The sequence below is a fragment of the Olivibacter sp. 47 genome (assembly GCF_030372825.1).
In the GTDB taxonomy this organism is placed as follows: domain Bacteria; phylum Bacteroidota; class Bacteroidia; order Sphingobacteriales; family Sphingobacteriaceae; genus Olivibacter; species Olivibacter oleidegradans.
Map to the genome: position 1 here is coordinate 3693200 of NZ_JAUCNR010000001.1, position 57671 is coordinate 3750870.

At 44.4% G+C, this 57671-nt stretch carries 52 protein-coding genes and 6 pseudogenes (1 of these 58 cut by a window edge); 27 read left to right on the plus strand and 31 right to left on the minus strand.

Annotated elements, in window-relative coordinates:
* Both QT327_RS16160 and QT327_RS16165 read left to right on the plus strand, forming a co-directional pair.
* A pseudogene (locus tag QT327_RS16160) lies at positions 1–751 on the plus strand (hypothetical protein); the annotation flags it as partial.
* Complete coding sequence (locus QT327_RS16165) at positions 666–1274, plus strand: hypothetical protein (protein ID WP_289554439.1); 609 nt, start codon at positions 666–668, stop codon at positions 1272–1274. The pseudogene QT327_RS16160 and the gene QT327_RS16165, both read left to right, overlap by 86 nt.
* Here QT327_RS16165 and QT327_RS16170 read toward each other — a convergent pair.
* Both QT327_RS16170 and QT327_RS16175 read right to left on the minus strand, forming a co-directional pair.
* A pseudogene (locus QT327_RS16170) lies at positions 1236–1475 on the minus strand (endonuclease/exonuclease/phosphatase family protein); the annotation flags it as partial. The gene QT327_RS16165 and the pseudogene QT327_RS16170 sit on opposite strands and share 39 nt — an antisense overlap.
* Positions 1476–1507: 32 nt before the next feature.
* Entirely contained in the window at positions 1508–1684 is a 177-nt protein-coding gene (locus QT327_RS16175; protein ID WP_289553357.1) for a DUF3606 domain-containing protein, read from the minus strand.
* 97 nt (positions 1685–1781) lie between these two features.
* Here QT327_RS16175 and ligD point away from each other — a divergent pair, with 97 nt between their 5' ends.
* Positions 1782–3803, plus strand: coding sequence for a DNA ligase D (ligD, locus tag QT327_RS16180; RefSeq protein WP_289553358.1), 2022 nt, complete (start codon positions 1782–1784; stop codon positions 3801–3803).
* Positions 3804–3842: 39 nt separating this feature from the next.
* On the opposite strand, the gene QT327_RS16185 is transcribed toward ligD, so the two are convergent.
* Together QT327_RS16185 and QT327_RS16190 are read right to left on the minus strand one after the other, a co-directional pair.
* Positions 3843–4097 (minus strand): hypothetical protein, encoded by a 255-nt coding sequence (locus QT327_RS16185; protein WP_289553359.1) that lies wholly within the window; start codon positions 4095–4097, stop codon positions 3843–3845.
* Between the two features lie 26 nt (positions 4098–4123).
* Complete coding sequence (locus QT327_RS16190) at positions 4124–4921, minus strand: XRE family transcriptional regulator (RefSeq protein WP_289553361.1); 798 nt, start codon at positions 4919–4921, stop codon at positions 4124–4126.
* A 70-nt stretch (positions 4922–4991) separates the two neighbouring features.
* Here QT327_RS16190 and QT327_RS16195 point away from each other — a divergent pair, with 70 nt between their 5' ends.
* The 5 genes and pseudogenes from QT327_RS16195 to QT327_RS16215 all read left to right on the plus strand — a co-directional run bounded on the left by QT327_RS16195 (position 4992) and on the right by QT327_RS16215 (position 9654).
* Entirely contained in the window at positions 4992–5732 is a 741-nt protein-coding gene (locus tag QT327_RS16195) for an ImuA family protein (protein WP_289553362.1), read from the plus strand.
* Entirely contained in the window at positions 5732–7057 is a 1326-nt protein-coding gene (locus tag QT327_RS16200) for a Y-family DNA polymerase (RefSeq protein ID WP_289553363.1), read from the plus strand. Before QT327_RS16195 ends, QT327_RS16200 begins: the two co-directional genes overlap by 1 nt.
* On the plus strand, positions 7054–7230 hold the full coding sequence (locus tag QT327_RS16205) for a hypothetical protein (protein WP_289553364.1): 177 nt from the start codon (positions 7054–7056) through the stop codon (positions 7228–7230). The genes QT327_RS16200 and QT327_RS16205 overlap by 4 nt, the downstream gene beginning before the upstream one ends.
* A 6-nt stretch (positions 7231–7236) precedes the next feature.
* Positions 7237–8223 carry a PHP domain-containing protein gene (locus QT327_RS16210; protein WP_289553365.1) on the plus strand — a complete coding sequence of 329 codons (987 nt, stop codon included), beginning with the start codon at positions 7237–7239 and terminating at the stop codon, positions 8221–8223.
* 34 nt (positions 8224–8257) lie between these two features.
* Positions 8258–9654, plus strand: a pseudogene (locus QT327_RS16215) (bifunctional 2-methylcitrate dehydratase/aconitate hydratase).
* 76 nt (positions 9655–9730) lie between these two features.
* On the opposite strand, the gene QT327_RS16220 reads toward QT327_RS16215, so the two are convergent.
* Complete coding sequence (locus tag QT327_RS16220) at positions 9731–10708, minus strand: hypothetical protein (RefSeq protein WP_130855542.1); 978 nt, start codon at positions 10706–10708, stop codon at positions 9731–9733.
* Positions 10709–10802: 94 nt separating this feature from the next.
* Between QT327_RS16220 and QT327_RS16225 the strand changes: the two genes are divergently transcribed.
* The 3 genes from QT327_RS16225 to QT327_RS16235 all read left to right on the plus strand — a co-directional run bounded on the left by QT327_RS16225 (position 10803) and on the right by QT327_RS16235 (position 12453).
* Positions 10803–11513 carry a porin family protein gene (locus QT327_RS16225; protein WP_165446942.1) on the plus strand — a complete coding sequence of 237 codons (711 nt, stop codon included), beginning with the start codon at positions 10803–10805 and terminating at the stop codon, positions 11511–11513.
* A gap of 128 nt (positions 11514–11641) precedes the next feature.
* Positions 11642–11812: a hypothetical protein gene (locus QT327_RS16230; protein ID WP_013667395.1), complete on the plus strand. Its 171-nt coding sequence runs from the start codon at positions 11642–11644 to the stop codon at positions 11810–11812.
* A 194-nt stretch (positions 11813–12006) separates the two neighbouring features.
* Positions 12007–12453, plus strand: coding sequence for a hypothetical protein (locus QT327_RS16235; RefSeq protein ID WP_041387638.1), 447 nt, complete (start codon positions 12007–12009; stop codon positions 12451–12453).
* Positions 12454–12577: 124 nt separating this feature from the next.
* Here QT327_RS16235 and QT327_RS16240 read toward each other — a convergent pair whose 3' ends face one another.
* From QT327_RS16240 to QT327_RS16275, 6 genes and pseudogenes are all read right to left on the minus strand, one after another.
* Complete coding sequence (locus tag QT327_RS16240) at positions 12578–13984, minus strand: c-type cytochrome domain-containing protein (protein WP_149105737.1); 1407 nt, start codon at positions 13982–13984, stop codon at positions 12578–12580.
* A gap of 3 nt (positions 13985–13987) precedes the next feature.
* A complete protein-coding gene (locus tag QT327_RS16245; protein ID WP_289553368.1) occupies positions 13988–14908 on the minus strand; it encodes a sugar phosphate isomerase/epimerase family protein in 921 nt (306 codons plus the stop codon).
* 20 nt (positions 14909–14928) lie between these two features.
* Positions 14929–16436, minus strand: a pseudogene (locus QT327_RS16255) (DUF1501 domain-containing protein).
* A gap of 6 nt (positions 16437–16442) precedes the next feature.
* Positions 16443–19178 carry a DUF1553 domain-containing protein gene (locus tag QT327_RS16260; RefSeq protein WP_289553372.1) on the minus strand — a complete coding sequence of 912 codons (2736 nt, stop codon included), beginning with the start codon at positions 19176–19178 and terminating at the stop codon, positions 16443–16445.
* Positions 19179–19357: 179 nt separating this feature from the next.
* Positions 19358–20703 (minus strand): annotated as a pseudogene (locus QT327_RS16265) (sugar porter family MFS transporter).
* Positions 20704–20741: 38 nt separating this feature from the next.
* Complete coding sequence (locus tag QT327_RS16275; RefSeq protein ID WP_289553376.1) at positions 20742–24092, minus strand: DUF5107 domain-containing protein; 3351 nt, start codon at positions 24090–24092, stop codon at positions 20742–20744.
* Positions 24093–24204: 112 nt separating this feature from the next.
* Between QT327_RS16275 and QT327_RS16280 the strand changes: the two genes are divergently transcribed.
* Entirely contained in the window at positions 24205–25095 is an 891-nt protein-coding gene (locus tag QT327_RS16280) for an AraC family transcriptional regulator (RefSeq protein WP_130855534.1), read from the plus strand.
* Positions 25096–25203: 108 nt separating this feature from the next.
* On the opposite strand, the gene QT327_RS16285 is transcribed toward QT327_RS16280, so the two are convergent.
* Positions 25204–26214 (minus strand): zinc-binding alcohol dehydrogenase family protein, encoded by a 1011-nt coding sequence (locus tag QT327_RS16285; RefSeq protein ID WP_289553378.1) that lies wholly within the window; start codon positions 26212–26214, stop codon positions 25204–25206.
* A 92-nt stretch (positions 26215–26306) separates the two neighbouring features.
* On the opposite strand from QT327_RS16285, the gene QT327_RS16290 reads away from it, so the two are divergent.
* Together QT327_RS16290 and QT327_RS16295 are read left to right on the plus strand one after the other, a co-directional pair.
* The gene (locus QT327_RS16290) at positions 26307–27173 is read left to right on the plus strand and encodes a helix-turn-helix domain-containing protein (RefSeq protein WP_289553379.1); all 867 of its coding nucleotides are present in this window, start codon (positions 26307–26309) and stop codon (positions 27171–27173) included.
* Positions 27174–27299: 126 nt separating this feature from the next.
* Positions 27300–29705: a glycoside hydrolase family 95 protein gene (locus QT327_RS16295; protein WP_130855531.1), complete on the plus strand. Its 2406-nt coding sequence runs from the start codon at positions 27300–27302 to the stop codon at positions 29703–29705.
* Positions 29706–29749: 44 nt separating this feature from the next.
* On the opposite strand, the gene QT327_RS16300 is transcribed toward QT327_RS16295, so the two are convergent.
* The 3 genes from QT327_RS16300 to QT327_RS16310 form a co-directional block, all read right to left on the minus strand.
* On the minus strand, positions 29750–30220 hold the full coding sequence (locus QT327_RS16300) for a hypothetical protein (RefSeq protein WP_149105745.1): 471 nt from the start codon (positions 30218–30220) through the stop codon (positions 29750–29752).
* Between the two features lie 479 nt (positions 30221–30699).
* On the minus strand, positions 30700–31599 hold the full coding sequence (locus tag QT327_RS16305; RefSeq protein ID WP_246860298.1) for a sugar phosphate isomerase/epimerase family protein: 900 nt from the start codon (positions 31597–31599) through the stop codon (positions 30700–30702).
* A 59-nt stretch (positions 31600–31658) separates the two neighbouring features.
* Complete coding sequence (locus QT327_RS16310; RefSeq protein WP_289553380.1) at positions 31659–33056, minus strand: glycoside hydrolase family 43 protein; 1398 nt, start codon at positions 33054–33056, stop codon at positions 31659–31661.
* Between the two features lie 168 nt (positions 33057–33224).
* On the opposite strand from QT327_RS16310, the gene QT327_RS16315 reads away from it, so the two are divergent.
* Positions 33225–33353, plus strand: a complete 129-nt coding sequence (locus QT327_RS16315; protein ID WP_289553381.1) for a hypothetical protein — start codon at positions 33225–33227, stop codon at positions 33351–33353.
* A gap of 120 nt (positions 33354–33473) precedes the next feature.
* Here QT327_RS16315 and QT327_RS16320 read toward each other — a convergent pair whose 3' ends face one another.
* The 3 genes from QT327_RS16320 to QT327_RS16330 form a co-directional block, all read right to left on the minus strand.
* On the minus strand, positions 33474–34607 hold the full coding sequence (locus tag QT327_RS16320; protein ID WP_289553382.1) for an NAD(P)H-dependent flavin oxidoreductase: 1134 nt from the start codon (positions 34605–34607) through the stop codon (positions 33474–33476).
* A 95-nt stretch (positions 34608–34702) separates the two neighbouring features.
* Positions 34703–35275, minus strand: a complete 573-nt coding sequence (locus QT327_RS16325; protein ID WP_289553383.1) for a Crp/Fnr family transcriptional regulator — start codon at positions 35273–35275, stop codon at positions 34703–34705.
* A gap of 123 nt (positions 35276–35398) precedes the next feature.
* A complete protein-coding gene (locus tag QT327_RS16330; RefSeq protein WP_289553385.1) occupies positions 35399–35764 on the minus strand; it encodes a winged helix-turn-helix transcriptional regulator in 366 nt (121 codons plus the stop codon).
* Positions 35765–35887: 123 nt separating this feature from the next.
* On the opposite strand from QT327_RS16330, the gene QT327_RS16335 reads away from it, so the two are divergent.
* The 3 genes from QT327_RS16335 (at position 35888) to QT327_RS16345 (ending at position 37429) form a co-directional block, all read left to right on the plus strand.
* Positions 35888–36487 (plus strand): FMN-dependent NADH-azoreductase, encoded by a 600-nt coding sequence (locus tag QT327_RS16335; RefSeq protein WP_149105768.1) that lies wholly within the window; start codon positions 35888–35890, stop codon positions 36485–36487.
* 65 nt (positions 36488–36552) lie between these two features.
* Entirely contained in the window at positions 36553–37236 is a 684-nt protein-coding gene (locus QT327_RS16340; RefSeq protein ID WP_289553387.1) for an NmrA family NAD(P)-binding protein, read from the plus strand.
* A 10-nt stretch (positions 37237–37246) separates the two neighbouring features.
* The gene (locus QT327_RS16345) at positions 37247–37429 is read left to right on the plus strand and encodes a hypothetical protein (protein WP_289553388.1); all 183 of its coding nucleotides are present in this window, start codon (positions 37247–37249) and stop codon (positions 37427–37429) included.
* A 101-nt stretch (positions 37430–37530) separates the two neighbouring features.
* On the opposite strand, the gene QT327_RS16350 is transcribed toward QT327_RS16345, so the two are convergent.
* Both QT327_RS16350 and QT327_RS16355 read right to left on the minus strand, forming a co-directional pair.
* Complete coding sequence (locus QT327_RS16350; protein ID WP_130855507.1) at positions 37531–37746, minus strand: hypothetical protein; 216 nt, start codon at positions 37744–37746, stop codon at positions 37531–37533.
* Between the two features lie 590 nt (positions 37747–38336).
* Positions 38337–38801 carry a DUF1579 family protein gene (locus tag QT327_RS16355; protein ID WP_149105770.1) on the minus strand — a complete coding sequence of 155 codons (465 nt, stop codon included), beginning with the start codon at positions 38799–38801 and terminating at the stop codon, positions 38337–38339.
* An 842-nt stretch (positions 38802–39643) separates the two neighbouring features.
* On the opposite strand from QT327_RS16355, the gene QT327_RS16360 reads away from it, so the two are divergent.
* Together QT327_RS16360 and QT327_RS16365 are read left to right on the plus strand one after the other, a co-directional pair.
* The gene (locus QT327_RS16360) at positions 39644–40108 is read left to right on the plus strand and encodes a (2Fe-2S)-binding protein (RefSeq protein WP_149105771.1); all 465 of its coding nucleotides are present in this window, start codon (positions 39644–39646) and stop codon (positions 40106–40108) included.
* Between the two features lie 3 nt (positions 40109–40111).
* On the plus strand, positions 40112–42352 hold the full coding sequence (locus QT327_RS16365) for a xanthine dehydrogenase family protein molybdopterin-binding subunit (RefSeq protein WP_210421315.1): 2241 nt from the start codon (positions 40112–40114) through the stop codon (positions 42350–42352).
* A 333-nt stretch (positions 42353–42685) separates the two neighbouring features.
* Here the strand turns inward: QT327_RS16365 and QT327_RS28280 are convergent, their stop codons facing one another.
* On the minus strand, positions 42686–42940 hold the full coding sequence (locus tag QT327_RS28280; RefSeq protein WP_354004779.1) for a hypothetical protein: 255 nt from the start codon (positions 42938–42940) through the stop codon (positions 42686–42688).
* Between the two features lie 32 nt (positions 42941–42972).
* On the opposite strand from QT327_RS28280, the gene QT327_RS28535 reads away from it, so the two are divergent.
* From QT327_RS28535 to QT327_RS16390, 4 genes and pseudogenes are all read left to right on the plus strand, one after another.
* Positions 42973–43467 (plus strand): sensor histidine kinase, encoded by a 495-nt coding sequence (locus QT327_RS28535; protein ID WP_502910538.1) that lies wholly within the window; start codon positions 42973–42975, stop codon positions 43465–43467.
* Between the two features lie 2 nt (positions 43468–43469).
* Positions 43470–44222: a LytR/AlgR family response regulator transcription factor gene (locus QT327_RS16380; protein ID WP_149105773.1), complete on the plus strand. Its 753-nt coding sequence runs from the start codon at positions 43470–43472 to the stop codon at positions 44220–44222.
* A gap of 49 nt (positions 44223–44271) precedes the next feature.
* Positions 44272–44841, plus strand: a pseudogene (locus QT327_RS16385) (aldo/keto reductase); the annotation flags it as partial.
* Positions 44842–45082: 241 nt separating this feature from the next.
* A complete protein-coding gene (locus QT327_RS16390) occupies positions 45083–45307 on the plus strand; it encodes a nuclear transport factor 2 family protein (RefSeq protein WP_149105775.1) in 225 nt (74 codons plus the stop codon).
* 253 nt (positions 45308–45560) lie between these two features.
* On the opposite strand, the gene QT327_RS16395 is transcribed toward QT327_RS16390, so the two are convergent.
* Entirely contained in the window at positions 45561–46133 is a 573-nt protein-coding gene (locus QT327_RS16395; RefSeq protein ID WP_289553393.1) for an exodeoxyribonuclease III, read from the minus strand.
* A gap of 131 nt (positions 46134–46264) precedes the next feature.
* On the opposite strand from QT327_RS16395, the gene QT327_RS16400 reads away from it, so the two are divergent.
* Together QT327_RS16400 and QT327_RS16405 are read left to right on the plus strand one after the other, a co-directional pair.
* Complete coding sequence (locus tag QT327_RS16400; protein WP_130855688.1) at positions 46265–46846, plus strand: MiaE family protein; 582 nt, start codon at positions 46265–46267, stop codon at positions 46844–46846.
* A 147-nt stretch (positions 46847–46993) separates the two neighbouring features.
* Entirely contained in the window at positions 46994–47371 is a 378-nt protein-coding gene (locus QT327_RS16405; RefSeq protein ID WP_013667380.1) for a hypothetical protein, read from the plus strand.
* A gap of 1013 nt (positions 47372–48384) precedes the next feature.
* Here QT327_RS16405 and QT327_RS16410 read toward each other — a convergent pair.
* The 4 genes from QT327_RS16410 to QT327_RS16425 all read right to left on the minus strand — a co-directional run bounded on the left by QT327_RS16410 (position 48385) and on the right by QT327_RS16425 (position 52209).
* A complete protein-coding gene (locus QT327_RS16410; RefSeq protein ID WP_289553395.1) occupies positions 48385–49785 on the minus strand; it encodes an argonaute/piwi family protein in 1401 nt (466 codons plus the stop codon).
* Positions 49786–49790: 5 nt separating this feature from the next.
* The gene (locus tag QT327_RS16415) at positions 49791–51524 is read right to left on the minus strand and encodes an SIR2 family protein (protein ID WP_289553396.1); all 1734 of its coding nucleotides are present in this window, start codon (positions 51522–51524) and stop codon (positions 49791–49793) included.
* A gap of 112 nt (positions 51525–51636) precedes the next feature.
* Positions 51637–51792: a hypothetical protein gene (locus QT327_RS16420; RefSeq protein ID WP_289553398.1), complete on the minus strand. Its 156-nt coding sequence runs from the start codon at positions 51790–51792 to the stop codon at positions 51637–51639.
* 30 nt (positions 51793–51822) lie between these two features.
* Positions 51823–52209 (minus strand): hypothetical protein, encoded by a 387-nt coding sequence (locus tag QT327_RS16425; RefSeq protein WP_289553399.1) that lies wholly within the window; start codon positions 52207–52209, stop codon positions 51823–51825.
* Between the two features lie 70 nt (positions 52210–52279).
* Between QT327_RS16425 and QT327_RS16430 the strand changes: the two genes are divergently transcribed.
* Positions 52280–52528 carry a hypothetical protein gene (locus QT327_RS16430; protein WP_289553401.1) on the plus strand — a complete coding sequence of 83 codons (249 nt, stop codon included), beginning with the start codon at positions 52280–52282 and terminating at the stop codon, positions 52526–52528.
* Between the two features lie 344 nt (positions 52529–52872).
* Here QT327_RS16430 and QT327_RS16435 read toward each other — a convergent pair whose 3' ends face one another.
* The 5 genes from QT327_RS16435 to QT327_RS16455 all read right to left on the minus strand — a co-directional run.
* Positions 52873–53508, minus strand: coding sequence for a class I SAM-dependent methyltransferase (locus QT327_RS16435; RefSeq protein ID WP_130857289.1), 636 nt, complete (start codon positions 53506–53508; stop codon positions 52873–52875).
* Between the two features lie 268 nt (positions 53509–53776).
* Positions 53777–55225: a serine hydrolase domain-containing protein gene (locus tag QT327_RS16440; RefSeq protein ID WP_289553403.1), complete on the minus strand. Its 1449-nt coding sequence runs from the start codon at positions 55223–55225 to the stop codon at positions 53777–53779.
* A gap of 49 nt (positions 55226–55274) precedes the next feature.
* Complete coding sequence (locus tag QT327_RS16445; protein WP_289553405.1) at positions 55275–55727, minus strand: helix-turn-helix domain-containing protein; 453 nt, start codon at positions 55725–55727, stop codon at positions 55275–55277.
* 110 nt (positions 55728–55837) lie between these two features.
* Complete coding sequence (locus tag QT327_RS16450; RefSeq protein WP_289553406.1) at positions 55838–56395, minus strand: hypothetical protein; 558 nt, start codon at positions 56393–56395, stop codon at positions 55838–55840.
* Between the two features lie 723 nt (positions 56396–57118).
* Positions 57119–57671 carry the 3' end of a TonB-dependent receptor plug domain-containing protein gene (locus tag QT327_RS16455; protein ID WP_289553408.1) on the minus strand. Its footprint extends 1451 nt past the window's final position, so 553 of the gene's 2004 nt are visible here — the last part of the coding sequence; its start codon lies off the right edge, out of view; the stop codon is at positions 57119–57121.

Here is a 57671-nt window from a genome sequence, read left to right on the forward strand (position 1 = left end):
ATATGACATTGTACGGGAGGCCCGCTCGCGCGGTATCCTCTGCCAGGGCCGCGGCTCGGCCGCCAACTCCACCATCTGTTTCTGCCTGGGCATCACGGCGGTGAACCCGACGAAGTTTGACCTGCTCTTCGAGCGCTTTATCTCTTCGGCCCGGAACGAGCCGCCCGACATTGACGTGGATTTTGAGCACGAACGCCGCGAAGAGATCATCCAGTATATCTATGAAAAATACGGACGCGACCGCGCGGGCATTGTGGCCACGGTGACGCAGCTCCGCCAGAAGGGTGCGGTACGGGATGTGGCGAAGGCGATGGGCATGTCGGTGGATGCCGTCAACCGCCTGTCGAGCTCCATCTGGGAGTTTACCGACGAATGGTTTGAGGGCGATCGCATTTCGGAGCACGGCTTCAACCCGAAGGATCCTCACCTGGTAAAGGTGCTGGAACTGACACGGCAGTTTATGGGTTTTCCGCGACAGCTGGGCCAGCATACGGGGGGTTTCGTGATCACGGACGGTAAACTGACCGACCTGTGTCCGGTGATCAACGCACGGATGGAGGACCGCACCAATATCGAATGGAACAAGGACGATATTGATGCGCTGGGTTTCCTCAAGATCGATGTGCTGGCAGTACGACATTGTACGGGAGGCCCGCTCGCGCGGCATCCTCTGCCAGGGCCGCGGCTCGGCCGCCAACTCCACCATCTGTTTCTGCCTGGGCATTACGGCGGTGAACCCGACGAAGTTTGACCTGCTCTTCGAACGCTTTATCTCTTCGGCCCGGAACGAGCCGCCCGACATCGATGTGGATTTTGAGCATGAGCGGCGCGAGGAGATCATCCAGTATATCTATGAAAAATACGGACGCGACCGCGCAGGCATTGTGGCCACGGTGACGCAGCTCCGCCAGAAGGGTGCGGTACGGGATGTGGCGAAGGCGATGGGCATGTCGGTGGATGCCATCAACCGCCTGTCGAGCTCCATCTGGGAGTTTACCGACGAATGGTTCGAAGGCGATCGCATTTCGGAGCACGGCTTCAACCCGAAGGACCCTCACCTGGTAAAGGTGCTGGAACTGACACGGCAGTTTATGGGTTTTCCGCGCCAGCTGGGCCAGCATACGGGGGGCTTCGTGATCACGGACGGAAAGCTGACCGACCTGTGTCCGGTGATCAACGCACGGATGGAGGACCGTACCAACATCGAATGGAACAAGGACGATATTGACGCGCTGGGCTTCCTCAAGATCGACGTGCTGGCGCGATTTCGATAAAATTGCCACCCCGTTCCAGCTTTTCTGTCCGTGCCAGATAGCTTGGTAACCTGCCTCGTGGATGGCTTTTAAGGGAAAGCGGTTTTGGGGAGCTTTGAGTTCCTGCAAACACACCACATCAGGTTCTTTTTCTCGTAGCCAGCGGAGCAGAACGGGTAAACGGCCATTGATGCCGTTGATATTGAACGTCGCAATTTTCATGAAATAAGGGGATACACCTTATCTGAAACCGGCTATTTTTTCAGGTGCTTTATGATTTTCTCCCGATCGTTCCCCACAGCTTTTATCGCATCTTCTACATCGGCACGGCTCACGCCCAGTTCTTTTACAAGGTAATCGATTTCGTAGCGTTCATCGCCCGCTACCCTGCTACGGTCCCTGCCGTCCCTTTTGCTTTTATCATCTGCCATAATATTCGTTTTTCCTTTTCTAACAAGTGCAAAGCAAAAGTGTTTAACTGAGCCGCTGAAATTAAACAAAAACCCTATCCGTATTGTTCCGGAGTATATGGCAGATCAACGATCGAAACGAAAAATGCCCCAACGCATCAGGCCTATGCTCTGTACTTTGGTAAAGGAGCCGGTAGACAGCGATGCCTATCTATATGAAATCAAATGGGACGGCTATCGCATCATCTCCTTTGTGGAAGATGGAACGGTGCGGATGGATTCGAGAGGTGGTCTCAACTATACTTCCAGGTATCCGCTGATTGAAAAAGAGCTCCGTAAGCTGAAGCACAACGTCATCATCGATGGCGAGGTGGTGGTCTTCAATGACGACGGGAAACCTGACTTTGATGCCATACAGCTCTATAATGGAAAAAGTACGCCCATCAGCTATTGCGTGTTTGATCTGCTTTGGCTCGACGGAGAGGATCTGCGGCAGTATCCGCTGATCGAACGGAAGGAACTGCTGAAAAAGCTGATCAGCGGACACGAAGTGTTACGCTTCAGCGAAAGTTTTGAGGACGGCCGGGCTTTATACCGAGAGGTGCTGAATATGAATCTGGAGGGGATAGTGGCCAAACGAAAGGACAGCGAATACCTGGAAGGCGACCGTAGTTATAACTGGCTGAAGATCCCGACACGGAAACGGCAGGAATTCGTTATAGGAGGTTGGGCGGAGTCCGACAAATCGCGCTCTTTCAAACACCTGCTCTTCGGTGCCTATGAAAAGGGTAAGTTCCGCTGGATCGGCCGCAGCGGCGGAGGTTATAAGCAGAAGGATATGCCCGGCATTCTGAAGAAACTGAAGGAACTGGAAATCGATGAATCGCCGTTCACCAATCAGGTACTGGATACCAAGGGGGCTAAAACCCATTGGGTAAAACCGCAATTGGTGGCCAACTTTGAATTCGCTACCTGGACGAAATCGGGTCGCATTCGTAAACCTGCCACCTTCCTGGGCTTCCGTTATGATAAAAGGCCCGATCAGGTGGTACGGGAGGTGCCGGAACCTGCCGAATCGGTAGAGGTGATTGCCGAAAAAGTGGAAACGCTCCCTGCCGATGGCAAGGGTTCCCCACCGGATGGAAAAAAGGTTTATCTCAATGAAAGCAGCAACTGGCAACGGGTGGACGAATCGATGGAAGGCAGGGAAGTTTCGGACTTCCCGATGAAACATTGCACGGTGAAGCTGCACGATATCGGTCGGGAGCTCTGGAAAGGCGTGGCCAAGGGAGACCTGGTTTTATATTACAACAGGATTGCACCCTACATCTTACCTTACCTGAAAGACAGGCCACAGTCGCTCAATCTGAAGCTGACGCATGCCGGAGGCCCGACCACTTTTATCAAGGACATGGAAAACCGACAGCCTGATTGCGCAGCTATCTTTACCGATGAACGACGGGTGAAAAAGAAAGGAAAGCGCGACCGGATCGATTACCTGGTATGCAACAACCTGGAAACCCTGCTCTATATGGTGGATTGGGGATGCGTGGACATCAATCCATGGGCTTCGCGTGTGCAAAAGCCCGATGAGCCGGATTATATCTGGCTCGACCTGGACCCGACGGTTTCGGGCAGGAAGACGGAAGATAAGGGTTTTGAAATGGCGGTTGAAGTGACGCTTGCGGTAAAGGAGGTATTGGATTCGCATGGCCTGAAAGGCTACGTGAAGACCTCGGGTAAAACCGGTATACATATATATATTCCCTGCAAAGGGTTCAATTTTACGCAGAGCCGTGCCATAGCCAATGCCCTGGCGGATGAGGTGCATGCGTTGGTTCCGGACAGCAGCACGCGCAGCGAAACGATCGATCACCGTAAAGGCAAAGTGTATATTGATGCCAACCAGAATGATTATGCCGATACGCTGGCGGCACCTTATTCGGTACGCCCTTATCACCTGCCGGTTGTCAGTACGCCGCTCGATTGGAAAGAAGTGAAACGGGGCCTCGACCGCTATGCCTTTACCATGGAGACAATCCCGAAACGGCTGAAAAAGAAAGGTGATCTGTTCAGAGACCTGACAGATGTAAAAATCATAAACGGTAACCGGATAAAATTAAAATCCCTATTGTCCTGATAAGCAATAAGGTCTCGGGCACAGGCACCGGACCGGTGGTCATTTAGATTTGACCTGCTCTTCCAGATAGCCTGCGATTGCCTGCAAAAGCCCCGGTGTCAGCTCTTTTGACGTGTCGGCTGTCGGATCTACCAATATGGCCCGGTAATTCCGTTCTTCATCGGGCTCGAAATGTACCATCGTGCCGTATACGTCCACCTCGATCTTATGGGTATAGCCCATCCAGCGGATACGGCTTTCGAAACTATGTTCGGTATTCCGGTAATTTATGGTTATGAAAAAGGATTCGTCCATCTGTTCTGTTTAAATAATTCCAAGCCTTATATTTTTTCGACCCGCTTTTTTACATCAAGAAGGAGCTGCCTGATTTCCTGCAGGTCGGTTTCGGCTTCGGGCAGCTTATCGGTCTGGTGCTTTACATATTGCCAGATTTCCAGTACTTCCTCGACCCCTACTGTATAGGGCGCGTAATTTTTATTGAGCGAGCGGAGCAGCACGGTACCGTCCCCCTGCAGGGTAACCTGCTTGAACACGAAATCCCGTTCACCTTTGAGGATAACGATGCACAGGCTGTCGGGCTTCAGGGTTTTCCAGTCCTGCACATAACGGGCCACCACATCGCTCCCCTCGGGAACGGGCAGCATCGAATCGCCCGTAGTGGGAAACATCCGGTAGGTGCCCCCGGCCGGAAGGTTCGGCAGCGAAAATTTGGGCAACGCCGCCAGAAACTCGGGATCGGCATGGCCCGCGGCATAGCCTGCCTTGGCCTTTACGGGTACATACTCCATGTTTTCCTTATTATCGGGCGTAACGGTAATGGAGAGTACGCGCAGGTTCTTCCCGTTGATATATTCCTTTGCCCCCGTTTCCAGCTTGCGCAGCTCGTACTCGCCCCAGCGGCCCAGATCCTGTTTGAGCAGGTAATCAAGCGGTATCCTGAAAAAGTCGGATATGCGGATCAGATCCGCCAGTGGCGGATTCTCCGTCTGCCCGTTCTCCAGCGCGGTATATTTACTGCGTGTCAGGCCCAGCAACTGCGCCAGGTGTTCCTGACTGTATTTTTTGCGGTTGCGGAGAAACCGGAGATTGCTTCTGAAAAAAACTTTTGCAGCTTCCATTTTGTATTGTTATTATTGATGACATTCATTTTGTCACCAATGATGACAAAGTTAAAAATAAAATCGGGATATGGAAACCTCGTTGAAGAAAAAGTCAGTGGTGGAGGAGCTGCGGAAAATGATTCTGGCAGCGGAGGGTTTTTCCGCTCCGAACGGAAGCGATGAACTGCCCGGGGATATGGGGCCGATGGAAAAGGCCTTTCCGATGGGTACCTTTCCGCTCGGGGCCATCCATGAATTTATCAGTAACAGTGCGGAGGAAGCGGCGGCATCCACCGGCTTCATCGCCTGCCTGATCGGCCGCCTGATGCAGCGGAAGGGTCCCTGCCTCTGGGTGAGCATCGGCAAGCGTTTGTTTCCGCCCTCTCTGCTGGGTTTCGGCATTGAGCCCCACCGGGTGATCTTCATCAACCTGCATGGGGAAAAGGATGCCCTCTGGGTGCTGGAGGAGGCGCTTAAGTGCCCTTCGCTCGCCGCTGTGGTGGGTGAAATCCGCGAGCTGGACCTGACGGCCTCGCGCCGCCTGCAGCTGGCCGTGGAGCAGAGCCGTGTTACGGGCTTTCTGCACCGCTACCGCCCGCGGCGCCTGAACAACCCGGCCTGCGTCTCGCGCTGGAACATACGCCCCCTGGGCAGTCTGCAGGACGGACGCCTGCCGGGCATCGGCCACCCGCTGTGGGAAGTGCAGCTCGGGAAGATACGCAACGGAAAGCCCGGCACCTGGCACCTGTGCTGGAAGGCCGGTAACTTCCGGCACATTGCGCCCGATGCCCCTGTTAAAAAGAAAGTTTATACACATACCGGTACCTGATGAAAAGATATGTTGCGATCGCATTCCGTCATCTGCTCACGGATGACCTGGCCATCCACCGGCCAGAACTGTGTGGAAAAGCTTTTGTACTGGCCGCGCCCGAGCGGGGGCGCATGGTGATCCGCGCCCTGAGCCCCGGGGCAGCGGCGGAAGGTGTTACCGTAAATATGGTACTGGCCGATGCGCGTGCCCTTTATCCTGATCTGGAAGTGTTCGATTATGAGCCCCACCGGGCGGAAAAATTACTGAAGCGTCTGGCCGAACAGTGCCTTCGCTATACGCCGATGGCGGGCGTCGATCTGCCGGACGGGCTGATACTGGATGCGAGCGGCTGCACCCACCTATGGAAAGGGGAAAGGCGCTATATGGAAGAGATTGCCGGGAAACTGAAAGGCGCGGGCTATGATGTGCGGATGGCCATGGCCGATACCATCGGAACGGCATGGGCCGTGGCCCGTTATGGAACGGATGGCGCCGTGGTTGCTCCCGGCGGACAGCCGGCGGCCCTGATGCCCCTCCCCCCCGCCGCGCTGCGTTTGGACCGGGCCATAACGGAACGCATGCAGAAGCTGGGCCTTACCCACATCGGTGATTTTATCGGCATGCCCCGTACGGTACTGCGCCGCCGTTTCGGTGAGCAGTTGCTCAACCGTATCGGTCAGGCGCTGGGCACCTCTCCCGAACCGCTGGAACCGGTGCGGCCGCCGGCACCTTATGCGGAACGCCTGCCCTGTCTGGAGCCGGTACGGACGCGAAAGGCCATTGAAATGGCGCTGGAGACGTTGTTGGAAATGCTTACACGGAATCTGCTGAAGGATGGGATGGGGCTGCGGAAGGCGGTTTTCCGGTCTTTCCGTATAGATGGTAAGGTACAGCAGATCGGGATCGGCACCGGCCGCCCTTCGCGTGACCGGCATCATCTCTTCCGCCTGTTCGGCGAAAAGATCGGCACCATTGCCCCCGGTCTGGGCATCGAGCTTTTTATACTGGAAGCGCCCGTTGTGGAGGATCTCGATGCCCGACAGGAGAAGTTGTGGAACGATGGCGGTGCCTATGAAAGTACGGAGATCGGCAATCTGCTCGACCGGATCGCCACCCGTGCCGGCCACGATGCCATCCGCCGCTATCTGCCGGATGAGCACCACTGGCCGGAGCGCTCCATCAGGCCCGCCACCTCTTATGACGAACGGCCCGCCATCCCCTGGCCCATCGGTGAGCCGCGCCCGATTTACCTGCTGCCCGAGCCGGAGCCTATCCGGGTATCGGCTCCCGTGCCGGATTACCCGCCCATGGTTTTGTATACAAAGGGAAGAGGCATAAGGTGAAAAAGGCGGACGGGCCCGAGCGCATCGAAAGGGAATGGTGGATCGAGACGGGTCCGCAGCGCGATTACTACCGCGTGGAGGATGAAGAGGGCGCGCGCTACTGGCTCTTCCGATCGGGGCATTATGATGGCGAGGGCGAGCCGGAATGGTTCATCCATGGTTTTTTTGCTTAACGGTTTATGGATTATACGGAATTACAGGTCACTTCGAATTTCAGTTTCCTCCGCGGTGCCTCGCACCCGGAGGAACTGGTGGAACAGGCCGCGGCGCTCGGTTATGGGAGCATGGCCATAACCGACCACAACACCCTGGCGGGTATTGTGCGGGCACACAGCGCTGCGAAAAAGCACGGTCTGCGTATCATCCCCGCCGCACGCCTCAATCTTGTGGACGGCCCTCCCCTGCTGGCCTACCCAACGGACAGGGATGCTTACGCCCGTCTCTCGGCGCTGCTGACCGAAGGCAACCGGCGGACGGAAAAGGGGAAATGCGAGCTCTATAAGGCCGATGTATATCGCTATGCAGAGGGCATGATCTTTATTTCCCTGCCTCCCCTTGATCTTGATGATGAATTTGATTTCGGAGAGGATTTCAGAAGGGAGCTGCTGGAATATAAAAAGGCCTTCGGCCGGCAACTCTATGTGGCGGCCTCCTGGCTGTACAGGGGCAGCGACGCCAAAAGGCTCTACCGCATAGGGGAACTGGAAGCGGATTTCGGCATACCGATGGTGGCCACCAACGATGTGCATTTCCACAGCCCCGAGCGGCGGCAGCTGCAGGACATCGTGACCTGTGTACGCGAAAAGAAAACGATCTACAATGCGGGTTACCTGCTTTACGGGAATGCGGAACGCTACCTGAAGCCCGCCGGGGAGATGGAACGCCTTTTTAGAAAATATCCGCAGGCCATCGAAAACACCCGGCGGATCGCGGAGGCCTGCCGCTTCAACCTCGACAGCCTGAAGTATGTGTACCCGAGGGAGATCATGCCGGACGGGCGCACGCCGCTGGAGGAACTGACCCGGCTGGCGTGGCAGGGAGCTTACGACTTTTTCGGTGATCCGCTGCCGGAAAAGGTTTCATCGGCCATTGAACACGAACTGAAATTCATTGCGGAGATGGATTATGCGCCCTACTTCCTGACGGTAAAAAATGCACCATTCTAACATACGTCCACCTGTAGATCAAGTCATTACTGACATGGTTAACTATGTCTTTGATTATAAAATCACGAGTGATCTTGCTGTTCAAACAGCCTATCATTGTTTTCTAGACACGCTGGGATGTGGCTTTGAAGCCCTCACTTATCCGGCCTGTACTAAACTTTTGGGCCCTATTGTAAAAGGCACCATGTTCCGAATGGGGCAAAGGTACCTGGTACTCCTTATCAACTAGATCCCGTGCAAGCAGCTTTTAATATCGGAACGATTATTAGGTGGCTCGATTTCAACGATACTTGGCTGGCAGCTGAATGGGGCCATCCCTCTGACAACCTGGGTGCTATCTTAGCGGTCGCCGACTGGTTAAGCCGGGAGTCCATTGCGACGGGCAAATCGCCTTTTACCATCAAAGATGTATTGCATGCCATGATTAAGGCCCATGAAATACAGGGCATTATCGCCTTGGAGAACTCCTTTAACAAAGTAGGACTAGATCACGTGGTCTTAGTAAAATTGGCGTCTACTGCTGTTGTCGGCCATCTATTAGGTTTAAGTCGTGAAGAACTTACAAACGCCATTTCACTGGTTTTTGTAGACGGCCAATCCTTGCGTACCTATCGCCATGCACCTAACACCGGGAGTCGAAAATCATGGGCAGCCGGTGATGCTACCTCACGCGCAGTCCGTTTGGCATTGATCGCCCGCACGGGCGAGATGGGCTATCCCTCGGCGTTGACTGCCAAAACCTGGGGTTTCTACGATGTTTTGTTTAAGGGACAAGCCTTTAAGTTTCAGCGAGCATATGGAAGTTATGTAATGGAAAATGTCTTATTTAAGATTTCTTACCCGGCAGAATTTCACGCACAGACGGCAGTGGAAGCAGCCATGACACTTTTTCGGAAGCTACAAGCGGCCGGAAAAACAGCTGACGATATTGAAAAGGTCCAAATCCGCACGCATGAAGCGGCGATTCGTATTATCGATAAATCGGGCCCTTTACACAATCCGGCCGACCGTGATCATTGCTTACAATATATGATTGCCATTCCGCTTTTATTTGGAAGATTGACGGCAGCAGACTATGAAGATGACATCGCATTCGATCCAAGGATAGACGCGCTCCGTGAGAAAATGAGCACACTAGAGGATCCTCAATTTACAAAAGACTACCACGACCCGAATAAACGTTCGATCGCCAATGCCTTGACAATTACCTGTAAAGACGGCATGGTATTTGGCGAGGAAGTTGTTGAATATCCAATTGGACATAAACGGCGACGAGAAGAGGGAATCCCCCTGTTAATTGCAAAGTATAAAACAAACTTAGCGCGAATCTTTGCGAAGAAGCAGCAAGATAAAATTCTTGAAGAATCACTCAATCTGGAAAAATTAGTTGATATACCTGTCTCCGGTTTTGTGGATTTAATTACGTTTTAATTCGTCGCCTTAATTTAAAATAGGATTTTGCCTCCGGTTCATGTTGATTTTATCCGTGAACCGGATTTTTATTCCATTATTCTATCCCCCTCACCCTTAGCATAATTAAGCTGGTATGCGGTATCCCCAAGGTCGTGCCCGGTTTAATTGTTAATAGGTTTTTCAAATAGACGTTGATAATTCCTTCCAAAACTTTTTTCCTGGATTCCACAAACTCATCACTGGTCACAAACTTTCCAAGATGGACATCCCCTCTCCCATCTACGAGTACCGAGAACGGATAGTAAAAATCCTTATATGCCTTATTGATTACAATATCATATTCAGGATACAAATATGCATAGGCAGCACTCTGGTTTAACCGTTCTGTTTCACTGAATATACGCCTTTTAACAGTTATATTCGGATTCTTCGGTATCAGTTGCACCGGATTACGTGCAGCAAAAGCGCTATCAATGACCGTGGGGTTTGCATTTGCAATATTGGACCGCCATTGAATAAAAGCCGTATCATTCGGTCGTGGCTTTCTTAATTCTTCTACTGTTGTTTTTAAACTATCGCGGATAAAGCGTGCCGAGTAAAGCTTCATATATACATTGGATCGCGCTTCCTTCACATGCTTGCTTACCACCGTCAGGCGTTGCAATAGCAAGCTATCCTTTGCTAAACTACGTACTCGAAACCATTCCCTTCCAAAGTGGAAGATAGAATCCTGATCAAAATAAATTGAGTAATGCAGCATGGCATTGCTATCCGGACTAAAAATTTTGACAGAGTCATTGCTGATGAAATTCAGATGCCATACCGGCTCCTGTTCAAAACCCAAGGTGTCAAAAGCCAAGCCATTGTCAAAAGCTCTCCGAACCTCAAAAAAATCCGTTCCCGCAATCGGTGTAAAAGACGGTCGGCCCGGCTCCAATTCTTCCTCATCGGTTGAGGCTTGCTTGTTCGCAGCGGGAGAAGAACAAGAAAATAAAAAAATCAGATTTAAGAGGAAAAGAAAAACGTTAAAGCACTTCGAAAATCTCAATAGCATAGCTAGCTTAAAATACATAATATAAAATTACGAAACAATGTCTATTCATCGGGTAAACAAAACAAAAGAAACACTATTATTGTTACCTAAATATTTGCAAATCTATAAATCAATGATCAAAAAAATAGTTTTACTTTCGATTTTACTGATTAATATCCGATGCCTCGCTCAAGAAATCTATATTATTCCACAAGTTGGCCTAAACGCTAACACGTATGACTTCGGCGAAACCTCTTCGAACCTGAGTAACCAACGCTTCTCGCCGGGTGTTTCTGCAGGCGTCGGTCTCAATATCGCATTGGATGAATTACGAACTTTTATCCTGCAACCCGAAATAAATTATAGCATGCGCAATAACCGAACCGATCATATTTCTTCCGGTACCATGAATGAAGCCTTGACCATCCAACAAAAGAGTACATTGCATTACCTGGAAATACCGCTACTTGCCCGCTTCGACTTTGGAATTGGCACACGCTATTACTTTAACGCCGGACCTTCCTTTTCCTATGCTTTAGGTGGTAGAGAAAAACTGGAAAGTGATGAACCTCGAATTCAAAGCTACAATAGATCCGCTGATTTCGACAATCGCTTTAACCGTACCGATTGGAGTGCGCTCATTGGTGGCGGAATTGAATTTCCATTCAACGATGGCTTTTTAGTGCTCGATGCCCGTTTTTCTTGGGGTTTCAAAACGCTTTACAAATCCAGGGAGATACAACGCGTAGACAATGAAGGCAATTTAACCTCCACTATTGTCGGCCCCGAAGGCAAGAATAGAATATTCACATTAAGCATCGGCTATGCGCTTCCGCTAAATTAGTTAGCAAGACCTGTTTTTTCATTCATGTAAGCCACAGGCGTGTTCGTCATGTGTATAGCGCTGTATGTGTAATTTTTTTTCATATAAGAAAGCGTTTCTTACGTTTGTTCTATTAAAACAACACAGTCATGCCTAACACTCAAAACCACCAAGAACTGGAGTCTCTTATCAAAAGAAGAGAAAACATTAAAAACGAACTTTATCTATTGGAGTTGGCCATCATGTCAATCGAACTGAATGATGCGTTTCACTCGAACGACTTCGGTTTAGCTACAAGGAGAGCGGCCCTCCCAAATTAATTCCATTTATTAACATACAAGTAAAGACAATTTCATCGCTATATTCAATTTATAATATAAAATATCACGATGTCTTCATTTATGTCACCATTAATAAACATAAGTGAAGCTATAATCGTGACAGCTAAACTTTTATAATATTTTAAAATGTTAAAATTTAGTTATATTTTTGTTATAAATCATAAGACATAGTAATGAAAGCTGAAAGTATAACAGAGAAACAAGTAGTTGAATTTCTAAAGCTGCGACAACAACAGCTTAAAGAGGAACTTAAAAGTATTGAAGTCACGATCAATGCAATTGCTCAATCTAAGTCGGTTAATTTAGGTAATGATCGAATCAAAAGCGATTCACCTGATACAGACGACGCAACAAAAAAGAGAAAGACAGCAGGTAAAGCCCTGGCTCCTCAGGAAAATTTCAACGTAAATAGCAAGCTTGATCAAAAGATCAGTTATGCACTTACAAAAATCGGATCAGGTTATAAGGATGATATTCTGGAAGTCTTAAATCAAGCACAACCGGAAGCAGATCCTTATAAGGTCGAAAAAGCAGTTGCCGTGCGTCTCTCCTATTTATTAAAGAATGATTTCATTCAAGCTACCAAACATGGTAGAAGTTATAAATATAGCCTGAAATAACAGGCTATATTTTTAATTAGTTCTGCTTATAAGCCTACCCTATCTCGCACTTTCAGATTTTCCGTTTCAACCTAAACAGGATGGAGCTGGAAGCAGGTTATGCCAAGATTAACAGATTTTAGAATTAACGGGCAGGCATACTCACCATCATTGTATCACTTGCTAATGTAGGCACATAATAGCCCCCAGTGTCAAGCGATGCCTGGGGGAATTGCTTCTTTAAAGCTGCCAATCCGTTTCGGTCTACTGACGTTTTATACAAATAGATGCTTTTTAGGTTTTTAAGTCCCTTTAAGGAGGTCAAGCCTGTGGCACTTATTTTTGTTTCTACCAAATTAAGCAAATTTAGCTGCGTTAAATCTTTCAGATTGATTAATCCTTTATCTGTAATCGCCGTGCCTCTCAAATTAAGCTGTAAAAGATTTTCAAGTGAGGCTAATACTTTCGTATTCTCATCATTTAGTGATGTATAAGCTACTTCCAAGTAAACTAACTGTTTAGCTAGCTTTTTTACTTCTTCCAGTAAAGCGGGCGTCACATCGGTCGTAACAAAATTTACGGATAAGTAATTACTGTTTTGGTGGATGGGCAATACCACCACACCTGCATCTTTCAGTTTTTCGAGTGTGCCCGCATCAGCCGCATCTACCTCTTTGGCTAGCAGATCGCTCTGCACCTCTTTGTTTTTTGCACTGCCCGATTGAAAGGCCGCAAGTATGGCGCTCATTTCAGGCTTAGGTTTCAATTCCGCGACCGTTTTGTGGATATCGGCGCCTTGGTTAACCCACCATTTTAATAATGCAATTTCTTCTTGCGTTAGCTGCGCCTTTTCTTTTGGCGGCATATGATCTTCATTATCCAATGGTAGTAATAGACGTTTAATAAGTTCGCTTTCATCCGCCTTTCCTTCTATAAGAGAAGAACCGGCTTCCCCTCCTTTTACCATAAATTCCTTCGTATCCACCCGAAGCTTACCTTTCTGCTTCTCTCCGCCATGGCAGCTGTAGCAGCGGTTCTTAAGCAATGGTTCAACGAGCTGCGGATATACCTTTGCCTGTTGAATATTGGGAACGGGCGGGATGGCTTCCTTGCTAGCTGGTTCACCCTTTAGCGCCGCAACCAGGTAGTCAGAACCATGGGTAAGTGATCCTCCATAATGTCCCGTTATGGTAATACCTATTAATAACGTAACACTCAGCAGGCGAAGCAATGGCTCTTTAACAGGATATTTCATCAACCCATACAATAGCATCGCAACAATTGCTACAGCAATTCCGAACCATTGGTGTAAGCCAACCAATTTTGCATCATAATCACTCGTTTGGGATAATAAATAGCCGCTAATACAGGATACAATCGCTCCAATCGCTCCCAGCAAATAAATTAACGGAACGGCTGTACGAAGAAAGGCATAAGACTTTATGGCACTCAATAAATGAAATAGTACACCTAAGATTAATATGCCAATAGGTAAGTGGACAAGTACCGGATGAAAATGGCCAATAAGTTGTTGAATGGTAAGAAGCTGCATGGTCTATTCGTATCGTTTGCGTAGTAGCTGCATCATATGAACATTGATGGCCCATTGATCGGCTAAAGGCTGTCGGGTATAAGGCAAGGTCGGCAAATAATCCGGGGGGCCAAATTCGGTAAGCATGGTCATCGGCTCACCCTTTTGTTTCTTACGCGAAACGACTTGGTCCCACCAACGAAGATGAGCCTCCACAGCCCCTTTCCATTCAGGTGCGCGCGGATCATTTACCTGTGGACCTTCTGCATGGCCAATGCGCGTATGAATATGATCAGCACGTTGGAGGGCCAGTTGCACGGTTTCTGCCTGATCGTCCAATAAACTCTCATGAACAACACACCAATGTGAAATATCTAAGGTTAAGCGTAAATCAGGGTGCTTCTCTATAAAATTTCGAGCTACAGGTGCGGCAAACAGCATTCGGCCACGATGGGTTTCATGGTAAATCGGGATACCCGTTTCTTTCGATTTCTTAACGGTATAATCAATAAAGGCCGCATTTTCTTCATAGGTAAAATAATCTTTCCCGGAATGGCAATTGATATAAAGTGGACGTTGATATCCATTACCGGAAGCCGCGTCAATTTGCGTGCAAAAGGTTGCCAAATGCTCTTTGCTGTCCGGCCCGCTACCTGCACATAGAAATCCCACTTCCAGCCGGTGCTTCTGAAGTGCCGAAAACAACAGTTTTTGTGCCTCTGCGCTACTCGGCCACCATACCTCGATACCATCATAGCCGTCCTTTTTTGCTGCTGCACAGAAGTTCTCAACACCCCCTTGAAAACCCCAGTCGGTAGCCATAAAAGTCAGCGAATAACCGGCTTTTGATAATACCGGCACGGATAAATCGGCAAAAAGTTCTTCCATTGGCAAAAATAAACCAGCCGTTGCGGCTTTTAAAAAATGTCGTCGATTATGCGGCATCGTTATGTATCATTAAATCGCTAAGCAATAATATTATGGATAACCTTTCCGAAAACATCGGTAAGTCGAAATGGCCGTCCCTGAAAGTCGTACGTAAATTTTTCGTGGTCAAAACCCAGTTGATGCAAAATGGTAGCTTGTATATCAAAGGGCTCTACCTTACCACTAATGGCACTATAACCAATTTCATCCGTTTCGCCATAGGTAAATCCTTTTTTGATACCACCTCCCGCCATCCAATGGTAAATGCCTCCGTATGATGGTCGCGTCCATTGTAAGGATTCGTGGCCCCGTTTCGATTTTCCAGCATGGGGGTTCTGCCAAATTCTCCACCCCAAACAACCAGGGTATCTTCCAATAGTCCCCTTTGTTTCAAATCCAACAGTAGGGCGGTAATCGGCTTATCCGTGCTTCTGCATTTGTTTTTCAAGCCGATGTTCAATGAGTTTTGCGGTCCGTCGCCATGTGCATCCCAGCCCCAATCGAAAAGCTGCACAAAGCGCACCCCCTTCTCCACCAACTTGCGGGCCAGCAGTACGTTATTGGCAAAACAAGCTTTCCCGGGTTGCGTGCCATACATATCGTGAATATATTGCGGTTCATTATCAATATTCATGACTTCAGGCGCAGTTACTTGCATGCGAAAAGCCATTTCATATTGCGAGATCCGCGATAAAATTTCAGGGTCATTGTAGTAAGCATATTCCTGTTCATTGGACGCATTGATCGCGTCGATGGTTGCCTTCCGTAAATCCCGATCCATCCCATTCGGATCCTTGATAAACAACACCGGATCACCTTCACTTCTGCACTGAACACCCTGATAAACCGAAGGTAAAAAACCGCTCCCCCAAATGCTCTTTCCCGCATCCGGAAAACTGCCACCACTGGTGAGCACCACAAAACCCGGCAAATTCTGATTTTCGGTTCCCAAGCCATAGGTAACCCAACTTCCCATACTGGGTTTCCCCAAACGGGCACTCCCTGTATGCATTAACAACTGCGCAGGCGCATGATTAAACTGGTCTGTTGTCACCGCTTTTAAAAAAGTCACTTCATCCACTACGCTCGAAAAGTGCGGTAAATTTTCACTCACCCAAGCCCTACTTTCGCCATGTTGGGCAAATTTAGCCTGCGGCCCCAACATCTTCGGAACTCCCGTGATGAATGCAAATTTTTTCCCTTTCAGCAAAGACTCCGGGCAATCCTGCCCGTTCATCTTCTCCAGTTCAGGTTTATAATCAAACAGCTCCAATTGCGATGGTGCTCCGGCCATATGTAGATAGATTACGCTTTTAGCTTTCCCCAAAAAAGGCGGCGATTTCGGCAACAATGGGTGAGCCGGATCAAAGACAACCGGCTTAGCGCCCGTAGCCTGCGTACTACAGCTCCCCAGCAATGAGCCAAATGCTAACGCTCCCAGCCCCATCGCACTTTCCTTTAAAAAATGTCGACGTGTATAGGCCCGCAATTGCGTGTGACTGGCCTCCTTTAGCAACCGATGTAAATTCAATTCGTCCCGTGTCATAAATTCCTAGTTTTTAGTAATTACTTCGTCCAAGTTAAATAGGGTGTTCGCGACTACCAATAAGGCTGCACTGCTTGCATCCTTTTTAACCTGTTTCCCTAATAAAGAATCGATGCGATCCGGATGTGTTTTATATTCATCAAAAGCGGTTTGATACAACTTGGATAAAATTCCCAGCTTTCCGGCCGGGATAGGCTTATACATAATCCATTCATAACCTTTTGCAATCTGATCGTTAACCTGCTCGCCCCCCTCCCGTTGCATCCGATCAACGAAATGGCGCGCGAGATCTATATAGACTGAGTCATTTAGTGTTACCAAAGCTTGTAGGGGCGTATTAGTGCGGATCCGCCGTGGATTACACACCACACGTTGTGCACCATCAAATGTTATCATGGAAGGATAAGGCGCCGAACGCTTCCAGTAGGTATATACCGCCCGACGATACCGATCGTCCCCTTTTGCATTTTCCCATTTGGCGCTATTATATGGCGAATTCCATATACCTTCAGGCTGCCAGGGCATTACCCCTTTTCCATACATTTCCGTCCTGAGCACGCCACTGATCGACAAAAACTGGTCGCGCAGTTGTTCGGCGCTGAGTCGCATACGTGGTCCTCTGGCGTACAGCTTATTAAACAAATCCTTTTCCCGGAGCTCCTTAGTGATTCTAGAGTCTTGTCGGTAGGTTGCACTCATCATAAGCTCCTTCACCAATCGCTTCACACTCCATTTATAGTCATGCATAAACCGCCACGATAAATGATCGAGCAGTTCGCGATGCGTCGGGTCCATGCCTTGTGTACCCATGTCTTCCAGGGTTTCCACGATACCTGTCCCGAAAAGTTGCTCCCAAACACGGTTCACCATCGTGCGCGAAAGCAGTGGATTGCGCTTATCCGTGAGCCACATCGCCAGTCCCATCCGATTTTTCGGTGCACCTTTCGGCATGGCATACTTAAATGCCGCCGGGACATCGGCATTTACCTCCTTTCCCGGCGATATCCAGGCACCACGCTCAAAGACAAAGGTTTTACGTTGCCTATTGGTCGGATTTTCTACCATAATTGGTGTTGTACTGGCAGGTGCTTGCAGTAAGGTCCAGAAGGTCTGTTTTTGTTCTTCATAACCAACCTTGCCTTTTCCGGGAAATTGATCACTAAAGTAAAACCAATCAAAAAATACTAACACCTCATCACCTTTACCTTTACTTGTATTCCGATAGGTAATATATACATCGTGTACGCCTTGTTGCATGGGGAAGTCTACTGCCTGAATCTGGTAACCCTCCTTAGCTTCCACCTTCCAAGAAGCGAAAACCGGTCCATCCGGCCTGTCCAGGTGCAGCTGCATATGGCCGCCGGGCACCTTGGAAGCAAAGTGGTAGATCATTTGGTCAACACGGTTCAAATCCACTGCCGCAATCCGAGCAACACCATGATTACGGAAGTAAAGCGCAATGTTATTATTGCCGATTACCGCATTGCGTAAACTATCCGTAGTCGTAGAATTGATTGTCGGTTGTCCCGTTTTTAGAAACTTATAGATCTCAGCGGCCTTTTGTTCAGAAACATTTTCTTTAAGCCATTTTGTCAAGGACTTCAACTTCAGTTCCATATCTGGAGCGAACTGTTTTAATAAAGGATATTCGCTCGGCACATCTTCATCCCGCGAATTATTAAAATAGGCCATAAACTTATAATACTCATCATGCTTAATGGGATCATAAGGGTGACTGTGGCATTGTACACAGGCAAAAGTAGTGCTTAATAGCCCCTCCCATGTCGTATTGACGCGATCGATAACCGCCGCCACGCGGTATTCCTCGTTACTGGTACCACCCTCGTCATTGGTCATCGAATTCCGATGAAAAGCCGTCGCGATATACTGCTCATCCGTCGGATTCACATAAAAATCACCGGCTATTTGTTCGGTAATAAAGCGATCATAGGGCTTGTCTTCATTAAATGCTCGGATTACCCAGTCGCGGTATTTCCAAATATTACGTGCTCCGTCTGATTCATACCCTTTTGTGTCGGCATATCGTGCTACATCGAGCCACATGGAGGCCCACTTTTCGCCAAAGGCAGGCGATTTCAATAAGTCATCTATTAACTTCTCATAGGCTTTGTCGGCATTCGGATCACGTAGATAGGCGTCAGCAAGCGCCGACTTGGGCGCCATGCCAATTAAATCTAAACTTGCTCTTCTGAGTAAGGTAGCACGATCGGCTTCCTTTGACGGTTTTAAGCCAGCAGCATCTAGCTTCTCGTAAATAAAACGGTCAATTTCATTGTGTGCCCAATCCTCCCCCTTACTAGGCACTTCTACTTCCGTAACGGGCAGGTAGGCCCAATGCTCCCCCCACTTCGCACCCTGTTTTATCCATTTCTTAAAAACGCTTATCTCTTCTTCACTTAGCGGCTCATGTTTGTAAGGCATACGTTCTTCCACATCCTTTGTCAATAAGCGCTTAACAAACTCGCTACCGTCGGGATTGCCGGGAATGATAGCCGGTTTACCGCTATTGGTAGCAGCCATTGCTTCTTCCTCGAAAAGCAAACTGAAACCTCCTTGCTGTTTTACGCCTCCATGGCAGGATATGCACTTTTTGTTAATGATAGGCTTCACCTGCGTATTAAAATCAATCGGATCCTCATGCGGAAAAGCAAACACGATTAATACAAGCACTACCGCTACCGCAAGTAAAATAAGCAACTTTTTTCTATGGAATACCACCATGCTCTTCTCGGTTTATTTCATATTGGTTATAAAAGGGAACGACATCATCTCGCTTCCCTGTTTCTTATTTATTAGGTTTTCAATATCTAAGATACTGAAAACCACTTTTCGTTCAAAGAAAGATTCAACGGTTCTACACTTTCTTTTTTTATTTTTTCGGATTCCCCGTATTGTTTGTTTTAACGATGAATCAATTGTTGTTCTAGTTCTTCGAGCGTTTGTCCCTTGGTCTCCTTTACCCGGTGCTTCACAAACAAAAAGCCGGCAAAACAGATAGCCGCATAGAGGTAGAAAGGCCCATAGGTACCTAAGATTTCAGCGAGAATAGGAAACGTAAAAACTAAAATGAAATAAGCGATCCAAAGCGACACAATGGCAATGGATGAAGCCACACCGCGGATCTTATTCGGAAAAATCTCGGCAATCAAGACCCAAGTAACCGGCGCCAACGAAGTGGCATACATAGCAATGGCAATTAACACAAAAATAGATACCACCGTGGCGTTCATTTCAAGTTGCAATACCCCCGCTAATACGAGATAAACGACGGAAAGGCCTAGAGATCCGATTAACATCAAAGGACGTCTCCCAAGTTTATCCACCTGCCACATAGCAATAACCGTAAAAATTAAGTTAACCGTACCAATGGCAACGGTTTCGAACAGCTGTCTATCCAGATCAGCGCCTATGGATTCAAAAATCGTGGAGGTATAATTGAATACCACATTGATACCACATAACTGCTGGAATACAGCTAACGTAATGCCGACAATGACGGCCGGACGTACTGCCTTTTCAAATACGGCACGAAAGGATTGCCTGGCTGTACCCTTAAGGGATGCCTGAATTGTTAAAAAAGTTTCTGCAGCAAAAGCCTCACTTCCGATAGCTGACAACACCTTACGCGCACGTTCGTCCTGCCTTGCTTTTAACAGCCATCGTGGGCTCTCCGGCAACCAAAGCACACCAATAAAGAACAAAACGGCAGGTACAGCCCCCAGGCCAAACATCCACCGCCAGGCCTCGGGGCCATTGTCTGCAAGGGTATAGTTAACCAGGTTGGTCACCAAAATCCCTATGACGATGGTCAGTTGATTGATAGCGACATTGCGACCGCGAACATGGGCCGGTGAAATTTCGGCAATATATAAAGGGCTTAACATCGAGGCCATGCCCACGCTATCCCCGCAGCAAAGCGCATGAGTACAAAGATGGATAAGTCGGGGGCATAGGCCATTCCCAGGGAAGATATGGCAAAGATGAGGGCAGCTAACAGGAGGCCGGGCTTTCTGCCATAACGATCCGCCAGCTTTCCGGCCAACAGGCATCCCACAATACAACCAAGGGCCAGCGAGCCGGTGAGAAATCCTTCCCACCATGCATTGAGTCCAAACGCCTGACGCAAAAAAGGTAAGGCACCGGCAATCACAGCGAAATCAAAACCAAACAGATAGCCTCCAAGTGCCGAAATAAAGGAGATACCCAAAATATAGGAATGCTTAAAGTTCAATTCAGAATCATTCATCGATATACTGTTTTATCGTCTATGTATTTCGTTACTCTTTACCTAGGTACACAAAGCGCGTCGAAACGCTGCAGGAAACCGATCATGCGTTTATGCAGAACGGCACCCAAATGACTATTGTTACGTTCCAATACTTGATTGAAAAAATGTTCGGCCCCATCCGTATTGCCTAGTCCCAATTGAGCCAATCCAGCCATATAAAGGCAATGAACATGGTTCTTGGCCGACAAATCCTGTTCAAAAACCAACAGATCCGGTAAGGATACAGCCATGTAATCAATTGAAATGACATCATGTAGATGATAAGCGCTAAAATCCGCCAGTCTATTAAATACCATGCGCGCCTTTTCTTCTTCCCCTAATTGTATCCAAGCCAATCCTTGGTAAAAGATTTTGTCGGGTTGCGGATCATTATAAAAGATCGCTTGTACGGGTTCGTCATTCCCCCGTGTTGCCAGCTCAAAATACGCTTTTGCTTTCGTTTCTTCTTCCAACCGTTTATAGGCCAATCCGGTTAGGTAATGGATATCATTTTCCGGGGTGTTAGGGAGTTTGCCTTCACCCAAATTTGGCGGATAGCAAAGCATGGCCTGTAAATAATCCAAGGCCTCCTCGAGCCGGTTTTCAAGCAGCGCTAATTTGGCCAATTCTTGTCCGGCCACCAGGTACTGGCCGGGCACCTTGCCCTCGCCCCCCTCCCAAGGGTGGAAATTACGAGATGCCAATTGTTGCCAGGCTTCATCATGTCGCTGCAATAAATTGAACAAGCTGATACGTTCAAGGTATAAATCGTCTCGCTGTTCTACCAAATCCCCATATTGAGCTAAAAACGAAAGGCGCTGATGTGGCGTTACCTGTTGTAAGCGATATAGCTGATCCAGCTCCATCAAAATACGGGCGTCAGTGCGATCCAGGAAAAACGCCTCCTCCAAGAAACGCAGGGCCTTTTCACGCTCGTTCTTTTTATTATAAAAGGCCAGTGCCAAATTCCGTTTTACGGTAGGAAAACCGGCATCTATACGAACCGATTCTTCCCAACAGTGAATGGCCTTTTCGTGCACACGTTTATCATACCAATAATTACCCAGATAATAGTACGCCTTGGCATCGTTTGGGTTAAAGGTTAAGGCTTTTTCCAGTGCCAGCATATCTTCCATCCGATTCGGAAAACAATAATCAGGACTGCATCTGCTTGCCTTCTCGAAAAACGAATGTGCTAAATCGAGTTGAGCCTGTAAAGAGGCGATATAACCTTTATGGTAATGAACCAAAGGGTCCGGGCTTTCGGCCAAGCACCCCAACCAGTCCAGCGCTTCCTCATAACAATACGCCTGCACGTAATCCAGCGCATACTCAATGAACGTACTGCTTCGCTCATTCATTAAAGCGACTGTATTGCTTATTAGGCTATCGGCTTCCTGTTCTTGGTTACGCTCTTTTAACAGCAAGTATTTTTCAAAATAAACCGCATAATTAAAAGCGTCCAGCTCAAGGCTAAAGTTCGCATAAGAAAAAGCCTCCTCTACACGCCCGAGCTTTCGTAAAATGACCACGCGCAAATGTTGTGCTTGTCCACTTGTGGTATTATTGGCAAGGGAGTGGTCTATATGTTCCAGTGCGCTGCTAAACTCGCTTCTACCCACGTCTATACGGGCGAGCATCAGATACGCAGTATCTTTCCAAGCAGCATTCCAGGTCGCTTTGTAAAACAGCGAATAGGCCTCATCCAATGCGTCGTTTACCTTCTTGAGCAAGCCCAAGTTATAAAGCACTTCGCTATCGTAAGGATTGGTATTTCTTGAGAGAAGTCGGCTTTTCGCTGCCAGAAAATGTACTTGGGCCTCCGTAAACAAGCCTCTTCTCAATAACCAAAGCCCCATGGCATTGTTATTCCGAATATCATTGGGATCGCGTTGAAGAGCCTCCCGATAGTAAGCCCTTGGATCGTAAGTGGCATGTCGATATTGTTCCAAGTGCAGACCGTGCAAATACAGTTCTTCGGTAGAGGGAACATCTTTCGGATCGGGTGCCGGTGTTGCCGGCGGCGGGATCTCCTTTTCTTCCGCACGTTCAGGGGCATAACGAATCAATAAAGCTCCTTCCCGATCATACACACGCAATTCGTAGTCGTGTAGAGCATCATACCTATCCGAATTGGTTAAGGTTTCCTGATAGCTATGGCTTGGCGAAAGCGTCACCGTACGCTCCAAAATCAGTTTAGCACCTACAGTTACAACAATTCGAGCCTCTTCCCAAACACCGCTTGCATAAACACCTAGCGTGAGTTGTCCCTCCTGTAGGTCGAAGTGAACGGCCATGTCCTTATTTGCATTTTTCACTACACCAATTTCACTATAGGGCATAAAATACTGCACGAAAGACTTGGTTTCATTTGGCTGTAGCCATGAAAAATCAGGCTGGTTATCCGTAAAAGCGCCTGTCATTAATTCGATATACGGACCATCCGTATCCGTTAGATTCCGGTCCCAGGCCTTTCCGAAGTCGGCATTACCCCAAGTCCATTGTTTTTTACCCGGCACTACATGATGATTGGCCACATGAAGCATACCGGCTTGCGTGTCATGTTCATAGCCGCCCATAAAATCATAGGTTGAATTTACCGCCATGAAGGAAGTGGGTACCGGTATGTTTTTATAGCGTGAAATATCCGTTCCCGGAGCATAGTCCATTTTATAATATACCCCTTTCGCAATCGGAAAAGAAGAGACATCCCGCTTCCCATGATCGTACACGGCATGCACATCCGGCGGAAATATCGATTGATAATGATCGTTCACTTTTACGGCAGGGTTTGCCCACCATAAGAAAGTCTGCGGAAAAAGTGTTCTGTTCGTTAAATGCGCCTCAATCTCCAGGTAAGCCCTGCCCGGATAAAGCCTAAAGCCGGCTCTGCCCTTTGTTCTGAACATCATTTCCACTTCATTGACCCACACCGTTTGCTCGCCATTTTCTCCGTGCTCAATCGTATATTCTACCGGCAAAAAGGTACTGGGGCGATGATGCTGGGGCCAGTTGAATTCAATACCACCCGAAATCCAGGGTCCTGTCAGGCCTACCAAAGCTGGCTTGATGACGTGGTTGTAATAGATGAAATGCCTTTCCTTCACTTTATCATAAGCCATCTGCACCCTACCCCCTAGGGCCGGGAGTATCATCACTTTAAGGTATTGGTTTTCCAGAAAAACAGCATCATAGCTCACATCTTCTTTCTCGTCAAAGATCTTTTCCACCACCGGATAAGGATAAACAACGCCACTGCTTCCTTGGTATACCCTTTTTTCCAAGAACATTGGATTTTTCTCGGCCTCACCAATTTTATAAGTTGGTATGTTGATTTTTTCGATCCAAACCTTGACTTCAGTCTGCATAGTATATAACGGTTAATGAGACAAAGTTAAGGTCAACCGGTACACGAAGCATGGAGAAAGCGTTTTTAAAAATGGATTATATTACTATCTTGCGGGAATTTTAAACCAATTTATGATTAGAAAGAAAGAAGGATTTGAAGGAGAAAAGGCCATCATCATTCCTCCGAAAGTCGTTAATCAATACCGGGACACGTTCCTTACCAGGGAATTTTACATTACCGATATTGGCTTTTACCCAAAGGCCAAATACCACTACCGAAACCGTCCCGAAGGGACAAATGAACACATATTGATTCACTGCGTCGAAGGTAGGGGAAGTGCTACCATCGATGGTTTCGACCTGCCGATCGAGGCAAATCATTTCCTCATCATCCCTACCGGAACGCAACACCTCTATCGTGCTGATCCAGCCTATCCATGGACAATTTACTGGCTTCACTTTGGCGGGAAGCAAGCCGACCTCATAGTCGCCCATCTTTTCGAGAAAATGCTTTCCCAGAAAAATAAGATCATGCGAAGCGAACCCCATTTAGCACTTTTTTCCAAAATATACAACACACTGCAGCAAGGCTATAGTAAGGAAAATATGGAGTTTATAGCCCTCACTATGCCTTTTTACCTGAGTGCCTTTCTTTTAAACGACCGTTTCAACTATCACCCCGATGAACAGGCAGAAGATATCGTTGATCGCACTATTCGCTTTCTCAAAACTAGTATTCATAAAACATTAAGTCTGAAAGAGATCGCTGATCAGGCGCACCTATCCGTATCCCATTTTTCAAATCTCTTCCACAAAAAAACGGGATATTCGCCTATTGAATACTTTAATCACTTAAAAATCCAGCATGCCTGTCAACTTTTGCAATTTTCCGACCGACGAATCTTTGAAATTGCCTTAGCCATCGGTATTGAAGACCCTTACTATTTCTCCCGTTTATTTAGCACGCAAATGGGAATATCGCCCAAACAATACCGAAAACAATGGACGCTGTCAAAATCCTAACCGAAGTTACCTGACTACGCCCCAACTAAATGAAATTCACATTGAATCAAAAAACAAAACTCCCCGCTTTTCAGCTAAGGGAGAATAATAGAACGAGCCGGGATTTACCTAAAAGCTGACAACCAGTTTTCCAATCGTTTTTCCACTTTCCAACTGTTGGTGTGCTTCCTTAAAATTTGTAACGGACAAGCCCTTAAGCGTTTCTTTTAGTGTGGTTTTTAAAACGCCACGATCCAATAAATCGGCAACCTTATTCAAAATATGATGTTGTTCAATCATATCATCCGTCTGGAAGGTAGAACGTGTGTACATCAACTCCCATGAAAAGCTGACGCTCTTAGCTTTCAATTTATTCAAAGCAGGAGGGGTAGCAGATCCGGTTATCGAACCAATATGACCTTGCGGTTTAATCAATTCAACCATTGCATCCCAATAGGTATTGGTATCCACGAAATCCAGAATAAAGTCGACATACTGAAAACCTGCTTGACGAACTTCGTCCACGAGCTTATAATGATTAACTACATAATCGGCACCCTGAGTCTTGCACCACGAAGCTGTTTCCGGTCGCGAGGCAGTTGCAATCACCGTAAGTCCCGCCACGTGCTTGGCAAGTTGTATCGCAATTGAGCCAACCCCACCGGCTCCGCCGATAATTAAGACGGATTTGCCCTTGTCGCGCTCACCGATACGAAGCCGATCGAAGAGAATCTCCCAAGCGGTTAAGGCCGTTAACGGAATAGCTGCGGCTTCCTCGTTAGTAAGTTTTTTTGGTTTATTCCCTACAATCCGTTCATCCACCAACTGATACTCCGCGTTACTGCCTGCACGGTTAATATCCCCTGCGTAATACACTTCGTCTCCCACCTTAAATAAAGATGCCGCATCGCCTACCGCCTCCACTACGCCCACCGCGTCCCAGCCAATAATTTTTGGCTCTGTCAGTACCGTATCCTTTGCACTGTTCTGCCGAATCTTGAAGTCGACCGGGTTGACGGATACAGCGCTTATTTTTACTAAAAGGTCTCGGCCTTTCGGGCTTGGCTTTTCTGTTTCAAACTCAATAAAACTGTCCGCTGCTTCAACGGGTAACGATGTTCTGAATCCTATAGCTTTCATATATTTATTCCTTAAGTACATCACAAAATTAGTAGGTTACAGAAAGAGAAACCAGTACAATTTCATGCTATATTTGTAAAAATCAATCCCCGATGACAAGATTTAACAGCTACCATTCGCTCAATATCTTTCGACTAGAAGCCGAAACCTGGAGTTATCCGGCACATAAGCACAACTTTTATGAACTCATTTTCATAGAAGAAGGTAACGGAAATCACGTGCTTAATGACGCTGTTGCGCCGTATCATATGGGTGATGTCTTTTTACTAAGACCGGAAGATACGCATTATTTTGAAATTGAAGCACCTTCGAAATTTATATTTCTAAAATTTACGGAACAACTATTCATAGAAAAGCTCGAAGGAAGCAGGACCGCTAAATGGCTCGACATCCTTAAGACCTTATTACAATCACCTTTCTCCATGAATGGTAGTTTAATTAAGGATAAAAAGGATCAAGATCAACTTAGACATTTACTTCAAATATTGCTGGCCGAGTTTTCCCATCAATGTTCTTACAGCCGTGAACTGCAACTCGAGCTCTTTGGAGCCGTTATGATGATGTTGGCCCGAGCACAGGCTACCGCGCAATTTGGCACGCAATGCCCGGTGAATACCGAATTAGATAAGTTGAGCGAAATTCTGAGCTATACCCGTTTGCATGCGCTTGATGCAGACAAAGTACGTGTAGAAAGTATAGCCAGGCACTTCTCGATGTCACCTAATTACATCAGCATTTACGTCAAAAAACATAGTGGCTTATCCCTCCAGCAACACATTGTACAAATTAAACTGAAAGCCGCTGATCAGTTACTGAAAAACGGGCGCAATAATATCAACGAAATTGCTGTCAAGCTTGGCTTTACCGATGCCAGCCATTTTAATAAAATCTATAAGAAGTACAACGGTAAAAATCCAAGGGACGTACAACGTCGTAAAACAGAAGCATTTCACGAATAATCGGGTGCCTCTGGTTAATATAGCTGAAGATCTTGCTAATTTCCATGCTAAAGATATAAGCAATATTGTTTAGTATTGTTCCTTACAACCCGGTCTGGCATCGTCACCGGACAGCAAGATCTAAATATGAAAATACAACATGCTATCACACACATTATTTTACTTATTTTCCTATGCAAGAGTGCTACAGGTCAAAATAAGAATAATTTAAAACTTTGGTACAGCAAGCCCGCCAGTAAATTTGAAGAAGCACTTCCTTTAGGCAATGGCCGTTTAGGTGCCATGGTTTATGGTGGCGTGCAAGAAGAGCGGCTGTCTCTCAATGAAGCAACGCTTTGGTCGGGCAAGCCTGTTGACGAAAATAAAGTTAACCCACAAGCAAAGGATCATCTTCCCGCCGTACAGGAAGCACTCTTTAACGAAGATTATCAAACTGCGGATTCACTGATTCGCTTTATGCAGGGCGCTTATTCTCAATCTTATGAACCCTTGGGCAATCTATTGATCCATTTTAAACACCAAGGTACTCCCACTCATTTCAGGCGCGAACTGGATATTTCCCAAGCCATTGCACGGGTTTCCTATCAGCTTAACGGAACCAGTTACCGTCGGGAAATCTTTGCCTCGCATCCCGATCAGCTTATTGTCATCCGATTAACCGCAGAAGGTAAAGATAGGTTGGATTTTACTTGCCGTTTTAACAGTTTATTGCGTTCAAAAAGCAAGAAGCAAAGTACCAGCTTATGGATGCACGGTTGGGCACCTATTCATACCGAGCCTAATTATCGTAATAAAGAAAAAAATCCGGTGGTATATGATACGCTAAACAGCATGCGTTTTGCCTCCATGCTGAAAGTATTGAAGAACGATGGGCAAACCAGTTGGCAAGATTCATCACTCGCTATTTCGAACGCCAAAGAGGTAGTCTTACTTTTATCAATGGCCACCAGTTACAGTGGTTTCGACAAAAATCCGGGCAGGGCAGGAAAGAATGAATTAGATTTAGCGCTTTCTTACTTGAAGGAAGCAGAAAAGCAATCCTTCGCCTCATTGCAAGCAAAGCATATTCAGGACTATCGGCATTATTTTGACCGCGTTTCAATTAATTTAGGACACGGGGAGAAAGCAAATTTGCCTACGGATGAAAGGCTAGAACGCTTTGCCAAAGGTGACGGCGATAACAACCTCGTAGCACTCTTCTATCAATATAGCCGTTATTTACTGATTAGCTCCTCACGACCCGGTGGCCAGCCAACCAATTTGCAGGCTTTGTGGAATGAAATTGTAAGACCGCCTTGGAGCAGCAACTATACCACCAACATCAATACCGAGATGAACTATTGGGGTACTGAGGTCGCTAACCTTCCCGAAATGCACCAGCCCTTATTCGATTTTATAGGCCGCCTAGCACAAACGGGTGCCATCACGGCTAAAAATTATTATAATGCTGATGGTTGGGTATGCCACCATAATACAGATATCTGGGCAATGACGCATCCGGTGGGTCATTTTGGCGAAGGGCATCCCTCTTGGGCCAACTGGCAAATGGCCGGCGTATGGTTAAGTACCCATTTATGGGAACATTTCGCTTTTACCGCAGATGCCGACTTCCTACGCAAGCAGGCATATCCGCTAATGAAGGGCGCCGTCGATTTCTGCCTGAGCTTTCTCACGACCAATAAAGACGGTTATCTAGTAACTGCACCATCCACCTCACCCGAAAACATCTACATAACCGATAAGGGCTATAAAGGTGCCGTGTTGTATGGAAGTACGGCCGATATTGCAATGATCCGTGAGTTGTTTGCCGACTACCTGAAAGCAGCTGTTATCTTAAAAAAGGACAAAAAAACACAAGAAGCGGTTACCAACGCTTTGGCAAAGCTTCCACCCTACAAAATAGGCAGAAAAGGCAATTTGCAAGAGTGGTATCATGACTGGGAAGATGCTGAACCTCAACACCGTCATGTATCCCATCTGTTTGGATTGTACCCCGGCACTACCATAAGCGATGCATCCACACCGGAACTGGCAAGGGCGGTACAAAAATCATTGGACATCAGAACCAATGAAAGTACTGGCTGGGCTATCACCTGGCGCATCAACCTATGGGCCAGATTACACAACAGTGCGATGGCCTATGACGCGTTGAAAAAGCTATTCCGCAATGCCAATGATCCCGAAATCATCAAAAAAGGAGAAGGCGGACTTTACTCGAATCTATTCAGTACCTGCCCACCTTTCCAGATCGACGCCAACTTTGGCGGTGGTGCCGGCATTTCCGAGATGCTGCTACAGAGTCATGAACACTACATCGAGCTGCTTCCCGCCCTGCCTAAGGAATGGCCCGATGGAGAAGTCAACGGGTTAGTTGCCCGTGGGGGCTTTGTCATCGATATGCAATGGCGGAACGGAAAAATTGTGCATGCCAGTATCGTTTCAAAAAATGGTGGGTCTTGTAAAGTAAAATATGGCACCCATAACCAAGAGATAGACACCAAAGCCACACGGAAATACACACTGAAATTTTAGAAGCGATGCATAAGAAAATATGCACCGAACAAGAAGCCGGCATGTTACCCTATTTTCTTGCAAACCACTACGAGTTTTCCCTTGTGAAAAATCAGCAAGTTACCTTCTTTATCTACTTCATAGGCATCTTCCGGGCTTTCCAGACTAACATAATAATTACCGTTTTTTTTCAGCTCTGTGGCATAAGCGCTAACCACCGGTTGATCGCTTACCTGAAGCTTTTTTCCTTTAAAAGCGATGGGCTGAATAAAAACGCGTTGTTGGCGAGCAATCACCTGATAAGCAACGTTCGCCCCTTCCGGTGATTTAATTGTTTCATCAAACCAAACACCTAACAAATGTGTAGAATCGGCTGCACTAAGCGCCATTTGGCCTACGGTATCCGGTTGACTAGGCTGAACGATGGATTTATCTTCCGTATTCGTAGCTTTGGGAGCTTGGCTTTGTGTACAAGCGGACGTCGCTAAAGCACCAATCAGCCATACAAGTCTGTGCAATCTGAGCGTATTTTTCATCTGCCGCAAAGTTACGAATAATTAATGGCTTAGGTTCGCACCTGTAGCAAACCTTCCCGTTAGGGAAAGCTCGAATGCTTTTGGAAACAAGCAAATGATGAAAAAAGTTGATTAGGACAATCGTTTTTTAAAGGCAATTGCCCTGTATTGCATGTTAAACAGTTGCTATAAAGGCTATTATTTATTATCTTTGTTAAAATACTCAGCTAAATGGCCACATTGAATTCAACATTAGAAGATATCATGAAACTTGATTATACCTCGAGAGAGATGATATTGGAGATTTGCAAAAAGGCAAATCGAATCTAGACGTGAATTAATGGCTAAAAATGCCAAAAAATCGTTAAAGGAGTATCGCTCGGGCAAAACGCAACCTATGTCATTGGAAGAGACATTAAATCGCCTTCATTCCTTGTAAAATTCCGTATATGGCCCATAAACTTGTATTATCTAAACAGTTTTATTCCCGTCCTCAACACTTAACGAAAATACTTCGCTAAATTCTTTTTAAAAAAAGCAGCACTTTCGGCTATACTCTCCATAGAGCTCTTCTTAAAATTTCCGCCCTGCTCCAGGTAATAATATTCCATACCGGCCAAGTCCTTATCTGGTAAAATTTTAGTATAATCTATTGAACCATTGCCCAGCTCCGTATAATCCTGTGTCACTTTATCCATGTCTTTGATATGCCACATTACAAAACGTCCGGGCTGCATGCTAAAAAGCGCTGCAGGACTTAATTTAGAAGCACGCATTACCCAGTAAAGATCGATCTGTAGCTTCACCAGGTCGGGGTCCGTCTCTTTCATGATTATTTCATAACCATTTATCCCGCCATGATCGATAAACTCAAAATTATGGTTATGATAAGCAAAGCCCAAACCGGCCTTTTTAATCCTTTCTCCAATCCTATTAAGTTTCGGGGCGAGTTGTTTAAATTGCTCGATACTTCTATTATTAGGATCTAACCAGGGCCAGGTGATATAAGGTTGCTTTAATATACCTGCACCGATAATACATTGATCCACATAAGCCATCAATTCTGCCTCAGGCGCATTGAAATAGCGAAAAAGATCATAATGACCACTGGTGGTCGTCAATCCATGATCGCTCAGTAGACCAAGAAAATCCTTTGCTTTTAAACCATAATAGGATACTGTTTTCGGGTCAAAACCATAAGTCTCCGTATCTTCATAACCCAGAGCCGCTACCTGCTTTATCGTAGCAAAAGGATCTTTTGCCATCGCATCACGAATCGTAAAAAGTTGCAGTCCCATCTTATAGGCGGATTTTGTTTCTTCTGCAAAAAGCGCATTTGGTAGCATAAGCGCTGAGGTAGCCATGCAGCTATCTGAAATGAATTGTCTTCTGGTGATCATCGTGTACAATATCGGTATTTTCCGGGAGAATCATATTTAAGTTTAGCTGATCATAAATTTTAAGATTTAAACTGCCACCAATCAAAATAGAATAAATCTTTTTTTCCTTTGAAAACAAAAAAAACATCGTGTTTACCCGTTATATTTTTCATGGACCCGTTAACTGTACGAAAGATATCACCCTCACCCTGCGTATTAACGTTCACTACACCTAACAGCGGCCCATTGATGCTATCCAAATAAACCTCGATCTTGCCTCCATAAAGCGACGCAACATTAACGTCTAAGGATTTTATACCCTTGGAAAAGTCTACTGCCCGAACCATGAGATGATCTCCATTGTGTATAGATGAAACCACTACCCGATCAGCTATCTTCGCTCCTTTATCCCAAGGGATATTACGCTCCCATTCCGTTTGCTTTTCGGTTTTGAGCCCTTCACTAAAAGCGATTGTTTCTGCCTCGGTTCTCCGGTAAGGGTTAAGTGTCCCTACAGGTTCTACACTTTCAGATGTCCAAAATGGCAGTTCTTTCAGTGTGCCGTCTTCATTATAAACCAGCTGGGTTAAACAGACGGACCGTCTCTCATAATGCTTGCTCATTGTTTTCTTGAGTATTTCATAATTAAATCCAAATACATACGACTTACCCTTATAGTCTATAATACCGGGATGGTTACCATTGGATCGGCTATTGCGATCCATAATCATTCCCTTAAAGACCCAGGGACCTGTCGCTGATTTTCCCATCGCATAGCCTATTCCTTCCGGACAGCAAGTTGAAGCGTAGGCCATATAATAGTTCCCGTTTTTTTTCCACGCCCAAGGTCCTTCCTGATAGCGAAATGGGTCTTTCTGCCCTTCAAGTTTAGCGAATGATGAATCCTTAACGATTTCACCATCAATCGAAATCATGTCTTCCTTGAGCTTAACATACCACAGGTTAGGATTTCCCCAATACATATACGCTTGACCGTCGTCATCGATCATAACCGTTGGATCTATATCTTCATTGGAATTTTTCACCAAGGGTTTACCAATGGGATCAACAAACGGCCCGTAGGGACTGTCAGAAACCAGTACACCTATCCCGACACCTCCTGGCACAGTACAGTAGAGATAAAACTTTCCATTGCGTTCTACACATTGGGCCGCCCAGGCACCATTATCTGCATCGACCCATTTAAAATTTTTCAATGAAGCTACAGGACCGCGATCCTGCCAGTTAACCATATCGGTCGACGTATAGAGCAGCCAACCCGTCATTTTAAACCCAAAAGCATCATCCTCGTCATGACCTGTGTATAAGTATACCGTGTCCTTATACACCATAGGAGCTGGGTCTGCCGTATGTTTTGTTTGGATGATCGGGTTCTGCGCGAACCCACTTGAACTCAATATACAGAGTAATGCAGCTAATATCCCCACTTTGGGACAATTGTTTAAGTCTAATTTCATAATTTACGATTTCAGTCTATTGATCCTCTTGCTTTCAGGCAATTAGTTCATTAGCGTTTATTGGTTAGCCTAGCGCTAAATGGCAAATTTTACAGATGTCATTTAAACACTTAATACCCGAAATAAAGAAATATTAGCGAATAAGTGAAATAAATAACACATTTTTTTATGGGCAACGACAAGGAAATCGAACAGTATGTGGCAGGTAATTTTAAGGAAGTAACCGTCGATAATGGCCAAGACCTAGTTAAAGTTAAACATAATTTTACAAATCACGACGGCACAAAGCACATTTAGAATTTTTCTATTCTCACTTTTTTAGGTTTGTTAAATCCTGACCGATATCTATAACTGAACAAACTTTGTAGATTGCTTCCAGATGTAGCGGCCACAGATATCGGGGACTGACATTTAAATCTAGAAGGTCTTTTTATTCATGTCTTTTACCAAAGTCTCTATCAAGGTTTTTGCATCTCGGTGTTTCAGTAAAGCCGCTGCTTGTCCTGCCCAATATGAACTGAAGTCCGGGTTGGTATCAGAGGTGGCAGGATAGGCTTTCAAATTTCCCATAAATTTGCTTTGCAAAGGATATGGAGCTAATAAGTATTCAAAAGGTTTTAACTCTTCCGTTATTCTGTTGCGTATTCCTCTTGAAAGTCTGCCTGTAAATACCTTCGTTAGCGATGTATGTTTGGCATCAGATGTGAATAATTTGTCTTTATAATCTTGCGATGCGTTTGATTGTTCTGTTGCTAAAAACGCAGTCCCCATCTGTACGGCATCGGCACCTAATGCTAGTGCGGCCTGTATTCCTCTTGCATCAGTTATTCCTCCTGCTGCTATTATCGGAATGTTGACTGCATCTGCAACTTGTGGTATTAGTGCAAAAGCGCCTGTCAGCGAATCTTCTGCTGACTGTAAAAAGGAAACCCTATGCCCGCCCGCTTCAAATCCTGTTGCTACAATAGCATCTACACCTGCATGCTGCAAGGCAATAGCTTCATCTACCGTAGTAGCGGCACCAACGGTCTTTATTCCAAGTGTTTTGCATCTTGCTAAAATAGGTTGTGGCGGAATGCCGTAAACAAAACTAAATACAGCAGGTTTTGCTTCAAATATCGCTTCTACCTGCTCTTCAAATTTCGTCCCCAAATCGGTCGGTTTTGGGGGAATTGGTAAACCAAGTTCGTTAAAATAGGGCTTAAACAATTCTGTAAGTTTTTTATAGTCATCATCGCCAAACGTAGCTAAACGGCTATCACGGTCATTAACCCACAAATTAATATTGAAGGGTTTATTCGTGTTCTTTTTAATTTCATTGCAAATGTTGATAATTTCCCGAGCAGAAAAAGGCTGCCCACCGAAAGAACCCAACGCCCCTGCATTTGAAACTGTGCTTGTGAGGCTGACTGATGACAATCCACCACCGAAGGGTCCCTGAACGATCGGGAAATCTATACCCAATAGCTTTGTAAATTTTGTTTTATTCCACATGGTTTTACCTGTCCAGTTTACGGTACTACTCGCACTTTGAATTTGAAATTTTGCCATTATTTTTGTGTTGAAATTTATAACACAAAATTCCATAGCTTTAGGTAAATCAGGAAGGACATACCTCACAACTTTAATGTGAGGTAAATCACAGTTTATTTGGAAGTTGAATTAAAACGGCTTAGTGTTTCTCTTGTAACGCCTAAATAAGAGGCTAATAAATGTTTTGGTACTTTTTGAAAAAGTTGGGGGTATTGTTCCAATAGACTATCGTATCGTTCCTTTGCATTATTGCTCATCAGTGAAAGAATGCGTTGTTGCAGCGCAACATTCCGTATATTCGTTTTCTTTCTGAAAAAATGCTCCATTTTATGTAGTTCCGCACATAATTTTTCTCTGTTCTCGTAAGACAAGCAAAGCATTTCGGTATCTTCAATGCAATCAATATCAATCGTGGCAGCAGTTTGATTGTAATAAGCCTGATAATCTGTTATCCACCAGTCTTGCATACCAAACTGTATAATATGGATTTTGCCGTCATTGTCTGTGTGATAAGATTTCAGGCAGCCGCTTAAAATAAAATAGTCAAACTTGACGGCCTGTCCGCACTGCACAGCAAATTGATGCTTCCTGAGTTTTCTTTCAGTGAAATGTGACAATATGTATTCAAACTCCTTGTCTGAAAGCGGTGTGATTTTTTCTATTTGTTGTCGTAGAATCTTACTCATTCATCGTCATTTTTTTGCTGATTTTGTATACCTGTCATCAACAGCTTTGAGCTATTCATAGCGTTGGAAATGTATTCTCTTTCCGGTAATTGTAAGAATCAAGTACGGAATAGTTTACGTTTATCAACTATTGTCAGATGTGATTTTCCTTTTATGCTGAGCTCCCCATTGAGCTAAAGCAGTAATGATATCTTTTAATGATTTACTGTATTCGGTAGGTATATATTCTACGACGACCGGCGTTTGATCGGCATATACATTTCTTTCAACTAAAAGATTTACTTCCAGTTTTTTCAATTCACTTGACAGCATTTTTGCGGAAATACCCTTTAAAGTACGCTGTATATCGTTGAACCTGGTATGTCCCCCTAAAATTGCAATCATCACCCTTATTGTCCACCTGCCGCCAAGAACATATAAAGCATCTTCAGTTGATGACAAACGATTCTTGCACTGTATCTGTGAATATTCCAATTTATTTACCGCCATTCCCTTCTGTTTTTTCTTTTAGCAACTAACCTAAAAGTTACTACTTACTTTAATGTAACTACTATAATTCGGTTAGCTAATATAGCTAATTTTGCAACACCCTGTTTTAAAAGAGGTAAAGAAATGAAAAAAATATTGCACATAATTTCAAGTCCGAAAAAAGCTAATTCTGCGAGTAGAATGCTGGGAAAAAAAGTGGCTGAAAAATTAAAGGAAAAATTTCAGCATGTGAAAATTAAGGAATACGATCTCAATACAATTCCGCATTTAAGCGAATCCCATATAAATGCCTTCTTTACATCTACTGAAAACCGAACAGATGAGCAGCAACGTGAAATAGCCATTTCCGATCGGGCCATTACTGATCTGATTGAAGCTGACATTTTAATAGTTGAAGCACCGATGTACAATTGGAATATCCCTTCAACATTGAAAGCGTACTTTGACCAGATCGCCAGACCCGGGCTCACATTCCGTTATACAGGAAAAGGAGCTTTACCGGAAGGATTACTGAAAGATAAAATTGCGTATATAGTAACTTCATCCGGTGGAATATATACGGAAGGAGAATTGAAGGCCTTCGATTTTACGACCAATTATGTCCGGTTTTTCCTTGAACTTATGGGAGTTGAAGTGGCCAATGTTTTCAGGGCAGACGCCCAAGCAATACTGGGCCCGGAAGATGCTATACGGAAAGGAATTGAAAGTATTGTTATAGCATAAACAATCTAGGAACACAAAACTCAAAAAAATACAAAAAGGGATCATTAAAACTTAAAAAACAAAATATGATTTTAGTTACGGGAGCAACGGGCCGGTTCGGCTCAAAAGCGGTTGAGTATTTATTGAAAAATGGAGTACATCCTTCGGAGATTTCCGTTTTGGTCAGAGATGCGGCCAAAGCAGGTCGCTTAAAAGAACAGGGTGTTCAGGTAAGAGAAGGTGATTATGCCGATCATACATCTATGGTAAAAGCCTTTCAAGATGTGGAGAGATTGTTATTGGTTTCCAGCAATGATAGAGGAGCCATGGAGAACCGTACCCAACATCACAAAAATGCGATCAGGGCTGCTAAGGAAGCAGGCGTAAAACATCTTGTATATACATCCTTTGTAAGAAAACCAGGGTTTGAAGGTTCGCCCATAAGCGGCTTTCAAAATTCGCATGTTGAGTCCGAACAGTATTTAAAGGAAAGCGGCATGGAATACACGATACTTCAGAACGGTATTTATGCTGAAATGATTCCGGTATTTATCGGAGATAAGGTCGCTGAAAACGGAACAATCGTTTTTCCTGCCGGGGAAGGAAAAGCAAGCTGGGTGCTTCTGGAAGAACTGGCGGAAGCCGCTGCCAACGTTTTAACTACCGACGGGCATAAAGGTAAAACTTATACACTGACCCATACCGAATCGGTTGGTTTAAACCATAGCCGGGGAAATTTCCGCAGTATTGGGCCGGGATATCCATTATAAATCTCCCGAAATGGGTGAATTTAAAACAATGCTGGAAAATGCCGGAGTTCCGCAGCTGTATATTGGCATGTTTGCCATGTGGGCCGCAGCACTGGCAGCGCACAGCCTGGATAAAGATGATGAAGCATTGACCATGTTATTGGGCAGGAAGCCAACATCCGTTTGTGAATTTTTAAAACAGATTTATAGCTGACCTGCTCCCTATCGAAACTTTGAAATAAAGTGCTGTCAGATTTTGACAGCACTTATCGGGGAATAAATGATTTCGCTAATGTTACCCGATAGTCAGTTATTTCATTCTTTCTTTACAACGGTGCCAATACAGGCTTCCCGCACGGCCTGTTCGTCGAGCCCCATATATCTGGCAAATTCAGGAAAAGTAACAGGTTGGTGAGGTCGCTTACCTAAAGCCACATGGACCGTCCGCAGCAGCCGTTGTGCATGGCGGATACCTTTTCCGGTAATGATGGTAACATCCTTGGGATAAATATAAAGTCTGTGCTGATTCATAACATACAGGTTTGGAGTCTTCGCTTCCTAAACGAAGACTAAGGTTCACAAAAACATATTATCCGGAGAGATGCCTCACCCCCTCTTTAGCCGATATCCACCCGCTACTTTACCGCTAAAAGCCCGTTTTTACTACCCTAAAGGCGAATATAGCGTGTATATACTGTGAATAGGCCGCGGATAGGACCCGAAGGAAGCCCCTAGTAAACCAGATCTCTCCCTTAGTTTCAAAAATAACGGGCAGTATAGAAACGGGCAAGGTTTATTTGGGTATAAAAGCGACATTAAGGAAAAAAGAAGCCTAAATAACACCATTAGCGACCCAGCGGTATAATACATGACAATTTATTTATTGTTAACAACACAGGTAAGCACTTACTTTATTAACACTGTAATTTGTTCTTTATAGTTGCATCTGTTGTCTTACGAATAAAGAATATTATTATTTTTTCCTGTCACACCAATATTCGTCTATTCTTGATCGTAACGGTTACTAATTCTTCCAGTAATCTTGGTGGACAGATTTCTAACGTAAAAAGGCAGTAAATCTTTTACTGATTTATCAGTTCTTAAAAACGGTCGTTAGTTCTTCAAACACGCGTATAATTTGTGTCGCCTGCTAAGAATTCCTCACCTTCCGGGCTAATGTTATACATTAAAATTTGCAGTGCATTATCATTAGGGCATGGAATCTCGATTCTCCAACCCCAATCAGGATTATCCGGCACTTCATAAGAACCTAATAAAATAATGTCACCTTGTTGATTGATTGTTCCGTAACAATTCATGATTTTTCCACTCATTCCCCAAGAATCGACCCATGAGGCAGTAACTCCGGCTTGTTTGTTGATGTTGCCAATTAATATTAAACCATCCTGGCCAACACCTTCATGTTGCCAGTCATAGCTTAGCATAAGGAATTTGTCATTGGCTATGGACTTAATCACCATGTTAGAAACGGAGATAAAGTCAGGATTGGGCAACCAACTCAGCACCAAACGATATGTGCCTTTCCAATGCCCAACAAATTTGCTGCTTAAGTTCGTTATTTTCATAGTTAGCCTTTTTTATATTTAATGATTCCCCGATTTTTACTTCCTGCTAGAATTGATAGTTTAAAGTTATTACTTCAGCTGAATTTCTGCAAACTAACGTTTTTCGCCGTTTCCGAACATTCTATACGTAGCAATCCCAAATATGATTACGCACATTCGCTATCTGACTAGATATTCCCAAGATTTGCTTCTTCGTCACTTTGGTGACGCCGTGTAAGAAAAGTCCCTAACAGTAGACCCGTAGATTCAAAATATCTTTTTTGTAGCGGCCGGAATTATTTATTATAAAAAAGATGTTTACAATACACTGGGAAAAAAATCTGAATACCATACCAGATAGGATATATCCTCGATTATATTATCCAAATATTACCGTCGTTTTCTTGGTACATAAAAACGTCCGTTTTTTGGTCTTTTTAACTATTCATGCTACGCATTTTCTTAAACTAAGATTATTTAGTTTAATATTGTGCCTGCCTGAGCTGTACTTTTAGAACTGGCCTAAGTTAGGTGACTGAAGGTCTGCTTTATTTTGAAGTCGTTTGTAATAATACCACGCCATTATTTTTAACAGTAAAATTTTAAAAGTTAACCAATTTTTGTAAAATCCATGAGGTGACGTTCACTTTTATTCTACCGTTCATACAATTTCCCTGTATTCCCGCCTGCTTCAGCATATTCTTTTCGTCTTCACCACTAATTTATTCGCTTTCACGAATATGAAAGCCAATGCGCCCTCAAGATCACTAACTTTGATACTGTCAGGGCTATACAATATATGGTCTTTTGGTGTAAGGCCAACCAAAAGTGAGCGTCATCAGAAAAAAACATTCGGCTAGATTATGAAAGAAACTTTTAACATACGGGTAAATAAAAAATCGCATAAGGTCCATGCTGAACCAGACACACCCTTGCTTTACATCTTGCGGAACGAACTGTTTCTCAATGGGCCGAAATTCGGTTGCGGGCAGTCGTTATGTGGAGCATGTATGGTACTGCTAAACGGCGTAGCTAGGACTTCTTGCACCTTGGCAATCAGTGCAGTCGGTGATGCGCAAATAACCACATTGGAAGGGTTGCAAACGAAGAAAGGCGAGCTGCATGCCGTGCAACAGGCATTTTTGGAAGAACAGGCCGCTCAGTGTGGTTATTGCCTGAATGGATTGGTCGTGGCGTCGGTATCTCTGCTCAAGCGCAATCCAAATCCATCAGAACAGGAAATTAAAAATGGTTTGCAGTTGAATATTTGCCGTTGCGGCATTCATGCGAGGGCAATCAGGGCCGTAAAAAACGCAGCAAATCGTTAAACTATGCAGGAACCAACAACCACGAGAAGGAAATTCATCCAGTCTATCGGGCTACTCAGCATCGGTTTCTCCATGCTCGACCTGGCCTGTGACCGGAAAACCGACGACAACGAGACAATAACCGAACCTGCGATGAGAACCGATCCCGTAGATGGCGACCGAATCGACTCCTGGCTACAGGTACTGGAAGACGGAAGAATTAAGATACTAACGGGCAAGATCGAGCTGGGCCAGGGGATCATGACGGCGATTATGCAGATTGCTGCCGAGGAACTGAATACCTGCATGAACCTGATCGAGATTCATGTCGCCGAAACGGGCTACACCCCGGATGAAGGGTATACGCTGGGGAGTATGTCCATCGAAACCAGCGGCATGGCCGTGCGAAATGCCGCGGCATGTGCAAGGGAACGACTTCTGGAGCTGGCAGCGGACAAGCTCGGGCTTGGAAAAGCGACCCTGTCCTTAGAAGATGCAATGATCAGCGGCAGCGGAAAATCAATCGCCATTCAGGAGTTGTTGGCCGGTCAGCAACTCACCCAAACCGTTACCCTACCGGAAACCATCTTTGCAAAAACGGTAAGGAAATACGTTGGAAAGCCTTTGATCCGAAAGGATATCGAAGATATTCTAGTAGCTAAGACCTATTTTCTCCATGACCTACGCTTCCCCGGAATGGTCCATGCCCGCATGATCAGGCCTCCGGCACATGGAGCAAAGCTGGCTTCCGTCGACAAACTTGCAATCAGCAAACTCGAAGGTTTGCAGAAAGCAGTACAGATAGGCAGCTTCCTCGGGGTCATCGCTCCTGAGGAATTCCAGGCCATCAAGCTTGCCAATCAGATCAAAACCCTTTTAAAATGGGAAATGGGATCGCCCCTTCCTGCTAGTGAACCTTTACCGGGCCACTTGAAGTCTTTGCCGGCAGCATCCGAAACAGACAGGGAGACCGAGCACTGGCGGGAACGAATTATCTCGACGTCGGCAATTGTCCATCGAGCCTCTTATTTCAAGCCATACATCATGCACGCTGCCAACGGGCCTTCCTGTGCCATAGCGCTGTTCAAAGCGGGAAAATTATGGGTGTGGACACACTGTCAGGGGGTCTACCCACTCAGGGATGCACTCGCCGGGCTCCTGGATATGCTCCCGCAGAATATCCATGTTAAAGGCGTGCCCGGTTCAGGGTGCTACGGCCACAACGGGGCTGACGACGTTGCGGCAGAAGCAGCATTGCTTGCGGTGAACTATCCGGGCAAACATATACGGTTGCAGTGGATGCGCGATGAGGAAAACGGTTGGGAGCCCTATAGTACGGCCATGATTATGGAATTGGCGGCAGGCCTGGATGATAGTGGTCGCATCCGCGGATGGAAGTATGATCTGTGGTCGGATGTGCACGGAACAAGGCCCGGAGGTGATGCCGCCAACCTACTGCCTGCATGGTATATCGATAAAGGATATAGCCCTCCCGAGTCAGGTTTCCGGGGAGGGGCGACCCGTAATGCCGAGCCGTACTATCGTATCGAGCACATGAAACTGCAATCGCACATATTTACCGGGCCGTTGCGTAGATCATCCATCAGAGGGCTGGGGGCCTATGCCAATATCTTCGCCATCGAATCCTTCATGGATGAACTGGCGGTAAAGGCGGGTATGGATCCGATTAGCTTCCGGCTCAGGCACCTGGAAGACAGCAGGGCCAGCTACTGCCTAAAGTTACTGGTTAAAAACACCAAGAATGTGACAGTGGGGAAAGATGGCGGGTTGGGGTATGCTTTTTCACGGTACAAGAATTCTGCCGCTTATTGCGCGGTAGCCGCTTTGGTCTCCATCAATCGACAGAATGGAAAAGTCAGCGTAAAGAAATTGTGGGCAGTGGTCGATGCAGGTGAAACCATCAATTCGGACGGATTGAAGAACCAGATTGAAGGCGGGATGATCCAGTCCGTCAGTTGGGGGTTGATGGAATCCGTGACGTTCGATGCTACCCACATCACCAGTCTCAATTGGGCGTCATATCCCATTCTACGGTTCAATGATGCGCCGGACACCGATGTTGAGGTAATCGACCGGGTGGATGAACGTCCGTTGGGAGCCGGCGAGGCCGCGCAGGGGCCTACAATTGCCGCACTGGTCAATGCAGTATACAATGCTACGGGTATACGGATTAGGGATCTGCCCATTAACCCGGATCTACTCCGTCGGCCTTCCCAAACAGCATCTATACATAACAATACATAGATAGGTCACAATGCCAGTAACTGTTTGAAAATTGGTAAATTCGTTGCGATGACAACACATTTTCCAGCTGTTGATAACGGTCGTACGCGTAAACGATTATCGCTGCCCAGACGTACCATCTTGGCTGTTTCGCTGGCAATGGGCTTTTTCCTTATCTATCCCAATATCGCAAAACTGCTGCAGGGAACCCATGCAGAATATCTCCAAAACGGCAGTACAGTCGGATATGTCACTTTCTTCGTATTTAGGTATCTGTATTTCAGTCTCTTGTGTTATATCCTGCTAAAGAAGGGCATTACCGAAGGTTTTGAAACGAAAATTTATCGGACGGGACTATGGACGTTCGGTATTGCCGTGGTTGCTTACCTGCTTTATGTAGCGATTTCCTACATATCGGACAAGGTGCTGGATTGGTTCAGCGTCATCCTCCTTTTCCAGTTCATGACCATGTGGGCAGTCTGTACATTGATGGGATATGCCTATTCGTTGTATGCACAAAAACTGGAACGGGAGCAGGAAATAGAACAGCTGAGACTGGATAACCTCCAAAGCCAATATGAAGCGCTCACGAACCAAGTAAACCCCCATTTTTTTTCAATTCGCTTAATTCACTCTCCGCATTGGTCCGTAACGGCGATGAGGGGCAAACGCTCACATATATACAGAACCTTTCCAATGTTTTCCGTTATGTATTGGGAAGCGAAGGTAGGGGCCTGGTGTCGCTTGAAGACGAACTGGCCTTCCTCGATGCCTTTTATTTCCTTCAGCGCACGCGGCATGGTGACCATTTTTGCTACAAGATATCGATTCCAGGTGACAATAAAGACTTGGAATTGCCTGTGCTATCGTTGTTGCCAATACTTGAAAACATCCCTAAGCACAATGTAATTAACGGTGTAACGCCAATGGAAGTATCCATCAGTATCAATACGGAGCAAGAGTTGGTGGTGACCAACCCCATACGCAAGAAAATTGACCAGCCTGGAGGTAGAAATGGAATCGGCATCGCTAACCTACAAAGTCGTTTTCGACTGCTGATGGGCAAAGATATTGTCATTTCAGATAATGGGACGCAGTTCACGGTACGCCTCCCGTTAAAACAAAAAGAAGTATAACTATGAACGTGCTGATTGTTGAAGACGAGCCGTTAGCGGCAACAAATCTTGAAAAGATACTGAATGAAGTGGCTCCCGATATCCGGCAGATAAGTCGGACGGAAGGTGTGGAACAAACCGTGTCCTGGCTCGCCCGGCACGCTCAGGAGGTGGAGCTCATCTTCATGGATATCCACCTGTCTGACGGATCGGCCTTTTCCATATTCCAGGCCGCTGAAATCGATGTGCCAGTGATTTTCACGACCGCATACGACCAATATGCTCTCCAAGCGTTCAAGGTAAACAGCATCGACTACCTGTTGAAACCCATTGATATCAGTCAGCTGGAGCGGGCTCTTCATAAATTCAGGAAGTTCAGCCGGAGTGACGTGAGTCGGTATCTTTCCAAACTGGTGAAGATGGAACCCTACTGGCGGTTCCCGGAAAAAATCCTATTGCCTATACATGATAAACTTATACCCGTTCCGGTTAATGAAATCTCTTGTTTTTACAGCACCAACGACCATACATCCATCCTTACCAAGGATGGAAAAAAGTTGCCCTATAATAAGCGATTGGAAAATATTATGCTATCCCTTGACCCCAATAGCTTTTTTCGGGCAAACAAGCAATTCATTATCGCCAAGCGGGCCATCGAAGGCATTACCATTTGGTTCGATAACAGGCTGCTGGTTTCCCTGGACACCGAAACCCCGGAAAGTCTCTACGTCAGTAAAAACCGTGCTTCTGAGTTCCGGCAATGGGTTGCGAGTTGACATATTTGCCAACGCCTTGATTTACTAACGCCTTGTCAATGAGCAATTAGTTGGAGAGGCTATCGAACCTATCTCTAAAAGACATAATCGTTTGCATAAAATCGGCTTTGAGGAGGGAAAACCGGAAATCTGTCTTGATAGTGGTCCTAAACGGATTAGACAGGTTGTTGAAAATTCGCTTAAAAGTCTAAGGACAGATTACATAGACCCGAACGTACCAATGGAAGATGTAGCGGGAACAGTAAAAGACCTTATTGCTAAGGGAAAGGTAAAACATTTTGGATTGAGCGAACGGGATTTTAATTCAAGTAAAGACGGTTTGGATGCCATTCGCAAAGCACACGCCATACAACCCGTAACAGCTATACAAAGTGAATATTCGGTGATGACCCGTAATCCCGAAAATGGCGTTTTGAGTTTGTGTGAAGAATTGGGGATAGACTTTGTACAGTATAGCCCGTTAAGTCGTGGTCTTATTTCGGAATATATCAATGAGCGGACAAAATACAATCCAATTAATGATAACAGGATTTTATTACCTCGGTATGAGCCCAAAAACATCGTTGCTAATTGGGGCATAATAGATGTTTTTAAAGAATTTGGTCACCACAGGGGTTAACCGTAGCACAGGTTGGTATAGCTAGGTTATTGGCTTAGAAACCATTTGTTGTTCCAGTGGTAGGTACAACCAAATTGGCACACTTACAGGAAAATATGTGGTCGGCAGATTACGAATTTACCACAGAGGAGTTAGCAAAACTCACTGGAAATTTATCCTAGAATATCCAACTGACGTTTCGCGTGGTGTTTTAGAGATTAATTTTATACTTTTAGCGGTATCATCTATAAAACAAACCGCCATGGAGAGCGAAATTTTAAAGTTAGAAGCACAACTTATTACAGCCATCTTAAACAGCAATGTAGAGGTACTGGATCAGTTGCTTCACGATGAGTTGCTATTTGTTAATCACCTGGGAATGGTGCTTTCCAAAAAGGAGGATATGGCCCCTCATATCAGCGGGGATTTAAAAATTACCGAACTGGCTGCCTCAGAACGGCAGTTGCACCTATTCGGAGATATCTGAAAAGTGGTGGTCACTAAGGAGATTAGGGGCGTTTACCTGAACCAGCCATTTGAAAGCCGTGTTAAGTTTACCAGAGTCTGGAAGTTATTTAACGGGGACTGGAAGGTGATTACTGCAAGCAGCGTGCTTTGCTAAGCACATAAACGACTTTACATCGGGTTATATACTTGCCGGAAAATGATGCAATCAGTCGTAGGATAGCTCTAATAAAATGTGCTTTACAGAACCTTCTGCAGCAGAAAATCTAACCGATTCACTTTGCTTTCAAGCGGATCCATACCGGCGCATGGTCACTGCTCTTTTGCCAGCCACGAACATGTCGGTCGATGCCACCCTCGATTAACCGGGGCGCAATCTTGGGGCTCAATAAAATGTGATCCAATCGGAGACCGGCATTTCGGCCGTAGGCGTTCCACAGGTAATCCCAAAAGGTATAGACGGCCTGATCGGGAAATAGCCTACGGACGGAATCCGTCCATCCCTGTTTGAGCAGGGATTTAAATTCTTTTCTTGCCTCCATGCGGTACAGGGCGTTGTTTTCCCATTTTTGGGGTTTATATACGTCCAGCTCTGTAGGGATAATGTTAAAATCACCGATCAGAATGGCGGGAATATCCATTTTTATCAGCTGGGCAGCTCGCTTTTTAAAGCGTTTGATCCAGGCCATCTTATAGTCAAACTTAGGCCCGGGATAGGGATTGCCGTTGGGCAGGTACAAACAGCAGATAAGCGTGTCATCAATGATCGCCTCGAGGTACCGGCTATGGTTATCTTCCACGTTACCGGGAAGCACACGGGTCACCTCTGTGATCTCTTTCTCAACCACTCAACCACTTAACCACTCAACCACTCAACCACTTAACCACTCAACCACTTAACGACTCAACCACTTAACGACTCAATCGTCCCTTCTAAATTAAAAGCTTTTCCCTAAGTTTGCATGGAAAAGACTTTGCTATGCTTGGATTAAAACTACTGACAGACCCCCGTTGGGCGAATATTGCGCAAACAAATTTGGAAGAGATCTTAACAGACCATGCTTGGTGCGAGCAGAAAGCAGCCTCTAACGCCATTTCGTTAATTACCAACAATTCCGAACATGAAGATTTAGTGCACGAATTAACGGCGATTGCTATTGAAGAAATGCAGCATTTCCAAATGGTAATTGATATCATCAAAAAACGAGGTTATACACTCGGCAGAGAGCGGAAGGACGACTATGTAAACCAGCTGATGCGATTCTCTAAAAAAGACGGCAGCCGAAATACCGCTTTTATTGATCGATTACTCTTTGCAGCCATGATTGAGGCTCGCAGTTGCGAGCGTTTTCGCGTGCTATCCCAAAATATAGCGGACGAAGAATTGGCCAAATTTTATTATGACCTCATGGTCTCAGAAGCCAATCATTACACTACTTTTTTAAATTTTGCACGTAAATACACCCTCGATGTAGATGTGGATAAACGCTGGAAAGAATGGTTGGAATTTGAAGGTAAGCTCATTCAATCTTACGGAAAAAGAGAACATATACATGGATGACGGTTCATTATCCCGAATCAGTCACCAAACGATTCCCTAGAAAAACCGAGGCTTTGATAATCGAATACAGCTTCTTGCCATTTAAATTTGCATCAACTGCATTTGGCATGGTGCTTGCCTTATCTAGTGCTAAATATCTATATTACTATGAAAAGCAAAATTAAATTTTTAGGCATGTTGGCCATTGCCATGCTCTTGTTTACTGTGGGGTGTAGTAAAGACGACGATCCGGCAGACAACGATTTCTTTGTAGGGACATACAACGGAACCATCACCTTCAGCAACGGAAGCGAGACCATTGCGGATGACGATGGCCGTGTAACTGTTGTCAAAGTCGATGATTCGTATACCTTCGATTTTGGTAGTAGCATCCCCAATATTAATGGCGTTAAGTTCCAGCAACAGGGGGACAACACTTACGTTAGTATAGGCGACGGACTTACCGGCATCACCATAACCGCGAATACCTTGAAAATGCTGGTATCAAACGATAATGGTACGTGGACAGCCGATTGTACACGTTAGTTACGTGCTATACTTTCTAGATAAAAACCATCTATCAGCGCGATAGATGGTTTTTGTGTTTCTATTTACGGCACTTACTTGCCAATGCAGAAACTTGAAACAGATTGTATCTTGCTATAAATAAAGAGGTTAATCCAAATCAATTTTTTACGAGTAACAAATAAGTAACAAAGATTTCGTAACCATTCGTAAACACAAAGTAAGCCTAAGTAAATGACATAAATCTTTTTATTTTTTTTATTAAATAACATTGAAATGACAATATTAAAATTGATAAACGCTTAGCCCTAGCTTTTTTATAAAATCGCAAACAGTGTATTCTCACTGTTTCCCCGTCTTTGCCCGCGATAGCTAAGCCTTTAATAGTAAAAAAACAGAAAGAATTTTCATATCATCAGAAGTTGGAACTAGAACTATAGCCGTGAAGTCCCGTTTAATTAATCCGCTTACCGGAGAGAGCGGGATTCCAGGAGAACCCCTCATACAAATTTTCAGTTTCTTAGAGTCTCTGAGTCATTAACTTCAGCTTATTCGGCAGGAAAATCTGCGCATTGTCGATCCTTTACGAGGATATGAAATTAATACAAGAATCTAGGAAACTTTTGAAAATAACACTTGTAAAAATTATACGGTTCGTTTTGACAGATTTTGTAAAACTCTTTTGTATAGTAGTTTAAAAGAAAACTGTAAGATTTCTTTGAGCCATAATTGATTATACAGTTCTAGTCTGAATAGCAAGTATCCACTGAGTATAACCGGATAGTAACAGTTTGGGTCACAAAATTTTATTGGTATAAAAAAGGAGAGAACTGTTATGTGATGTCTCCTTATATGGGAGAGTTGCTGGAAGCCAACCTTATTCGAAGATTTTGAAACTGTTCTAAATGCTAACAAATGCTTTTAAGCCTGTTTCATCGCACGAAGCAGGTCTTTTTCTCGACGGTCTACTCTTTGTTACAAAGACTATTATCATAAACCAGTATCATTATTAGAATTGCCTCATCAAAGGAAGTTTAGATGAAATATCTAAATTCATAAGGCTTATTAATTAGCTTATTCATTCTTTTTATTGTTGTTGCTAAAGTATGTGCATATCCTAATGTTACGGGAAGCCTATCATATAGTGCATCATGATTCCAGTTCATCTTAGTAAGGCCTAAAATCGCCTGACAATTACTATCCCACCCTCCATCACCTGCAAATCTTCTTATCAAAATAGGCGCAGGTATATTCTTACCTTCCTTAAAATAATTTTTGCCATTCAATACAGTATTTCCCTGCGTCCAGAGCAATACCTCTTGGGTTCCAATTTGAAAATATGAGCCTCTTGTCAAAGGATAATTATCAGGCCCTTTCTTGTCTCCTTTTTTAACATAATGAATTGCTCTCCAATTTGTCTCTTGAACAATTTGAAGTAATTCGAGATTGATATTTCCTGGTATTGCATCAAATGCACCATCTATCTCGCTTTTTGTAAACTGAGAGGTTTTATGCACGATTAATCTTTCAGGTCTTCTTCCAGCATGTTTTCTTTGATAAAGCTCAAGACTACGCGACATTAACTTTCTCATTTCAGCTCTAGACAAGAAAGGATTTCCCCCGACTCTTGCTTCGATTTCAGTTGCGTCATAAGCAACAAACTCTAAACCTGTTCCATCAGAATCGAATACTTGACTACAACAAGTAGTAAAATCGAATTGATTGGTATTTGGATTAAGCCTTGTCGCGTAGCTCAAACCGATAAAGGCAGAATTTTGATCAATAGAAGAAAGCTTCCATGGGATACCTCCCGCCTTAACATATAATGCGATCGACAGTCGCCACATCACACTGCACCTACATTTATATCTAATTGCACTGCTCTCTCTTAGCACTTGACTTGCAATATTCTGCATAGCCGAGGTCGCCTTGATAAAGTCGTGAAGGTCAAATCCTGCTTCTAAATGTTCAAATCCTGCAGACCAACTGTCGGGGAGATAAATAACTAGAACATCATAGTCTAGTAGTCGTTTTGCCATTTCACGGATAGCAAGCCCTATCGACTCACTAAGTGCTATATAGGGCTCGACACCCACCTTAAATACTTTGTCAGATTCCAGTGCAATTGAAGTGTTCTCTGAGACAAGCTCAACCTTAGTTTTAAAGATGCTTTCTACACCTGTAAATTCCTCCAGATAAACATGCCGCTCTTTTGGAATATGCATAGAATGGAGTTCTCGTACAAGTGTCTGGAGGACCCCATAAGTTCCAGCAGGATATATTGCTGCAATCCTTATTTTCTCAATCGGATTTAGTCTACTGGAATAAGGCTGTAGATTTTTTAAACCCCGTAAAGGGTGCACATCTTGTGCATTTGAAAATGCTTCAAAAGTGAGTTTGGGTTCGGGTATTACGTGAAAAGCCGGAAATTCCATAAATTTTAAGGTGTTTTCGTAAAGGCAGTAGTTCTTGAAAGCCTGAATGAAGCATTTATTCCATTTATCGTTCTTTGATATGCAGTTATTGTTACTTCTTTATCCCCACCAAAAATTAAGCTTAGCCAACTATTTAAAATCAAATCATATTTTTGATTGTACCATCTAGCCGTCATTTCCTTGATAAATGGTGCTGCTAATCTGCTTTCTGTCTTCTCCGAGGTTTTTGAGGCAATTATTGTAGGTGTAAGGATTAGTAACGGAGTTGAAAGATTATATTGTATACTAATTTCCAATGCTACCACCCAAGTCAATCTTGACTTAGGTATGGTTCCGGAAATGTTTGTCAGCGAAACTCTCAATGGATTAAAAAATTGCTCCGTTAGCTTTTTAGGATTAGGAAACAATAAATATCGTTCTCTTCTTTTTGTCATTCTAAACGGTTTCCCCTGAGTCAACGCCTTAAGAAGAGCCATAGTTATCAGATTTTTCATTGACGAATCATCATAAATCAGATCCTTATCAGTTATCTGGAACAAATCTGTGTCATAATCTCCATAGCTACTAAAAGCAGAATTGAAGTCTTTATCTGGACCAAAGCCGACTATACCTGCTTGTTTACGGATCGCAAGAATATCGACCATACTTTTTGCAATAAAATCCTTAATTTCTTTGGTATTACCGGCATCACACTTATATAGCCTTGCTGTAGCAGGATATCCTAAAATAGGGATTGCATTTAATCTCAACAAGGGATACTTCTTGCCTACTATTGGAATCGGATTATTGGTAAGCCGATGATAATTCTTATTTAAGTTTTCCATATCTTCCTTTGGAAGATTATCAAACCCTTTGATGATATCTGCCCAAGCGGTATCAAATGTTTCTATCTCGACAATTTCTGCCTGTTTACCATTTTTCTTAGCCGTCTCTATTAGCTCTGAAACTTCCTTCATAGGTTGCGTACCCACTCTTGTAAACCAGAACAGACCTCCCGAAAGAGCGCTTTGTTTCTTCACGGCTTCTTGTAGAACCTCCATAATAGATTTGTCCCTACCACTATATCCCATTACACATAACCCATTTGTATCTAACGAAATGGACAATATATCTCTTAGTCTTTTATCCTGTGCCTTTAGTTCCTCGATTGTATTCTTTGTTTTGTCTGAGAAATAATCACCGTGAAGTTTGACAATCAGCGGTCGATTACCAGATTGAAAAAACTTCATTCCATTCTCCCCGCTGTCCAAGTCCGCGGCATACCAGCTTTCAAGTTTCTGGAACTGTCCACTAGCAACATTCTCAAAAGCTTTATCGAAATTTGTTGTAAAGATCAAGTTGAGATACTTATGTTTCATCAGTATTCCCATCACTTTGTGTCCATAGGTAAGTTGCATACCAGCCGTTTGTTTTGCTATGTAATCACTTCTGTCCCTGGCAGAAAGAAATGCTCGTTCAAAATAGTAAGAATATTCCTCTGCGCTGTCAAGACTGGGGCAGTTACCTTCCCTGTCAAAATAGCTTTGGATCTGCTCTTTTTTTCCGGGATCTGTCAAATTACTAAAAAGAGACAATGGATAGGCTTGGTCTGCACAATATATCCGTCTCTTGAAATCCCAAGTGAGATCATATGCTGACGGAACACCGGCAGAAACGGAACTGCCAGCCCCAAATAACCAACAAAGATTTTTAGCCCTTAGTGGGTAAAATTTTACGAATTCAGATAAAGGTACTGCCAATTAGATTATCTATAAATTGTTAATAATATTCTCACAAACAAAGTACGGAGAAATATTTAGATGAAAAATTTTTTAAGCAAAAAATAAACACATCCTCAACATACAGGGATTGTCAGTCACTATAATTAAGGGTAGTGAGTACTTTCAACTCTAAAGGCAAACGCCCAATTGAATTGATTTCAAATTCCAACTTATTTTCATTTTCGTTTTTAAGGAGATCGAATTGCGGAAAGATCATATTTTTAGGGACGAGTAAATTCAATTTCATGAATAGAATTTAGATAACTCGTGATGAACGCTAAAATGGTAAATCATCGTCCTCGACTTCTACACTAGGAAGCGATGACGGTGGGAGTGGCAAATTATTAACAATAAACAAGTTTAGAATATCCTCCCTATCTATAAACATTATTTGACTACGTTTAGAACTGTCAAGCATACCACCGAGCCAATTCTTAGCAGCCTTTGTTATTTCTCCTCCAGCTACAATAAAGGCGTGATCCACCAAAACGTTTTTGCCAATCTCAGGATCAAAAATCTCATGGCCAGTCATCATTAAAACTTGGTTAAATATTTCTGCAATATTCGTATTACCAGATTTTGAAGCGCCTGCTGAATCTAACTTGCCTTTTTTAACCTGAATTCCGAAATATAACATATGCTGCGTTGGAAGCATAAACTTCATCCATATATCTTTTCCATATTCCAGAGCTTTATCTTTGTGCCCTGGCTAGTTGAAAAAACTCAAACCATCAATGACGAGCAACACACTTTCGCCCAAGATAAATAAGGATTTAAAGAGGCTTGGAGTCCGGTATGCAGGAGTATACTTGGTTAATAAATTCTTTATCAAGATTTTTACCGAAAAACTTCGTTCGGAAATATTTAGTTATAATTTTGAAGATCATACGTTCTCGGATGAAGATCAGATGAAACTCCAAAAGGAGAATTATCCAACACTATATCATGAATACATCCATTATGTCCACGAGTTAGCACTATGACTGGTATTGGGCATTTTCGCTTTAACATACTTAAGAGATCCATCTCTTCTCAGTTTGTTCAACGTGACAGATATTCCAATTGTTGTTTGCACTTATAAAGACAAAACAACGAATGAGATCCAACAGACTCTGTCTCCTTTGGCAAGTATTTTTTATATGAAGGACTTGCTCACAATTTAGATCAGATAACAAGCGGTCAACATGGATTGACCTTAACTCCAAAATCTAAAATTGCTCCCGACTACCTGATTCTCAACATGGTTGCCAAAAAAGTTTTTCCCAAAGTAGAATTTAGAATTCAACAACCCCTTATCGAAGTGCTTCAGGGTGGCTCAGAGCGGAGATTAGTTTGCTTTAACGATAAATTGGTATGGTAACAGGCCTACTTCCACCGCAAATGTGGTATATCCCGCAGCTTTCAGTTCGAAAATTACATCGTCCAAAGATACCTTTTCGCTGGTCGGTGGTCCAACCGGGAGATCGATCTTGAAGAAATCGATGATGACCAGTGTACCATTTTCCTTTGTACCCCGTTTCACTTTTGCAAAATAATCCGGTCGACTTTTTATGTGGTGATAAGTGTTAGCCATAAAAACCATATCTACCTCATCCTTTTGCAGAGATGGACTGTTGTAAGGGATTTTGCGCAGTTCGATATTTTTCAGATTATTTTTTTCAATGCGTTCCTTTAAGTATGTCTGCAGCTGATCGTCCACATCTGCGGCGATCACGCGGGCACCTTTATCCGCCAATTTCACAGAGAAATAGCCGGTTCCCGCGCCAATGTCCATGACCGTCTTGTCCTTTATATCCCCCAGATATTGTAATACTTTTTCGGGTCGCTGATAGGCATCCCTTTCTGAAGACTCTAGACTTTTTATCCCATACGTTTCATGACCATGCCCTCGTTCTTGTGCCATGAGCGGGCTCATGGCCGCAAAGGTTATTACTATGACCAATACCATGCTTGTCTTTTTCATTGCGCTCACTTTATATTTAAAAAAGACAAAACCTTGCATTTTGTTTGGTAGCTTTTAATATAAACTATCTTTATATTTCAGAAAGCCCTTTAAACCTCATTTTGCGAAAGTGAAAGCCAGAAAGCCTATTACCATACGGCTGTATGAAATATCTTATCTTATTATCGCTACCTTTCCTGACGTATAAATGGTAACGGATAATCCGTACACGAACAAATGCTTTCGGAAGATATATTATTATTCCATAACATTTCCGGGCAGAGAGCCTTTATAGCTTGTCCAAAAAGAAATGGGATTGTCCGGCATTTTCATACATGGAAAGCCCAATAACGCGCCCTTCTCTATCTCTCTTAAAAATAAAAAGCAGATTATCCGGCTTCTCGGTAATCCTGAAATTATCCTTTTCGATCTGGTAAATATAGAACTTCTTTTTATTGCCATTTCTGGTAAAATACAGTCGTTCCTTTTCGGCATCGATTTTCAATGTTTTCTTATCTGCAGTAGCATAGGAACCGCAATATTCCGCCATTTCAGGCACCGATGTAGGCAGAAATGATAAGGTAATAGGCCAGTCATACGCTTTCGCTACACTCCTCAATATTTCCATGGCCAGCCATTCACCCCTGTTTGAATTTGTCAGCACCACTGCCCCCTGTCCGGTTTCGCAGGTAGCCATCACTATTCCCGTAAATCCTGCATTGTTTCCCGCATGCCAAAAACCGGCAACAGAACTGTCGCCCTTTAGATGAACGCCAAGTCCCATGGCGTTGATTTGCGGCCTTAACATCTGCCCTATGACTTGCCTACCGAGCAAATTTGTTTCTCCCACCCTCATTTTTTGTATTCCGATCATCAATCGGGCTAAATCTGTGGCTGTACTCCAAAAACCGGTGGCCGCCTTTTCCGGATAGACTCTATAATCAAATTGTTTGTAAGGTTTTCCGTTATCACGGTGTGCAATAGCGATAGGACGGCCGAGCGACTTATCGGGAGTGCAGTTATAAGTACTATGTATCATCCCTAATGGCTTGAATACCACACTGTCGACAAAGTTTTCAAATGGTAATTTTGTAATATCTTCTATTAATTGTTGAATAATAATGAATCCTCCGCCTGAATAGCGTTCAATAGATCCCGGTACGGCGCCAACGATCAATTTCTTCCTGTTATTGGCAGGATCTATTGCATTTAAGATCGATAATAGACTAGGGATTTTTTCACCGGGAGCGTATCCCAAAAAACCGTAGCCGTCCATCAATCCCGCAGTGTGGGTTAAAAGGTCTCTTAAGGTTACCTTGTGTTGCGCTGTAAAATCGTTTTCGGGTATCTTCCAACTCAGCAGCTTATTATTCACATCTTCATCAAGAGTGAGATATCCCTTATCTACCAGATACAAGGCCGCCAATGTTGTAACAATTTTCCCGATGGAAGCGCATTGAAATAAAGTTGCCGTATCAAGTTTACTACCCGTATCCATTGCGTTTCTTAAACCATAAACTTTCGTCCATGCTAAGGCACCATCATTGATTACAGCCAAACTCAAACCATTGACTTTCCAATCGATCATGCGGCTTTCTATTTTGCTACCGGATAAGGTGTCCTTTATAAGTGTACTTGCAGTAAGTCTTTGCTCGACGAGGTTAATTAAATTAGCGGAATGCTCCTGCGAGTGTGCAGCAAAAGCAACCAGTAAGAGTATGGGAACTAAATAGCGCATCTTTTGTTTTTTTTGGCAAAGATGCAGCTTCTCTGAGCAGCTACAAACCTTACTTATCCTCAAATCTAGATTTGAGGATTGTTGGAAGCCCATTCGCTTGGCGAAAGGAGGATGGTACTTGACCCGTCATCTGTTTAAATACACGTTGAAACGTTGCTAAAGAACTAAATCCGCATTCCAAAGCGATTCCCTTTATCGAATAACGCTGCATATCAGCCTCACATATCTTCCTTTTAAATGCCTCAACTCTATACCTGTTTACAAATTCAGTAAAGCTGGTGTTCATATATTGGTTCAGAACGGATGAAATAAGCTTTTGCGATAATCCGGAATAATTCACTAAATTACTGAGGTTCAATTCCGGATCAAGATAGAGCTCGTCGTGCTCCATAGCATGCCTAAGTTGCTTTATGGCCTCACCTATTTTTTCATCAGCAAAATACGTACGGCACTTTTGAGCCTTTTGCCGCGCAAGGGGTAATTTAATTAAGTTAAATCCCATAAATCCAATCCAGTAAATAAGCGCAGACAAGGGAATATATAATGAGAACCAGCCTACAGATTGGATTAAAGCTGTTTGATATGCCGGTAGAATATAGATTAAGAGGAAAATCAGCATATCCCCTGAAAAATGAGGAAGGGCATTATGGTCCGCCTCAATATTCTTACCATTGCATTCATCTCTTGATTGTTCTTATACACCATTTTCCAGGCCAATCCAACATATGCTGTTAACGAAATCCAGCGTAAAACATCCACGTATGTGTTATAATAGTCGATAAAAACGAATGGCATTTTATGCAAAATCCCCAAGTAAAAACTACCGGCAATCAGGTAAGGTAATAGATCAAACAAAACGGGCACGAAGTGGAGCCAATCTCTTTTTGCTAAACTATACTCGTTCTTTAACAGCGTGCGCACATAAAGAAGGAGCAATGGGCCTATGGCCATGAATAACATCAATGGAAGCATATTTCCTACCGAAGTCCAAAAAGAAGATAGCTGTTGATACCACAAAAAAATATTCAGATTGGCCAATGCAATGACAGAAATTAACGTTCCCAATAATTTTTCAGACAGCGTTGCCCGTCTTCGAGCCACCAGTAATCCACCACAAATAAAACCTTGAAGTGCACCCAGAAGAATCAATGTCAATAGGAAATGTGTCATATTAAAACGATTTTAATCCGATCCAACTATATTTTCAAGAAAAAGATTGATAAAAAGCAAAGGTAAGCAAATCGGATAACACCTTTTATAAGCAATGCTTTATATGAACTTTTGGAAGTCAGTGTCTGATACGACTTGGCCCTGAAAAATATAAAACAAGCTTACTTATTCCCTACAGGGATACTAAAGGAAATACATCTATTTCACTGATTATATTCAGTATTTCGTATCTTTTCTATATTTTCTTTTAACTCAATGTTATTAAACATTAGACATTTGAGTATACAGAAAAAAAATCGACGGTTAAGCTACTTTTCTATTGGAAGAAAAGCGAGAAGAAAGGAGCGATTGCAATCATGGAACGGATAGGTGGCGACGAAAAGTCCACATCGTTCACCGCCGGGTGAGCAGCACACCAAAAGTCGGATACAATTATTTAGCCATCATTTTTACCTTTAGCCTCTCCCTTTCGTTCCCGCAAAAGAATTGTCACTTGAAGTAAAGACCTAAGTGTACCAGACTGATAAGAACCGGCACTTCCGCTAGTAGACCTGCCGCTGCTGCAAATGCCGTCGCCGAGGCCGAAAATATCAGTCCGATTGATGTCTTAATAATGTTGCGTCATATATTTCAATCTAGATTGCACCATAGGTCAACTTGCCAAAAAGTATGGATTCTCACCACTTATAGACGGAAGAAACCTATCTATGTCGAACATCGATCTTAGAAATTCCATACCACGTTACAATAGAAATTTCTTCCCATTCTCGGAATCCGGTTCCAGTCGGAGAAGGTGGTGTAGTTTTTATCTAAAAAATTCTCTACGCCAGCCTTAATTAACATTGATTGCTGTCCAAAAGCAAACCGGTTTGATATGGATAGATTGAGTATAGCGTAAGACGGCAGCGGCCTTTCCCCAAATTCCGGGTTGACCCGGTTCTGTTTTGCCGCTCCGTCCACAGCTAGGTCAACAGAAAAAGTATTTAAGGAATAACCTAAGTCGGAACGATAGGTGACTGGCTGAATCAGGGGTAAATTATTTACTTCCCTTGCTGTTCCCCTCCGATACCCCAGTCTGCCAGACCATGAAAAGTTTTGCAAAAACGCATAGTATAAATCAATCGAAGTATTGAAAATGTGGGCGTATTCCAATTGCTCGTAAACTTTGACACCACTTGCGCCAATAGTCATTACGCTCAACCCACTTCGAGGTCGTCCGATAATATAATCCTTTATAAAAAACCATGACCCGGAGAGTTTTACTGAAAAATCAGGT

Coding starts and splice junctions, on each gene's coding strand:
- QT327_RS16175 (WP_289553357.1), bottom strand. CDS start 1,684: ATGGCAGATGATAAAAGCAAAAGGGACGGCAGGGACCGTAGCAGGGTA.
- ligD (WP_289553358.1), top strand. CDS start 1,782: ATGGCAGATCAACGATCGAAACGAAAAATGCCCCAACGCATCAGGCCT.
- QT327_RS16185 (WP_289553359.1), bottom strand. CDS start 4,097: ATGGACGAATCCTTTTTCATAACCATAAATTACCGGAATACCGAACAT.
- QT327_RS16190 (WP_289553361.1), bottom strand. CDS start 4,921: ATGGAAGCTGCAAAAGTTTTTTTCAGAAGCAATCTCCGGTTTCTCCGC.
- QT327_RS16195 (WP_289553362.1), top strand. CDS start 4,992: ATGGAAACCTCGTTGAAGAAAAAGTCAGTGGTGGAGGAGCTGCGGAAA.
- QT327_RS16200 (WP_289553363.1), top strand. CDS start 5,732: ATGAAAAGATATGTTGCGATCGCATTCCGTCATCTGCTCACGGATGAC.
- QT327_RS16210 (WP_289553365.1), top strand. CDS start 7,237: ATGGATTATACGGAATTACAGGTCACTTCGAATTTCAGTTTCCTCCGC.
- QT327_RS16220 (WP_130855542.1), bottom strand. CDS start 10,708: ATGTATTTTAAGCTAGCTATGCTATTGAGATTTTCGAAGTGCTTTAAC.
- QT327_RS16225 (WP_165446942.1), top strand. CDS start 10,803: ATGATCAAAAAAATAGTTTTACTTTCGATTTTACTGATTAATATCCGA.
- QT327_RS16230 (WP_013667395.1), top strand. CDS start 11,642: ATGCCTAACACTCAAAACCACCAAGAACTGGAGTCTCTTATCAAAAGA.
- QT327_RS16235 (WP_041387638.1), top strand. CDS start 12,007: ATGAAAGCTGAAAGTATAACAGAGAAACAAGTAGTTGAATTTCTAAAG.
- QT327_RS16240 (WP_149105737.1), bottom strand. CDS start 13,984: ATGCAGCTTCTTACCATTCAACAACTTATTGGCCATTTTCATCCGGTA.
- QT327_RS16245 (WP_289553368.1), bottom strand. CDS start 14,908: ATGCCGCATAATCGACGACATTTTTTAAAAGCCGCAACGGCTGGTTTA.
- QT327_RS16260 (WP_289553372.1), bottom strand. CDS start 19,178: ATGGTGGTATTCCATAGAAAAAAGTTGCTTATTTTACTTGCGGTAGCG.
- QT327_RS16275 (WP_289553376.1), bottom strand. CDS start 24,092: ATGCAGACTGAAGTCAAGGTTTGGATCGAAAAAATCAACATACCAACT.
- QT327_RS16280 (WP_130855534.1), top strand. CDS start 24,205: ATGATTAGAAAGAAAGAAGGATTTGAAGGAGAAAAGGCCATCATCATT.
- QT327_RS16285 (WP_289553378.1), bottom strand. CDS start 26,214: ATGAAAGCTATAGGATTCAGAACATCGTTACCCGTTGAAGCAGCGGAC.
- QT327_RS16290 (WP_289553379.1), top strand. CDS start 26,307: ATGACAAGATTTAACAGCTACCATTCGCTCAATATCTTTCGACTAGAA.
- QT327_RS16295 (WP_130855531.1), top strand. CDS start 27,300: ATGAAAATACAACATGCTATCACACACATTATTTTACTTATTTTCCTA.
- QT327_RS16300 (WP_149105745.1), bottom strand. CDS start 30,220: ATGAAAAATACGCTCAGATTGCACAGACTTGTATGGCTGATTGGTGCT.
- QT327_RS16305 (WP_246860298.1), bottom strand. CDS start 31,599: ATGATCACCAGAAGACAATTCATTTCAGATAGCTGCATGGCTACCTCA.
- QT327_RS16310 (WP_289553380.1), bottom strand. CDS start 33,056: ATGAAATTAGACTTAAACAATTGTCCCAAAGTGGGGATATTAGCTGCA.
- QT327_RS16315 (WP_289553381.1), top strand. CDS start 33,225: ATGGGCAACGACAAGGAAATCGAACAGTATGTGGCAGGTAATTTTAAG.
- QT327_RS16320 (WP_289553382.1), bottom strand. CDS start 34,607: ATGGCAAAATTTCAAATTCAAAGTGCGAGTAGTACCGTAAACTGGACA.
- QT327_RS16325 (WP_289553383.1), bottom strand. CDS start 35,275: ATGAGTAAGATTCTACGACAACAAATAGAAAAAATCACACCGCTTTCA.
- QT327_RS16330 (WP_289553385.1), bottom strand. CDS start 35,764: ATGGCGGTAAATAAATTGGAATATTCACAGATACAGTGCAAGAATCGT.
- QT327_RS16335 (WP_149105768.1), top strand. CDS start 35,888: ATGAAAAAAATATTGCACATAATTTCAAGTCCGAAAAAAGCTAATTCT.
- QT327_RS16340 (WP_289553387.1), top strand. CDS start 36,553: ATGATTTTAGTTACGGGAGCAACGGGCCGGTTCGGCTCAAAAGCGGTT.
- QT327_RS16345 (WP_289553388.1), top strand. CDS start 37,247: ATGGGTGAATTTAAAACAATGCTGGAAAATGCCGGAGTTCCGCAGCTG.
- QT327_RS16350 (WP_130855507.1), bottom strand. CDS start 37,746: ATGAATCAGCACAGACTTTATATTTATCCCAAGGATGTTACCATCATT.
- QT327_RS16355 (WP_149105770.1), bottom strand. CDS start 38,801: ATGAAAATAACGAACTTAAGCAGCAAATTTGTTGGGCATTGGAAAGGC.
- QT327_RS16360 (WP_149105771.1), top strand. CDS start 39,644: ATGAAAGAAACTTTTAACATACGGGTAAATAAAAAATCGCATAAGGTC.
- QT327_RS16365 (WP_210421315.1), top strand. CDS start 40,112: ATGCAGGAACCAACAACCACGAGAAGGAAATTCATCCAGTCTATCGGG.
- QT327_RS28280 (WP_354004779.1), bottom strand. CDS start 42,940: ATGGGGGTTTACTTGGTTCGTGAGCGCTTCATATTGGCTTTGGAGGTT.
- QT327_RS16380 (WP_149105773.1), top strand. CDS start 43,470: ATGAACGTGCTGATTGTTGAAGACGAGCCGTTAGCGGCAACAAATCTT.
- QT327_RS16390 (WP_149105775.1), top strand. CDS start 45,083: ATGGAGAGCGAAATTTTAAAGTTAGAAGCACAACTTATTACAGCCATC.
- QT327_RS16400 (WP_130855688.1), top strand. CDS start 46,265: ATGCTTGGATTAAAACTACTGACAGACCCCCGTTGGGCGAATATTGCG.
- QT327_RS16405 (WP_013667380.1), top strand. CDS start 46,994: ATGAAAAGCAAAATTAAATTTTTAGGCATGTTGGCCATTGCCATGCTC.
- QT327_RS16410 (WP_289553395.1), bottom strand. CDS start 49,785: ATGGAATTTCCGGCTTTTCACGTAATACCCGAACCCAAACTCACTTTT.
- QT327_RS16420 (WP_289553398.1), bottom strand. CDS start 51,792: ATGAAATTGAATTTACTCGTCCCTAAAAATATGATCTTTCCGCAATTC.
- QT327_RS16425 (WP_289553399.1), bottom strand. CDS start 52,209: ATGAAGTTTATGCTTCCAACGCAGCATATGTTATATTTCGGAATTCAG.
- QT327_RS16430 (WP_289553401.1), top strand. CDS start 52,280: ATGACGAGCAACACACTTTCGCCCAAGATAAATAAGGATTTAAAGAGG.
- QT327_RS16435 (WP_130857289.1), bottom strand. CDS start 53,508: ATGAAAAAGACAAGCATGGTATTGGTCATAGTAATAACCTTTGCGGCC.
- QT327_RS16440 (WP_289553403.1), bottom strand. CDS start 55,225: ATGCGCTATTTAGTTCCCATACTCTTACTGGTTGCTTTTGCTGCACAC.
- QT327_RS16445 (WP_289553405.1), bottom strand. CDS start 55,727: ATGGGATTTAACTTAATTAAATTACCCCTTGCGCGGCAAAAGGCTCAA.
- QT327_RS16450 (WP_289553406.1), bottom strand. CDS start 56,395: ATGACACATTTCCTATTGACATTGATTCTTCTGGGTGCACTTCAAGGT.